The sequence below is a fragment of the Niastella populi genome, from assembly GCF_002078015.1.
Classification (GTDB): Bacteria; Bacteroidota; Bacteroidia; order Chitinophagales; family Chitinophagaceae; genus Niastella; species Niastella populi.
The window spans coordinates 1-49,656 of the sequence record NZ_LWBP01000217.1; the positions used below are offsets into that span (position 1 = coordinate 1).

A 49,656-nucleotide genomic window follows, 5' to 3' on the forward strand; every position below is an offset into this window, starting at 1 on the left:
CATCTGTTACCGTTACGGTATATACACCGGAAGCGCCAATGGTTACATTGTTAATAGTTGGATTTTGAGTATTTAAAGTGAAACCATTCGGGCCAGTCCAGCTATAGCTTGTGCCACCGGTGGCGGTGAGGTTTAATGTAGATCCTGCGCAAACCGGTGTATTGCTTCCTGCCGTTGGTGTAGGCAATGCATTGATGGTTACGTTTGTCGTAGTTGTCGCTGAGCAACCATTTCCATCAGTAACCATTACTGTATATATTCCCGAAGCGGGTGCCGTTGCATTACTGATTACAGGATTCTGCGCATTGGAGGTAAACCCATTAGGGCCGGTCCAGGTATAGCTAACTCCCCCATTGGCGTTCAGGTTCAGGGTTGAGCCAACACATTGCGGTGTGTTGCTTCCTGCTGTTGGCGTTGGTATCGGATTGATGCTTACCGTAGCCTGGCCATTCATCGATATCGTTCCATCGGCAGTATTGGCCACAACCGTATATGTTCCGGCAGCTGTTTGCAATCCAAAACTGATGGGGTTATCGGTACCTGTTACAGGTGTTCCTATGTTAACGCCATCTAATTGAAGTTGATAAACAGTATCTAATTGTGAACCTGAGAGACCAACAGCTACACCGCTACCGCCGCTGCAATAAGCGCCGCCGCCGGTTACAGTGTATGTATTAGCCAGTATTTTTAAAATGGAAGAAGTTGAAGCGGTTCTTGCTCTTTGAAAAGAATCGAGCCTTTTCCTGTTATCGAGGTGTTGTGCCTGCGCAAAGAAGGGTATAACAAAACTAAGAAGTATAAGTACAGCAAAGCCCAAACGACCGCCGGTGTGCTTGTGGTCGTTTATAAGGGTAGCAGATCCATTAAAGATATGTACAAAACTATCTTTCATGAAGGTTTAGGGCTGTTCATGGCACGATAAAAAAAGATGAATAGTGTTATTGGGACAATACGAATACTTGTCCAGGCAGAATCTGCATAGAAGATTTAGAGCACCATGTGTATCTTTTGCCGGAATGGTTAACTAACGGCCATAGATATTCTGTTTGAGGAAGTAGACATTCTTCATCAATTAGTTTTGGTGATAAATTACCATGGAATCAGATCAGTTGAACCTGAATTCATATTGGTTTTACCGAGAATAAAAGGAATAACACAGTTTCCTGTAAAAAGTGGTAACAAAGGTTTTAGAGGGAAATTGGAAATGAAACATCGTGGATTTGAATGTTTCCGGGAAATCAGGCCGTTTTAATATGGGTATAAATTCTCATACAAGATACTCAACAATTTTAACTTTTATAATCCATTGATGTTTTTTTTTATATTATTGATCAAAAGCAAGTTTTTGATACAAAGTGTTGTTTGTCAATTGAGATCAAAAGTGCTGATATAGAACATTTTCAGTTGTTTGCCCTGGTTTTTACAGCTATTGGACTTTAATTTTTAGTCAAATTGTGAAGTTATCGATCCTCCATATGTTCAGATTCCACAAAAATCATTTATAAAAAAGGGCCCTTTTACAGGCCCTTTTTATAGTAAGCCGGCGACGCACACTATGCATGTTCCAAAATACTTTCAGACACGTACACTTTTAGTACCGGGTCTTTGGCAAAATCTTTTTTTACCTTGTTTACAAGGTCGCGGTATATACCACTGCTATGATAGGCATCGGCATCGGCTTTTGTTTCCCAGGTTGTCAGGGAAATGTATTCATCATTATTATCCATTGGTTCAAGCAGCCGGCAATCGATATTGCCTTTTTGTTTTCTTACTGTAGGAACAACTTCGTCGTGGTAAATTTGTTTCGCCTGTACCAGGTTATTGGGCAGAAAACTCAGGTAAGTGAGACGTACAATCATAAAACCTCCTTTTGTTTATAAAATGAAGAAATGGCTGAGCACGAGATGTAATTGTGCGGATGTAAAAAGGAAGCGGGTTTGCAGCGATCTTATGTATGATAAGGTACGATTAAAAATGGAACCTGCGTAATAAAATATTGACCTGTTGTTCTTATCAGCTTTCAGTAATTTGAATTTGTAGCAGTTATGCGGCGCCTTATTTACAGGTGCAGTTTTTGCATTTGGGTATTGCATGACACAGGCCGCAGAAGATATAACCTTCTACCAGCAGCAGGCAAAATCCGGCGCCATCGATCCGTTTCCGTACGACCGGCTCATGATCTACTACCGTAAGCAAAAGGAATATAAAAAAGAATTACAACTTATTAACCGGGCGCTGAAAGTGTTTGGCGATCATTTCAAAAAGCAAACTGCCGCGGTGTTGCAAACCGCCAGATCGCAGGCGGCGATAAAAAGGCTTAGTGAAAAGATCAGCCGGTCTTCGGGGCTGATAGATAAAAAGGGAAAGCCGAATTATATACCCGAGCCGTTGCTCCGCTGGACGAAAAGAAAACAAGCGGTGGAAGCGAAATTGAAGAAGTGAAATACGGTTATTATGACGCCGGTCATGACCAACTTCATCAAAAGGTTTGACCAATCTCACATTTTTGCCCCCACCCCTGCTATAAATTGTGCAAAATATTTATTTATGAGCCAACATACTTCCCTGCGTAAAAATAATGGCATCATCACCAATCACTTTCCTGCTCCTGTGGTTTCTATTGGCATTGCAGGCATGAAAAAAGGCACACGAAATGAACCAGGTGTAAAACCCAAATCGAAAATGGAACACCCTTTTCCTTACAATGAACCCATATTCAAGGCTAAAAAACATGATCCTCTATAGTAATAGCTGAACCTGATTTTTTCTTCTAACCTTCCCTGTCACCATCCCCTGCCTTGCAACCTGCGTACAACTTGTTTTACTGGCATCATTTTACTGCAGCTTTTCGCTGCCGGTCTTTTTTATCGTTTTTCGTGTATTATTTTACAGCCGCAAAATGGAGATACGACTTTTAAGGCGGCGGGGAGCACTCCCCAAAGACCACTATATTTTAGCAAAAGGCCGTCTCATTTTTTTGAGGCGGCTTTTTGTGCTTTACGGGCCTAAAACCTTATTCTGTCAGCGTTTTGTAAAATGAAATATTGCTTATCAACATGCTGTTAATTTCTTTCACGCTCAGGAAATTAATAAATTATGATCTTTATCCCCACCACTGGACGGAAAAACCACCAATTAAATAATTACTGATCTTTTTCTTTCATGCGTAAATGAAGGGAGGAGGTCTTTGCACTGTATAAAAATCGTTTACTATGGGTCTATTTGACAAGCGGGTTCAGTATAAGCCATTTGAATATCCCGAAGTACTTCAGTTCACGGCTGCCATCAATAAGTCTTTTTGGGTTCATTCCGAAGTAGATTTTACTGCCGATACCCAGGATTTTCATGCCAATTTGACTGCGGCCGAACAAAACGCCATTAAAAACAGTTTGTTATCCATTGCTCAGATAGAAGTAGCGGTAAAATCATTCTGGGGCAACCTGTACCATCATTTTCCGAAACCGGAAATAAACGGACTGGGCGCCACCTTTGCCGAATGTGAGTTCAGGCACTCCGAAGCCTATTCGCGTTTGCTTGAAGTACTGGGATATAACAACCAGTTCGAAGCGCTGATAGAAGTGCCCATAGTAAAGGAACGGATACAATATTTATCCAATGCTTTGCAGCATGCCAAATCAACAGACCAGAAAGAATATACAATAACACTTATATTATTCAGCCTGCTGATCGAAAATGTGAGCCTGTTCAGCCAGTTCGCCATCATCCTGGCCTTTACGCGATTCAGGGGGCTGATGAAAAATGTAAGTAATATCATTGCCTGGACCTCGGTTGACGAGCAGATCCATGCCAATGCGGGAATATATCTGGTGAACAAGCTGAAAGAGGAATACCCCGAACTTTTCTCCGCAGCAATGAATGAAAAAGTAAGGGAAACGGTGAGGCTTTCCATTGCCACGGAAGAACGTATGCTCGACTGGATCTTTTCCGAAGGCGAGATCGACATCATTCAAAAGCGCGACCTGAGCAATTTCATGAAGAAAAGAGCCGATGACAGCCTGCAGCAAATTGGCATCGAGCCTATTTTTAATATTTCTTCAAAAGAATACGCGTCCATGTTATGGTTTGAAGAAGAAGTATTCTCAAACAGCCTCGATGATTTCTTTGCCAAGCGGCCGGTTGAGTACACCAAGTTCGACAAGAGCATTTCGGCACATGATCTTTTTTAACAGAACAAGTTTTTTTATAGCCAAAAATAAAATCCTGTTGCATGACGAATTTATTTGAAACAATAGCCCCGCCTGCCAATCAGCTATCTGATATTGCAGGTAAATATGAACAAGAGAAATTGTGGTGGAAGAACGAAGAGAGTGAGCAGATCCTTAACAGGGGTTATTTGTTGAAAGGGGAAACTGTGGAAGGTGCTATAGAACGGATTTGTTCGGCAGCCGCCCAACGGTTATACAAACCGGAATTGAAGGAATCGTTCAAAGAGATGATAGAAAGAGGATGGATGAGCCTGAGCTCGCCCATCTGGGCCAATATGGGCACCGAAAGAGGGTTACCTATTTCCTGCTTCAATGTGCATATACCCGACAATATTGAAGGTATTACGCACAAACTGGGTGAAGTGATCATGCAAACAAAACTGGGCGGCGGAACGTCGGCCTATTTTGGCGCATTGAGAGAAAGAGGAAGCGCCGTTACCGATAACGGAAAAAGCAGCGGCGCCGTGAGCTTTATGCGCCTTTTCGATACCGTAATGGATACCATTTCGCAGGGCGGTGTGCGCCGGGGTGCATTTGCCGCTTATATGGATATCGATCACGGCGATATTGAAGAATTCCTTTCTATCAAAGATATCGGCCACCCCATCCAGAACCTGTTCAATGGCGTTTGTGTGCCCGATTACTGGATGCAGGACATGATCGATGGCGATATGAAGAAAAGAGAGATCTGGGCCAGGGTGCTGGCCAGCCGTCAGCAAAAAGGCCTGCCCTATATCTTTTTTACCGATAATGTGAACAGGAACAAACCACAGGTATATAAAGATTCGAACCTTACCATCAATGCCAGCAATCTTTGTTCTGAGATCATGCTGCCTTCTACCGAAGACGAATCGTTTATCTGTTGTCTTTCTTCCATGAACCTGGAGTTATACGACGAATGGAAAGATACGAATGCCGTTAAACTGGCGATCTTCTTCCTGGATGCTGTATTACAGGAGTTCATCGTAAAAACGGAAGGCAATCATTACCTGGCATCTGCGAATCGTTTTGCAAAAAGACACCGTGCGCTTGGGCTGGGTGTATTGGGATGGCATTCTTACCTGCAAAAGAACATGATCCCGTGGGAAGGACTGCGCGCCAAACAACTGACCACAACTATTTTCAAGGACATACAGGAGAAAGCGGTAAAAGCCAGTAAAGACCTGGCCTGGATCTATGGCGAGCCGGAATTGTTAAAAGGGTACGACCGCAGGAACACTACCCTGCTGGCTATTGCGCCTACCACTTCTTCTTCTGCCATATTGGGACAAACCTCACCGGGTATTGAACCATTCAGCAGCAACTATTATAAAGCCGGTTTATCGAAAGGGAACTTCATGAGAAAGAATAAATACCTCAGGGAGTTGCTTGTTCAAAAGGGGATCGACAATGAAGATACCTGGCGCAGCATTATGCTGAACCACGGCAGCGTGCAGCACCTGAAAGAGTTAACGGTTGAAGAAAAAGAAGTATTCAAAACTTTTAAGGAGATCAGCCAGCTCGAGATCATTCAGCAGGCGGCAATCCGTCAGAAATATGTTGACCAGTCGCAAAGCCTGAACCTCAACATCCCGGCAGATCTTCCGGTAAAAGAAGTAAATAAATTATTGATCGAAGCGTGGAAACTGGGCGTTAAAACGCTTTACTATCAACGCAGCCAGAGTGTTTCAAAAGAAATGGTGACCAGCCTGGTTACCTGCAAAAGCTGTGAAGCATAATTGCTGTGGAATAATTTATAGCGGCAGACATCGGTTCAGTTAAGAAAGGACCGGTGTTTGCTATCCTTAAAAAAATTAACCCCTGAAGAATCAGGGGTTCTCTTTTCTTGCTCTTCTCTATAATCCAAATTCTTATTTTTTACATTATTTTGCCGGCACCAGTTTGAACACCTTGCCGGTATTTCCTGTAGGGCCCGCTATTGAGGTTACGGTGAGGTACACTTCCCCATCATCATCCTGGCCAAAACCTTTAATATAGTATCCCACATCATCGGGATGGCTTTTCAAAGACACTTCTTCATATTGCCATGGGCCGGCACCTTCGCCGGTGCTCATCGTTGCCAGGAATAATTCACCGTCGGGTGTTGAAGGTGATTGAGAAAAAGTACCGAAAACATATTTGCCATCCCAGCCTTTCAATTGTGTGCCGCGGTAAACATACCCGCCAATGATGGTTGTTGCTTTTCCCCCCAACGGGTTTTGATAATTATTGAGTTCCAGAACCGGGTCAAGCAGTCGCTTGCCGCGGTCATCAACTGTGGGGCAGTCTGGCAATGTAGTTTTATTATCCGCTGTATTAAAGCAATGCATGCCTTCCCGAACGTTCCAGCCAAAATTGGCGCCTTTTCTTATAACATTTATCTCTTCATATAGTACCTGGCCGGCATCCGAAGCTATTAGCCCGTGTTCTCCTCCCATATCGAATGTCATGCGGTAAGGGTTGCGGAACCCGAACGCGAAGATCTCGTCGAGGCCGGGTTTACCTACAAACGGATTGGTTGAGGGAACTATATACGGAGAGCCGTTATCAACATCGAGACATAATATTTTGCCGAGGAAATTGGCTTCAATGTTCTGTGCATTGCCGCCGCTATTGGTCGTATACCAGTCATCTACATGGCCCGGGCCTACGTCATTGGCGCCGCCGCCATCGCCAACGGCGATATACAGGTAATTGTCGAGCCCCAGAACGAGCGCGCCGCCATTGTGGTTCGATTGCGGATCGTCCCATTCAATGATCACTTTTTCCGAATTGGGGTCGGCCCGCGAACCGTCGGGCAATAGCCTGAATTCAGAAACCCGGCTGAGATTGTTCCAGGTTGCACCCGGTACCGGGCCGCCGGCCCGGGGCGGCAGCTGGTAATAAACAAAGAAGCGGCCATTGGTTTTAAAATCTTCGTGAAATGCCACACCCAGTAAACCCCGTTCATCATAGTTGGCATTGAGCGTTACCATTTTGCTGCTAAGATCCAAAAAAGGCGTTGGGCGTTTATAACCGTTGCCGTCTATTACCCAGATCTTCCCTACCTGGTCAACTACATATAACCGGTCGCTGTTGTGCGTTGCAAGCACCTGTATGGGTGAAACAAAGTCCTCCGCTATCAGTTCCAGATCCACTCCCTTCATTTCGTCGGAGTCTTTATGTTTTTGACAGGCTTGCAATAGAAGTATCAATATACCCAGTAAAGTAATTATAGTGAGTGCTCTAAGAGTAGGAATCTGCCGGTTTGCAATGTTAGAATGGTTGCGTCTCATGATACGTTATTTTTTTTGGTTAAGACTATTGCGATAAGCACAATACAAACCAGGCTGCCATATAAAATGACAGTTAAATTAAATAAATAAATTAACTGAAAAGGACTGGTTCCATGAATATTGAAGCGAATACTATGCAGAATATAAGGGTAGAAAAAGTCCCGGAGCAATATGGAAATTATAATGCAAACCTTGTTCCACATTGGCCCTGTTCGTTGCGTTCAAGATACATGTAGTGGTATGTGGAATTGTATACGCAAAGCCAGTGGTTGGTGAATTTCAAATAACACATTTGGGTTAATAAAAACAGCAAAACTTTGAAGCAAATGGGAAAAAGTGTGGGGCATATGAATTGATATATATCAAATGACCAGGGAATAAAGTGTTTCTTTTACGTTTTCTAAAGAGATCAGGAGTATTCATTACATGAATGCTACAGGCGTTCATTGCCTGTAAAAGTTTTTTGCCTGCCCAATTATATCATTTCCGGTAAACATCCTCCGTTTTCTACTTTTCTGTAAACCAGTTGTTTTGAAAAAATGGTAAGTAAATACACTTATTATGGTTTATACACATTCCCGCATCAACTGATTGAGCGCCAATTTTCACTATGGTTTCTGGCTTCATATTTGTAAATTTTATGGCGCATAAATACTCTTTTAGAAAACGTAAATTATCCCTGTGATGAACACAATGAAAGGTACACTCCTCCGGCGTGCATATTTTATTGCAACCGGAATCTGTCTGACACTCCAGACGGTACTTAAAAGAAAACTGATATTCCGTACCGGTACAATACCCTTAGCCCCCAGCTATGCGGTAGTGAATTCAGGATTCTCGTCTTCACAGTCGTTTATTTTTCACAAGAGTCATGAACGGTTGAACAGGCATTAAGATCTCCTTTTCGGGAGACCTGTAATGGAATGTTCCGGCTTGCAGTACATGCTACTGTATAATGGCTGGAGCCAGGCGGATCTGCGTATGTCTATCTGCTTGCGCTCATAGTTATTATCCAATAGAACGGTCGTAAACTTTATCCCGGCCTTATCTGTATCATTATCCTTTGAATAACCTTATCTACAGCTATTGACATTTTCCTTATTCGTGCAAAATACCCTATGAACGCAACTTACCGCTAACCGGAAATGAGCTCCGGACGCGGCTTGGGAGAGGTATGGCCCACTCTTAAAGGAAAAACAGAAAATTCAGGATGCGTCTTCATGATTAACGTGTCACAGGTAAAAAAATACACGCCTGCGACGCGAATGGGGGATCCTTGTGCTTACTAATCATGCAGACAGGTGAGACGCTGTATTTAAATTAATTAATAACCACAAATGAAAACATCAATGCGTAAAACTGGCAACTTCTTTCGTAAGAACCAGCGACTGCTGGCCGTATCCCTGTTAATGGCTTCGATCGTATCCTGTAAAAAAGGGGTGGTAGAACCTACTGTTGAAAACACTGAAGACCTGAATGCTTCTGTTTCAACAAGAGCGATTGGTAACCTGCTTTGGTCTGATGATGCCGAATCTTCAAGTCTTTTCAGTACTTATGTAAGCAAACATACGGCAACATCCTATGCTATTACAGCTGCTTCGAACCCTGTTTACCAGGGTGTGAAGTCGGCCCGTTTCGAATTAAGGGACAGCGATCCTGAAGTTAAGAACGGTACGAGAACCGAGATCAGCTTCCCCGACGATGCAACCAACCTGAACCGCTGGTACTCCTATGCGTTATATGCACCATCGGATAAGTTTAAATATGATGATGATGATGATGTGATCAGCCAATGGCACCAGGGCGGTGGTAAAACACCGGCACTATGCCTTCGGGTAAGGAAAGACCGGATCTTTATGCGTATACTGGGCACATGGGTAGATATAGGCGCCTTCGAAAAAGACGTATGGCGTGCGTATGTCATTCACGTTAAACACTCTTCCGGTTCAGACGGTTTAATTGAAATATGGCGCGATGGCGTAAAGATCATGAACCGTTCAGGCGCCAATATGTATGCAGTTACAGGCGATATCCATAATCCGAAACTGAAAATGGGTATTTACAAATCTAACTGGAATGGCAGCGGAACAACCATGACCAATGTACGGGTACTGTATTTCGATGATATCAGGCTGGGTAATGAGAATGCTACCTATGCCGATATGGTGCCTAACAAGAATGGTTCCACTACCCCAACTGTGCCAACCGAACCTACCAGTCCGGATGATGGTACGTCAAGCCAGCCGCCGGTAACCGAACCTACTGCGCCTTCAACCAGTAATAGCGTTATCGATTTCAAACTGGTGAACTCTGCTACTGAAAAAGATGTAGTGTCTATCACCAATGGCGCAACCATTAGCCTCAGCGCATTAAAAATTGAAAAGGCGAATATCCGTGCGGTTGTTTCTGATGGCGTCAGCAGCGTGAAATTTGTTCTAAGCGGCAAGCAAAGCAAATCATTCACAGATAGCGATGCCCCCTATGCGCTGCATGGCGATAACGGCGATGGTAATTTCTATTATGGCAACTGGAACCCGCCTGCACTGGGTACCTACACTTTAAAGGCTACTCCCTATTCAGCTAATAAAGCATCCGGTACAATGGGTACGGCAAAAACAATTACTTTCACTATCGTAAAGTAAGAAAGGATTATAGGTAATAAAAAGGTGTGCTTTCCGCAATGACGGAAGGCACACCTTTTTTTATTAACTTTAATGAACTGATCCCTGCCCCCAATTCCCCAAATTAAAATTGTCAAACGTGATCCCTAAGGAACCCATATTGTTGCTCCTGATCTTACTATGTCAAATGATGCTGTACAGCCACAATGAAGAAAAAATGCATATAAATGAAGAACAAACGAATATAATTTACAGCGTAGATTTTGAACAAAAGGAGGCCTTCCCTGCTTTTGTATCAACCCAAACTGCTACCCCATGGGGTTTGCAAATAGTGGAAAGCCCGGTTTATGAAGGAAAGAAAGCAGCCCGTTTCGAGCTCAGGGACAGCGACCCGGAAAACCAAAACGGCACCCGGGCCGAAATATCTTTTCCGGGTTTTGACAATAAGGCCAATTCTGAACGCTGGTATGCCTTTGCCATTTATTTTCCCCGCAAAGATTATGATGCCGACAACAGCGATGAAGTTATAAGCCAGTGGCACCAGGGCGGCAAGGCTACTCCTTCCCTTTGTATAAGAACAAGGAACAATAAGTTACGATTGAGAATAAACACCCGCCCAAAAGGTAAAGAGGTGATCGAAATGGGCGCAATAGAAAGAGAGAAATGGCAATATTACGTGATACATGTAAAACACTCCGCCACGGCCAGTGGTCTCGTTGAGATCTGGCGTAACGGAGTGTTACTGGTAAATCATAGTGGGGCCAACATGTATGATCTCAGTTCAGGCGTTTTTCATACACCGAAATGGAAACTTGGTGTATATAAATCATCCTGGAACGGAGATGCCAAAACAAAAGCCCACAAAAGAGTTTTGTATTTCGATGCCATTTCAATAGGCAATGAACATGCGTCATTGGCTGAGATGAAAAGATGATGGTGGTGAATCCCCGTGAATCGGCAATCGTGAATCGTGAATATGCTCACTATTATTCAGATTATATTACTACCTTGCGCCGCTCGAAATTCAAGCCGATTGCCGATTGCCGATTGCCGATTCACGTTTCACGTTCCCGTTTCCCGATTTCCTCCAGCTGTTTACAAAACATAGGTTCATTCGTTATAATAAAGTGCTTCTTCTCTACATTCACAGCTTCATCGATCACTGCATGTATAAATCCGGTTAACCGGCCGCTGCCGGCTGAATGACAATACAACCCATGGATCTCAAACTTTTTATCGGCATCGGGATCGTTGTCTTTTTTAGGTGACAGCACATCGGTGTAGCTTACCCAGGCACAACATACCAGTATACCATTCTCCATCCAGGTATAGCAATGTTGTCCTCTTTCAAGGCGGTAGGAAGCATCGTACATGAAATCCCATTTCGAAAGCCCCGTTTTTTTACTGGCTTTATAAGCCAGCAGGTCGATTATGTTGTCGTGTGCCAATGGGATTTTTGTGGAAGGGTTTTCGAATGCCTGTAACAGAAAGCTTTTTTGTTTTTCTTTTTTATGAAATACCCTGAACATACGCTTTATCAGCGACGCCGGGCTGTGTTGTTTTACCAGGTAGCCATACCGCTTCCATTGCAGTTCGATGGTCATCGGGCGTTTACCCGCAGCCACCAGGCGTGCATGGACCCACTTTTTTATCCGCCTTTTGATCCGGAACGACGGTCTGTTGCTGATCACCAGTTCATATACATTTTCATGCTCGTTGGCCAGTTCTTCTTTGTAGGGGTCGTATCCCGGGGTAAGATCGAAATAGCTATAACCTTCCGCTGCCAGTTGCTGTGACAATAATACAAAATGCAGAAAGCCGGGTGAGAACGACCGGGCGTGAGTGGGCGAATGGCAGTTGATGCCGGCCAGGTATACCCTGTCTTTTCCCCCAACGGCAACTACCGCCGCTATTATATTGTCATCCACTTTTAATTCTGTAACATGCAGCAGTTGCAGCCGGAACAATTCCTGCAGAAAATCTTTTTTAGCCGGGTCTTCGCTGAAAGGGCTTTTATTGAACAGGGCGCTTTGCCTGAAATCGTACAAAACAGCCATTTCATGCAGGCTGTTTTTAAATTGTTGCAGGTTGCTGATGGTCTCAAAACGAACTTCACCCAGTTTCTTTAACCGGTTCAGTTTATATTTGAAATGCTTTTTATGCTGAAAGATCTTTTCACTCCCTGTTCCCTTTAAATGAATTAGCGGACAGGTATGCGATTGTATAATGCTTCGTTTACGGCATTGCCGGTCATCGGTTATCCATTTCATTGGCGTTCCCTGCGGCAGGAACCGGAGGGAAAGATAATAGCCCGGAAATTGTTTCAGTAATTCGGTCGATGCTTTTTTAATAAAGGCATCGCCGTCTGAAGGAGCCGCCAGCCAGGTTTGATAAAGGGCTTCATAATGCCCGGCTGCGGTGATGCGGCCGCTTTGCTTTTCTGCCGGCCCCTCGGCTTCATTGGTATTCAAAAACGCCAGGGGCAGCAGGCCTTTGAGCTGTCCCTGCTCTACCGCTATTATAAGGAGCGGGCAATGTTCTTCGTGGTATACCTGGTACCAGGCGGTCACAAATGCCCGGCTTTGAAAAACCGTAGCCCAGGGGCAGCTTTCGAAAAGCAGGTCCCAGCTTTGCCGGAACCCGCTATCGTTATTGAGAAGGGCAATCACAGCATCTCCTTTTATCAACTCAAAGGAGTCGCTGTTGTTATTGAACCGGGTCCCGGTTTCAATTACCGGTTGAGGTTTTACTTCCGGAACCGGGCTTTCATATAGATCGTTTGTTGAATTGGCAGCCGTGTTCATAAAGTCACATTTACATTATTTGGTTGGGGTGGTCATTTCAGACGTTGAAAACCTGCCTGCTCAAACAGCCGGTCGTCATTACAGTCGGTAACTATAAATAATTTATTCTGCACGGTGTCGAGGGCCAGCGCATTGGCAATAGAGCGCAGGAACAAAGGAAATCCTTTCCGGCCTTTGCGATGGCAATAGATGCCCGACAGTGACATGATAAAATCTTCGGTGTCGTTTCCATAATTGTACCCGCTGATTGCCGATCGCATATTGGCGATCCAGGCGCAACCTAATAACAACCCATTGTCGGTCCAGGTATAACAATGTGCGCCTTCTTCGAAGCGGCGCATGGCATCGGCCAGAAATTCCTGCCGGCTGTACTTTATTTCGCGGGTGTCGAAATCGAGCAGTTCTTTCAGATCGTCATACTGCAGGTTGAATACACCGCCTACCCTGCTTTCTTTTTGAACGGCCCAGGTTTTTGAAGTTTTGCCTTGCCGGTTGAATTTTTCTATAATGAACCTGGCTGTTTGCACCACGCCCTGCCTGGTCACATGTATGAACTTATCCTTATAAAACGTGTAGGTTCTTTTTGCTTTTTTCAGCGCATCGGGTTTTATTCCCGCAAGAATTGCGGCTTTTTTGAAGCTCTTGTTCAGTACCGATTGAAGGCGGTTTGAAATATTATGGTACTTATTTCCGATGCTGAGCGTATAGGCTACCGAGTGATCAGTTGCCAGTATTTCTTTGTAGCCATCTGCACCGGGCGTAAGGTCAAATACTTCCACACCTTCTTCGGCCAGCAGTTTGCCCAGCATCAGAAAATGAATGATACCGGGGGAATGCCGCGCCAGCGCTGCCGCAAAGCAGTTTATACCCTGCAGGTGAAGCTGTTTGTTGGTGCCAATACTGACATTGGCGGCAATTATTTTGTCGTTGGTCTTTAGAACAGTTACATGCAGCAGGTTTTGTTCAAATAACGCGAGTAAGAAGTTCTTTCTGACCGGATCGTTTTTAAAGGCCAGTTTATTGTACATGGCCCCTTTTCTGAAATCGGATTGCAAAGCCAGTTCATCAAAAACGGTATTGAACCCGTTGTAATCGGTGATGCGTTCGAATTCCAGATCGCCCAACCTTTTTAACCGGTTTATCTTTTCGCGCCGGTTCTTCTTTTTCAGTTCGGTTACGAAATGTTCTTCATTGATAACCATTACCGGCTGTGGTGAACATTTTACAAAACAGCGGTTATTCCAGGGCGTATCCTTTTTCGTGAATTGTAATGAAACGCCGGCAGGTATGTATTTAAACAGGATCCTGTTGCGGGGAAAGAACCGGTACAATTTGGCGAGGGCCGACTTAATAAATACTTCATCATTTTCATTTTCGGTGAGCCATACCTGGTACTCTGCCTGGCTGGCGCCCGCGCCGGTGATCAACCCTTTTTTATCTTTTGCCAGTGTAAGCAAACCGGTAAGTTTTCCGGCGTTCTCTGATTTTATGAGAATGGGCAGGTACGCCGATCCATAGACGCGGTACCAGGTAGCCACAAAGCAAGGGCTTTGAAAAACCGTAGCCCAGGGGCAGTTGTGATAAAGCTGGTTCCACTCGTCAAGAAAGCCGGGGTCCTCCAGCAATTTTAGAACCGGCGGGCCCATCAGCAGTTCGACTGTTCCTTTACCTGGTGGAGTGAAGGGGGCGATTGTTTTTTGGGTTGCTGCTGTAGCTATCATTGGCTATGGGAATTGTATGATTTCCTATTATGGATTTATGTACCGCTTCCGAGATCTGTAACAGTTCACTCGTGGTTAGCTCCTGGTGTACCGGCACGGCAAACACCCGGTTTCGGAACGCCATACTAAAGGGAAACTTTTCTGCCGGAAGCGATGGGTGTGCATTGCGCCAGAAAAGCAACCCCTCAATGCCATAACGCCTTAGTTTTTTAAGCACCGCATCTGCATCATTCGATTCTATGGGAAAGGCAAACGGGCTGGCGCCCTGCGGCAATGTTTGAAAGGGCCGGGGTACCAGCAGCCGGTGCTCATCGAGCAGGAACTGGTAATTTTCCCTTCTCCGTGCTGCCGTGGTTTCATCAACCAGTTTCGGCAGTAGTTTCGTCGTCAGGGCTAAAGGCGGTGAGAACGGGTCGCCCATTTCGAACTCTTTATACGGGTTGTGGTTCTTTTTTCTTCTTAACAGTTTTGTAAATGGTTTTATGAACAGGTGAACCGAACCTATAAGCGCCGATCGTTCCGCTACCCAGTTTACATGCCGTTTAAAAACCCGCCAGCCGCCCCATTGCAATTCCGAAGTGGGCCTTCCGGGTGGAACGATCGTTACCACGGCGCCGCCATCGGGTATGCCGTAGGTCTTATACAGGCAAAACACCCCCGCATGGCCAAAAGTGCCAACAGGCTGCCCGTCTATTTCGCTCAGGAACGCCTGGGCCGCATCTTCAAAAAGCAGGAGGTCATTTTCGTTGCACCATTGCCGCCAGCGTTTGGCATCCTGGGGAAAGCCAAGATAGTGGATCAGGTATAACACGCTCACATCTGAAGTGAGCTGTTGTTCAAGGCTTTTGACATCGGGTTCCAGCAGCTCGTTCAGTTCGTAGTACCTGATCTTCACCCCGGCCTGTATCAGTGCTTCTATTTCACAGCCATGATGGTAGGCCGGTACCAGCACCACATCCCTGCTTCCCAGTCCCAGGGTGCGGCATGCATGCCAGATGGCATGGCGCGCCCTGGAAAAAATACGGCAGCCGCCGTCATTCAGCGGAAAAGGAAGCCAGCCGGAGTCATTCCTGAAATGAACGTTGAGCGGCAACGTGGGCCAGATGGATAAACGACGTGCGAATAACATGGGACATAAGTTTGGTTATGCGGAAACTGCAGCTACCTGTTGGCGTTGTTGTTTTTTTGTAACCGCTTCTTCAACAAAACGCGGTAAATATGCCCAATACCAGCCTGCCGATTTCAACAACCCGTCGCGTAATGAATAGCTGGGATTGTACCCTAACAGTTTTTTCGATTTCTGTATGTAGGCATAAGGATGAACGTTGTGTTTTTGGGTAAACGCATTCATGATCTTTACGCCGGCTATGCTCTGGTCGAATGAACTGAGGAATTCACGCAGATATTTCGCCAGCTGGTTCAATGAGGTGCGTTCTTCAAAAGTTATATTGTATACCTGGTTCACCGCTTTTGCATTGGTGGTAAGAACGGCCAGCATATTGGCCTGCACTACATTGTCGATGTAAATAAAATCATGGCTATACTCATCATCGACGTCAATGACCGGCGATTCATGTTTTATGAGCTGCATAACAAATTTTGGAATAACGGCGGCATATTCACTGAGCGGGTTGTGCCGCTGGCCAAACACGTTGGAGTAACGAAGCCCGATGGTTTCCATGCCATGCAGCCTCGAAAAAACGTCGGCATACAGTTCATTTACATATTTCGAAACCGCATAGGGCGACTCCGGGTTGCCGGGCAGTCCTGCCAGGGGCGTGGTTTGATTATCGGTAAAAATGGAGGCGCTGGAGGCATAGATAAAACGCTTTACCTGTGCCGCATGTGCGGCTACCAGCATATTCAGGAAGCCGGTAGCATTGATATTGTTCGTTGTTATCGGATCGTTTATTGAATCCGGTACCGATCCTGATGCTGCGTGGTGCAATACAAAATCAATCCCTTTGCAGGCGGTATTACAGGCGGTAATGTCGCGAATGTCGCCCTGGACGTATTCAAAGCGCGGATGGTTGACGAAGGGCGCAATATTGCGAAAATGCCCGGTTGTCATATTATCAAGCACCCGTACTTTTCTGGCGCCTGCAGCCAGCAGGCGCTCGGCAATGTGAGATCCTATAAATCCCGCTCCGCCTGTTACCAGGAACGAGGCTGCGGTTATTCTTCCGGTTTGGTCGGTGGTTGGTTGCATAGTTCACGTATTTAAAAGGGGAATTAATACTTAAGGAGTTTTAGGGTGCGCACCTGTTCATCGGTTTGAATGTTCACCTGGTACAATCCGTTCGGCAGTTGGGCGCCATCGATCCGCACGTTGTTACGGATGCCGGCCTCGGAAAAGCCCTGTTTTACCACTTTTACCATTCTGCCGGTAAAGTCGTATAATCTGATGGTATACCGGCCTGCCTGCGATAAACTGAACTCGATCGTAGTGCTGTTGGTAAACGGATTTGGCCGGGCAAGGGCGGCTGATCGTAAATTGTTCGTTTTTGCTTCGCCTTCCGCCTGCATCGTCAGCACCGGCGCTTTTTCGGCAGTGGCTACCCTTGCCATTGTTTCCGGGGTCACCGGGTCCGAGGCCAGGACGCACACGGTTTGGAGCGGACTGGCGTTTTCATCCGAGGCCATTATTACAATATCGGGGTTGTATACCTGGTGTGTGCTGGTGGTATATTCATACCGGTTCAGCCCTTTTCCACTCATTAACGTTATTGGCGGGCCGAACGCAATGGAAGATAACGACGATTCCCGGTAAAGGATATCGCTGCTGCGGGTACCATCGAAATTATTGAGGTGTTCTGAATAGAATACCCTGATTTTTCCCAGTGCCTCATTCAAAACAACAATAGGCCTGTTCCCTTCTTTTGATGAGGTTACAGGGTACAGGTTGTCCCAGGTACCGTTCGGGCGGCGTACCAGTAATGAAATGGTTGGAAGGCCGTCTTTATCATAACCCGTTTTTACGGCGCAATACAGGGAACCATCGCTGCCTGCCAGAATGTTTATATAATCATCGGCCATTCCATTACCCTGCACCAATGCCGATTGTGAGGCCGGCACTTCGGGGTCAGACCATAGGGTTGGACCGTCGCCATCGTTATGTGTTCTGAAACCAAAGCGCTTGACGTTCTGGTTCGACCAGAATACCCCGATCTTTCCGGATGGCAGGGCAGTGATGGCGCAAATATCGCTACTCGTAATTCCAGAAGCAATGACAACCGGGGAACTCCATGTTGAATAAGGCGGGTCGCTGTGGCGCACCACTATATTTCCACTGTTGTTCGAGGCCAGCCAGAGCCGGTTTGTAGTATCTATATCGAGCGTTGTGGTGAGGGTTCCCGACTCAAATACAATATTAACGTTGGATGTTCTTTGGCTCCATTTTTTGTAGGTATGTAACACAGGGTCATATTCCAGGGAAACAAGATAGGAAGTGTTATTGGCGCCCCGGAACAGGATGGCATGTACCAGGCTGCCCACCACCCTGCAATCGGACCTCGCATTCCCTGCAGTGGCGATCGATAATACGTCCGTCCATCCGGTGCCATCCAATCGGAAGACCTTTGTTCCATCGGAGGTTGAAAGGATCGACCACCATTTCCCATCATAATTCCAAATTTTTCCCTGAGGAATTTCCCTTGTTGTGGTAGATATGGTTATGGGGTTCACATCTGATAAAGAAGTAAATCCCTGGTAGGGGTTGGCATTGATGGTATAGCTTTGTCCGCCGGTAAACCCGCCCTGCAATGCATTTCCACCGGCATCGGTAATACCGGTATTATTATTTTTCACATCTAACCGAAGGCTGCCGCTTCCTGAAATTGCTCTTACCATTACATTCCATGCGGTGCTATCGGCGCCTGCCGGTGCAACTGCGTCGGTAAGGATGACAGAAGTTGCTTCCATGGCTATTTTCATCAGCGTTCCCCGCACATTGCCGCCACTGGTGTGCAGAATGAAATCGGCAGCATCTACTCCCTGCACTTTTTTTGAGAATACTACCTGAAAGGTCACTGCATTGGTATCGGTAACCTCACTGGCCGGCAGTAGCCTGCTGATACTTGTTACAACCGGAGCCCCATTTGATTCAATAGTATAGGTTTCCCCGTTCTCAAAACCGGCGGCTATACCATTGCCGGCGGTATCGGTAATTCCGGTTCCGCTGCCATTCAGGTCTAATCGCAATACACCGGTGGGTTGTACCGCATATGCCGTAACATCGTAAGCGATACTATCGGCATTGACCGCTTTCACCGAGCTGTCGCGTAGTTCGCCGGCAGCCGTTCCCGAAACCGTCATAAGGGTGAAATCGGCAGCATCTACTCCCTGCACTTTTTTTGAGAATACTACCCTGTAGGTAACTGCACTGGCACTGGTGACCTCAGTGACCGGCTGCTGCCGGTTGATGCCTGTTACCACCGGTAGCTCAATTGATTCGATAGTATAGGTTTCCCCGTTCTCAAAACCGGCGGCTATACCATTGCCTGCGGTATCGGTAATACCGGTTCCGCTGCCATTCAGGTCTAATCGCAATACACCGGTGGGTTGTACCGCATATGCCGTAACATCGTAAGCGATACTATCGGCATTGACCGCTTTCACCGAGCTGTCGCGTAGTTCGCCGGCAGCCGTTCCCGAAACCGTCATAAGGGTGAAATCGGCAGCATCGATCCCTCTTACTTTCTCAGAGAAAGCGATCCTGAATGTAAGCGTTGAATCGCTGGTTGATGGAGAAGCGGGAGACTGCCGGTTGATACTTAAAACAACCGGGGGGGTAAGATCCTGTGCTGCGCCCATCCCCTGCAATTGCATATCGAAACCCAGGTCGAAATTGGTGACCGTTTTCTGATGGATCTCAACGGCTATTACGTTGTCGCCGCTGACAAATTGGGAATTGCTGATATCAAAGAACTGGGTTACAGATGCATTGTCGGAAGCGTCCTGTCCTAACGTTTGATAAGTAACGGTTCCCGCTTTCATCCTGTTCCGGTAAACCTCCGTTCCGTTTACATACACCACAATACCGTCATCTCTCAATACGCCGCCGGTAAACGATGAGAACATAGCCGGGTTGGCTATGGAAATCGTTTTCCTGAAATAGGTGGTAATGTATTTCTGGTTGATGTTGGGGCCATAGTTTACAATTGTTGTAAGCCCGGGCAGCCCATAACCGAATTTTCCGTTCCCGGTACTCCAGGCGGCATCATTGAACCCGGGCGCCCGCCAGGCGGTACCCTGATCGGAGCCGTTATCGAGATATTTCCACGCGGAGCCATATGTAAAGAATGTGGTTTGCGCATGTGATTCATACCCGGCCAGCAACACGCATAGCCAGAACAGGAATGTTCTTTTCATGGCAGATGGCGTTTTTAAATGTCAGATCAATTATTTAGTAAGCATTTTTACGCACTTTGGAGCTAAAGATGGTAAGAAAAATGATCCTGATGTCGAGCCGGAACGACCAGTTCTCTACATACCACAGATCGTGCAGGGTACGCTGTCTTTTTTGTTCTTCCGTATCGGTAGGGCCCCGCCAGCCGTTGATCTGCGCCCAGCCCGTAATACCGGGTTTTACATAATGCCGCAGCATGTAATGGTAAACGTTTTGTTGTAACTGAAGGTTGAGGTATCTTCTGTGCGGGCGCGGGCCCACCACGCTCATGGTTCCCAGCAATACATTGATGAACTGCGGCAATTCGTCGATGCTGTACTTTCTCAGTATTTTACCAATGCGGGTGATCCGCGGGTCATTTAGCTGCGTGGACTGCGTTCCGGCTGCCGAATCATCATTTTGACGCATGCTCCGGAACTTGAACAGTTTGAATGGCTTGCCGCCTTTGCCGATCCTGATGGGACAATAAAAGACCGGTCCGCGTGATTCGAGTTTTATCAATATGGCTATGACCAGGAAGAGCGGTAATAAGAAAGCGAGGGCTGCAACGGCAAATACCTTGTCGAAACAATTCTTAATAAAGCCGGCAAACTTCCCATCGCAGGGCGTTTCGCGTATGTTCACTGCATCTACCTGCCCGAACCTGGTGATCCTGTAATGATTGCCGAACAACTCATGATAATCCAAAACATATTTAACCCTTATGCCATGGTAATCGGCTACCGACAGCACCTTTTGAATATTTATTTTTTCGTGATCGGGTAATGCGATCACAATTTCATCGATGGCATTGGCCTGCAGGTATACATCGATATTGTCAAGGTCGCCTAATACCTTTTTACTTTCGATCATACAGGCGTCCTGGTTGCAGGTTATAAACCCTTTTAACTGGTAACCGGGGTTATGGCTTGTAGCAACCTGGTCCTCTACGATCTTCGCTTTGTTTCCCGTGCCGGCAACGATAACGCATTTTGGCGTGGCCGTTTCGCCATTCAGCCTGTCGATAAGTAAAAAATTAATTAAGATGTCGAGCGCAAAAATAGCGAAGGTGATGGTAATAACCTGTTTCCAGAACATAACGGGAACAGGTAAATACAACAGTACAACGAACTCAAGAATGATAAGGCTTATGTATGTTTTTAAATGGCTCGAAAACCGCTTTTGACGTTTTACGGTTAAACTGGCATACCGGTGTTTTACCAGATACTCCACAAGGCACCACAGAATAATAGAAACTGATAATGCGATCCAATCTCGTTTTGAAAAGCTGAAATCCCGGTAACAATAAAAAACAGTGATGAAAACAAAGATCAGCGGAAGTAGATCAACTGCCAGGTAAGGGATCTCGCTTTTCTGCTTTTGAACAGGCATATGAAAGCTCGCTTTAATAGTGAAGAAATTCAGGAACGTCACAGGGAATATTGGTATTTAGCGGGAATGAAGAGCGGGCAGGTTATTTATTCATGGTAAACTTGAATCCACTTCTTGTCATATACGACATGAAGTAGTTATCCATGAGCAATTTGCCGGGATAGCCCAGCCTGTTTGGGGTGAGCCAGTGGGTGGTTGGATTTTTAAAACCGGCCGCTTTGAGCAGCGAGATCCAGGTTTTGGGCTGCTGATGTTTGTGCCACTCTATACTTGGTACGAAGATGTTCTTAATGCCAAGATCATTGAAGAAATTGTTGCGCGAAGCATCGGTAACTATCAAAGTGCCGTTTGGTTTCATGACCCTGTATACGTTTTTGAAAACGGCCAGGTACCGGTGATAGCTTGCGTCATCATCCAGTAAATGAATACAGGCTTCTTCATCGAGGTGGTTGATAGAGGCATGCATTATGACAATATCAAACGATGCGGCCTCAGTTTGTTTCAGGTATTCCTGCAACGTAAGCGGCAGCAGATTTACGGGGAGTGATTCCGGCAGTTCGCTGCGGATCTCGTTATAGCCGTTTATCATTCCGTTCCGCGAGCCGTCTACTTCTGGCTCGAGGCATATGGCCCTTTTTGCGCCTTTTATTGCCGCGTAAAATGAAAGCAAACCCCGGCCGCCGCCTACATCCAGTACATCTTTTTCTGCCAGTTGAACATTTTCGAAAAGATTGTTGAGGTAGAATTTCAAATTCGATTTGCGGGAATACATTTTTTTGCTGACCATGAGGTCATAAAAATCGGTAGCAATTTTCTGTGTCATGATTTAAGATTTAAGAAAAATTACTGCTAACGTTCAGGCTTAACGTGAAACGTGAAACGTGAAACGGCAAACCTCAACGCGGCCTGCCTTGCTAAGGCAAGCGGTTTTTTAACGGCGCAGTCAGGTGAAACATCCTGAACACTCGGGAATCCTTTCACGTTTCACGTTTGCCGTTTCACGTTTCACCAGCAGATCCCTTCATAATTCGGCAGTTCTTCCAGGTCGTGAATTCTGGCAAGGTCGATGATGGCGCTTTTTTCTTTCAACAGATGGTGATAGTTTTTGCCATCGAAATTGCGGTGGCTGATGACAACCACATCATTTGCCGAAATAGCATCTTCCAGGTTATTACTGATGTGTTCCGACAAGTGCGGTAAACGCTCATTGATGTACGCTTTATTGGCGCCTATCAGTTTCGACAGGTTAACGTATTCATCATAAATGGTAAGCCGGTAACCTTTGCCTATAAGCGTTTCGGCCAGGTCAACGTACGGACTGAACCGCAGATCGTCTGTTCCCTCTTTAAAGCTCAACCCCACCATACAAATATTCTTCTTGCCGGTTTCGGTGATCATGTCAACCGCTTTTTTGCGGTGTTGTTCATTGGAGGAATTGATCATTGACAGTACAGGCGTATCGATATAGTTATCGTGCCCAAGCGTTACCAGCCCTTTAAGGTCTTTGGGTAAACAGGAGCCGCCGAATACATAGCCCGGTTTCAGGTATGCCGGCGAAATATTCAGCCGGGTGTCTTTGCAGAACAGGTCCATTACCTTGAACGGATCTATATGCAATGCTTTACAAATGGTGCCTACTTCATTGGAGAAGGCAATTTTCAGGGCGTGGAAGCTATTGTTTACATATTTAATGATCTCCGCTACTTTAATGTCGGTTATTTCAATGGGCGCATTCAGGCAACGGTATAATGAAGCCACTTTTTCCATGGCAACCGTATTATCGCCGCCCACTACTGTAATTGCCGGATGATAATAATCATATACAGCTGATCCTTCCCGTAAAAATTCGGGATTTGAAACCACGGAGAAATGGTGGCCTCTTTTTTTGCCTGAGCATTCTTCCACAATTTCACCATAGCGTATGTTGGTGCCCGGCACCACTGTGCTACGGATCACCACTGTATGAAAACCGTCCTTTGTTTTCAGCGCCTTTCCTATTTGTTCAGCCGTTTTAAAAATGTAAGAAAGGTTCAGGTGGCCGTTCGATGAGGGGGGCGTACCTACGCAAATAATGCTAAGGTCGGTGTTGTGCACGGCTTCTTCGGCGCAGATGGTTGCTGAAATACTGCCCTTCGCATGTCCTTCGGCCAGAATGTGGTCGATGTCTTTTTCCTGTATAGTGGCCTGGCCGTTATTGATAAGCTCCACTTTGAATTCGCTTACATCAACTCCTATTACTTCATGGCCGTTTTTGGCTAGGCAGCCAACACTTACACATCCTACATAGCCTAATCCGAAAATCGAGATTTTCATGGTGTGTTACAATTTATATCTGTTAATCTGCTCTTTCATAAAGACGGTCATATCGTCCCATTGCTGAAGCAGTTGGTTTCTTGTTCCTGATTGTTTTTCGCGGTCGAAATGCATGTCAATGCATTTATTTATAAAAGGCAATGCACTGTCGCCCGGTAAATGTTGCAGCAGGCCCGCTTCCATCAGCAGTTCATTGGCTTTCATTTTACGGGTGCCGCAGTAAATGCCCGGCACACCGAGCATAGCTCCTTCCCTTGCCATGCTGTCGCCCGATGACAGCACCAGCCGCGAGTAATAAATGAGCGAGTGAATATCTTCCACCGGTTCCTGTAAAATGGTCCAGTGTTTTGGGTACCTGCCGGCATAACTTTTATCTTCCAGCGATAAAACAACCCTGGTGTTTGTATGTATGTTACCGGCAAAACTGCTGATGATGCCGTCCTGCTGGTTGTAATAGTTGAATGATTTGTTGCTTACCTCGCGCACAAAAATGTATTCATATGGTTCAAGGCCGTATGGCGTGAGCGCTTTTTCTGCCGGTTTGAACCGGCTGGGGCTTAAGTAGCTCCATTCCTTTAAACAATTGAACACCGATACTTTGCTGCTCTTTTCAACGATGGGCGGAAAGAACAACTGGCTCGACAAGCCGGCGTTTATGCGGTTGATGCGCCTGCGTTCAGGATCGTCATAAAACTGTATCACCGGTATGCCGGCAATTTTACAGGCAAGCGCCAAAGGAATACTGCTGGCCGCTACGCAGATGTTATAATTCTCTTTTTTTATCAGGTCAAGAAAAGCAAGCGTGCGTTTGATATTGCCATCCCAGAGGATCGACCATTTTGTACCATTGCTGCTACCCACCGGCACCGTATTGAAACCCGGATATTCCTTTTTAATTATGCCGGGTAATTTGCCCCGTTGCAGATAACAGATCGTTACCTCCCAGTTCTCCTCCTGCAATTCCTTCGAGATCCCTTTGAAAAGGTTAAGCTGCGCGGGATGTTTTATGTCGAAAAGGATCTTCATGTGTCAGTTTTTTAAACCGGGATGCGGTATTCTCAACATCATCGACTGCCATACGCCGGTAATACGGCAGATGTTTTCGGCGGCTGATGCGCCTTCCAGGAAACCAAATCTTGGCAACATGTAATGGTCTTTCAGCAGTTCGGGCGTGAGGTATTTCGGTTGAGAACAAAAGGCCAGTTTATAATCGAGGTTATTCAGGATCTGAATTTCGCGCTGGCTAAAATCACCATTAGGGTATGCAAAATAAGGCACCTCCTTCCCTATCCATGCTTCCAGTTTTTGCCGCGATGTTTTTAATTCGTCATAAACCTGTTTGTCCTGGCAGTTAATGAGAATAGGATGTGTTTGGGTATGTGACCCGATGGTTACGAAGGGAGAATTGGCAATTGATATTACCTCTTCAACCGTCATGGCGTCCCTGCCGGGGAACACTTTCTTTTTCAACTCCTGTATTATGCCCAGCCGTTTTTCTTCCGGCATTTTTTTCAATTCCTTTTTAGTGAATTCCAGCATTCCCTTTTGTTTGGCCTGGTGCACATACGACCACCAGTAAGCGCCTTCTTCAGCCGGTGTGGTTGATACAAAAATGGTCACCGGCACTTCGTACCTGTTGGCTACCTCTACCACGTTCTTTACGTTCGACTGCCAGCCATCATCCACTGTAATGCAAACCCCGCCCGTAGGGAATGGCAACTCCCCTTTTTTTACCTTTTCAATGTCGTATGGACTTAAAAACCTGAACCCTTTTTTCTTCAGCCACCTCACACAGAATTCAAACTCCTGTTTTTCGGGCTTGTGAAAATAGAGGGGGATGATACATGGTGTATTCAATGCTTTTTTCCTGGCCTGACGTACAAATCCTGCCAGAATAAATGTATTCGCGGCTATATAACCGAGTACATTTCGTAAACTTCTGCGCATAACCTGGGGGTTTAATTATCGAGGGCTTTCTGGTAAACGGCTTTGATGCGTTTGGCTACCGTTTCCTGGTCGAGGCCCAGTTCTATGATCCGTTGTCTACCGTTGGTTCTCTGGTTCAGGGCCTGGGAATCGATGGCCATTTTTATTTTTGTAGCAAAATCCTTTGGGTCGAATGATGCTATATAACATCCTTTTGTTTCACCGAACACCCATTTCACATCGCCTACGTCGGTACTCACTATGGGACAATTGCAGGCCATTGCTTCCTTGATCACATTCGGCGAGCCTTCCATAAAAGAGGGAAATACAAGTACATCGGCTTCATTCAGGTATTTGGGTACATCGCTGTGGCGAACGGGGTACGGACAAACCAGTTCCACATTGTTCAGTTGCTGCACAGCTGCTGCGGCCAGCGGAAAGTTCTTGCCCGATTTGGTTTTGCTGCCAAGGAACAGGGCCTTCTTTTTCCCGTTTACTGCAAACGAGTGCCCGTTTTTATGCAGTGTCAGCGGCTGGAATTTTTGCATGTTCACGCCGTTGGGAATGATGTACGACTTGTTTTTTTTGTATACCGATTCTTCAATATTGTTCGACTTCGAAATAATGGCTTGTACAAACGGTTGTATCAGCCATGTAAGGAACCACGATATCCTGCTGCTTAATGTCACTTTGTTCTTTCCTTTGAATTCGCCATTTGCATCGGTGCCCATTAACGATAGTACAACCGGTATTTTTCTGCCTGCGCCAATTAAGGCCGTCCAGCCGGAGTACGTATAGTGTGCATGAATGAGATTGTAATGTTTGTATTTAAGTGTTTTTCGTAGTCGCAGCCCTGATGTTACATAACCCATCAAACCTTTTCCTGTTACTGGAAAATAATCCACGTCAATTCCTTCCATTTTTAATGATTCGCCCTGTTCTTTAATGAAAGGAATGATTTCGAACTCTTTGCTGTTGCCGCTGCAAACGAAAAGTACTTTCATATAAGTTCAGTTAAAATTGTGCCTGCGCCTGTTTCCGGCATCTGATCAACACATCTTCATAGGTTTGTTCAAAAGCCTTTCCCATTTTTTCAATTACAAATTCTTCTTCAATGATCTTTCTGCCGGCTTTTCCAAAAGCGCTGCATTTTTCAGGGTTATCGATGAGCCCGGTAATAAGTCCGGCAATTTCATTTTCCGTTTGGTGTGTTACCAGGTACCCGTTTACATTGTGATGTACAATTTCGCGGGTACCGCCGGCGTCGTTCGCCATTACCGGCCGCGCCAGGCTCATATATTCTATAATGGAGTTTGAAATTCCTTCCCCGTGTTTGGCTATGTTCGAGAACAGCACGCCAACGGTGCAGCTGTTCACTACGGCTTCCACATCGGTTATTCTTCCTGTCAATATTATTCTTGGGTTCCGTTCTACCAGTTCGCGGAAAGGTTCGAACACATTCCTGTCGCGGCAGCTGTCACCAACGGCAATAAAGGTGATGTCGTTGCGCACGGTAGTGATCTTTTCGGCTACATTGAAAAAGGTTTTGTAATCCTTGTTGGTTGAAAAGGTGGCTACCATTACTACCGCAAAGGGAGTAGAGATACCGTATTTCGATCGTACCTGGTCGGGTGCCGGCAGGTTCTCAAACCGGTTAAGGCTTATCCCGTTGTAGATGATCTTTATTTTCTGCAACGGCGGTTTGTAAGCATCTATGCCGGCCCGTGAGTTGGAAAGGATAACGGTTGAGAATTTGAAATTGATGAGGTCGATAAGTTTGTTCACCGACCATCTGCCGGCATTCGGCGGCGCCGAAGTGATCTGCCCGTTCAATAAAGGAATATGCTGGCCAATTACGGCAGGAAGCGCATAGAACGATTGAATGCGTCCCCATGTATGGATCAAATGGGGTTTGAACTGCCTGCATAATTTATAGAACTTGAAAAAAATGGTAAGATCATTTCTCTTCCATTTTTTCGGAATGATCTTGTACAATACCCTCAGGTTGTGAAATGCGGGGAAATCAATTATCGGATCGGTTACCACAACCATAATTTCATAGTTGTCTTTACGTGACAGGTATGAAAGCAGCTCTACCAGCCGCCGTTCCTTTCCGCCGCCCTTGAAACTTCCGATAAAAAAAAGGATACGATTTCTTTGTTTGTTAAGGATCATGTCTCAGTTTCTTATGTTGTATGATCAGCCTGGCAGTATACGGCCTTTCCGGCTGGTGATAATGTTGTCAGTTTCTGACAGGTAGCGGATCAGATTTCTTGCAAGTACCCTGTAGCCATGATTGCGGTTAACATAATCCCGGGCTTTCTCCGACATGAACTGATACAGCTCGGGAGTTATTGAAGCGTATTGTTTACAGAGATCGAATACGTCATTGTAAATAATGCCGAGATCGTTATTTGAAATGATTGAGTCGGGGTTTACATTGGCACCCGATAATACAGGCGTACCTACCGACAATGATTCGAGAAATGTATTGCTGAACCCTTCATAGTGTGATGTGTTCAGCAGGAACCTGGCGTTTGCCAGAAAGGGCAATACTTCGGCCCGGTGCAGGTAACCGGAGAATTTTACGTTGGGTAAATGTTTTAATTTTTCAAGATATTCACTGGTTTCCTCATCGCAATTGGCACTTTCTTTTCCGGCAATGACGAACGTTTCATTTCTCAACAGGCTGGCTATCTCGTATAGCCGCTTTAAATTTTTCTGGGCCCGGTAAATGCCCAGCCAGGCAATGTAACTTCCGGGGCGGTGGTCATCGCCGAGCCCGGGGGCTTTCAGGTATAATGGGTTCGATATTTTTATGGCCGGTTTACCCGGGAATTTTTTTTTGATCCCATTCAGTTGAAAATTATTCTGACACAGGATGTGGTGCGCCAGTCTGAAACCTCCGGTTAACAGGAAGTGATTGACGGCTGAATTGGACTTGTGAAACCGCCTGTAGACCTGGTTGTCGTTCGAAATGCGTTGAATGAATTTTATATTCTGCAAGCGGCACATGATACCGATCAGCATCGAGATCCATGATGGAATACTTACATAGATATAGTCGGGTTTAACCGATTTGATCTGGTTGTAGGTATGCGGGAAGCGGTAATAGATCCAACGCAGCCATCGAATGCCCTTGTTCCGGTCATAAAGAGAAATGACTTTGATATTGCGGCATTCTTCTTTCAGCTTTTGATTGCCACTGGTGTCGGTCATTACAACAACCTCCTGCCCTTCTTCCAGCAAACCTCTTATCCAGCTATAGGTTTGAACCGCTGCACCGCCGCAGGGCTTTTCATCCTCTTGCATCAGGTTGATAAGCTTATCGTCGTAGAATAAGAATTTAGCCATGTTCGTTATAAATTGTTAAATAATATCCGGGTTATATGTTTTATCGCTTTGAGGGGATGCCTGATGGTGGTATTCACTGTATTGGTTTCTTCTGCCCCGGGGTTATCGCCCAGGGTTTCCAGCATTTTTTTTATCTGTGCTACATTGTCTTTAACCGGCAGCTTACCGTTTATCCTGATGATCGCAACACCCGACGCTTTCATGTTTTCCAGGATATTTTCCTGGATCTTCCGCCATTTTTCTATATTCCTGCGCAGGGCGTCATCATCTTTTCCGAAATGGGAAGCAATGACCTTACTGCGGCCGCGCAGTCTTTTCACCACTTCACTGGTATCGGGTGTATCGATGTATATAATGGCATAGGGCAACGGTACAAGCCGTAAATATTCATGAAGCAGCTCTTTTGCCGGTTCATCGTCTGCATCGTTATCTTTTATTAAAAAGGATCTTTGCAGCAATCCTTCTTCGATGATGCAGGGCTTTGCTGCGGCTTTTTCAATGATCGCCTGGTAAATGCAAAATGTGGTAAACAGGAAATAGGCCGATCTGAAGCGTTTATTGGTCTCGTTATCCTCGTAAAAGCTGTTATCTGACAGATGTTTCCAGCAGAATTTAGCCAGCAGTTGCTGATGAGCGTCGAACCGCATGCCATAATCGACCGGAACTGTTTTGGCTGGTTTTTTATGCAGCAGCAGGCGCATTTTATACCAAAGCCAGCTTTTAACTGAAAGTAACGATGGTTTGTTTGCGAGAAGCATTTCGGGATAAACCCATTGCGATCCGCTTTCCCAATTCCTGCACAGCGATTGATAAATAGTTGATTTTCCTGCACCGGGTGGGCCGATGATCTCAATTACTTTTGACTTCATGCTGTATTCACGGGTTTTAAATGTTCTCCCAGATATTCCTTTTTATATTCAACAGCACTTGTTCGAGGGGCATTGCTGCATCCACATCTATAACCGTTGCATTCCCGAATGTGAGCCGGGAAAGGTGAATACATTTTTTTTCAATCATCTTGTGATCATGGTCGGTTTTGCGGCTGGCGGCAACTTCCGGCGAAATATTCAACCGGAAAACGATATCGGCTCCTGCCCGGCAAAACCTGTTGAATTGCTTTTTTTCAATGTTCGATAACCAACCGCCGTTGCCCGATTGCAATTTGGGGCCATCAAAAAAGCCCTTTACGTTTTGTTGAGGAAAGCGGTCGCAGATCACAAGGCTGCTTTTTTTGCTTAGCCCTTTAGCCAGCCGCAGCATGCTTATTTTCTTACTGATCAGCAGCAGGTAATAACATCCGGCTGCCAGTTTTCTAAAGTAGCGGGAAACAAATGTGTTGTTGAAAAGAAACCCTGTTCTGGAAAACAGTGAATGATCGTAGCTCTTAATGTTTGGTCGTTTGCCGAAATAGAAATAATGGGTATCGATTTTAAAGGTGAGCCATTTCACCAGTTCGTTGCAGATGGTGCTTTTGCCCGAACCGTCGCTTCCTACGAAGGCGATGATCTTACCGCCGCCGGTAATTGTTTTTTTAAGTTGCAGCGGGCCGGTGAACTGGCTGATGTACCGGGCTTTTTTTAAAAAATGTTTGTAATAAAAAGTTTTTACAGTGGCCAGCCGCCATTTGCTTTTTACGCAGTCTGATACCTGATGATAAAAGAACGAGGAAAGATGCAGCATGGCCTGCACATTTCTGTCCTTAAGGATGCGGTCAATGTCACTGTCAAAGCTTTCTGGTACGTTCATTTGAAGTTCCCTACAAAGGCCGCGGAACACGTTTGTTTGCACCTGGCTTAAGAGGGTAATGAGTTCGTTCTGTTTGCCCCCGGGTATACCTGGTTTTTTATACAGGTTGTTCGCCTGTAACCGTACCAGCAGTACGATGGTTTCCAGTTCCGGCGTTGGAATGGGCCAGCCAGTTTGTTTGTCGGGTTGCAGGTGAGCGAAGAACTGATCTAACCAGGGCAACTGCAAATACCTTCCATAAGTAATGCCATTCACCAGGTCGTAATGCGTGTGCAAATGCAACAGGGCGCCTGTGTCATAATCGAACCCCAGCCAGTCTTCCAGGGCCGGGTAGGCATTCCAGGGTTGTGTATTGAGCTTTTTATAAGAACGCTTTCTTACGATCATTTCATACAGCAACCTGTCTGCCGGATGAACGAGGATGTCTATATCTGTTTTGCCGGAAAGTGATGCCTGCAGGTGCGTATTCCCTTTCCAGTGGGCAAACCGCACATTTGCCTGTAACAGATCGGCCAGCAACCGTGCTGTTTCGGCTGTTACATGTGCGCAGGTTATTTTATCCTGCGTTTCAGAAACGTGAATTGTGGGATGGTTTGCCACGATCATAACGACAATAATTTTTAAGCTGCTTCTATTTTGGCCTTGAGAAGGGCCGGCTGGTCTTCTTCAGCGTAGATCTCCGGCGATTTTTTCGATATGGGCAGCATCACTACCAGAATCGTCAGCAGCGTTGCCGCTACTTCGGTATACCGGCCAGAAATGGTATACGCCATAAACGACATGCCACAGAAAAGAAAGATCAGTTTATCCTGGTATCGCTTTGATGCCCTAAACGCCTGCATGTATGCGGTGCCCATCATACAGATGTACAGGAATACGCCAATTATTCCGCTTGAGTGCAGCAGGTTGGGAATGTCGCCATGCAGGCTTCTGTCGGCCAGCACCCCCTTGCCGTAATTACCGCCGCTGTTGAACAGTTCATACCCGAACCAGGGGCTATAGGCGTGGTAAATGAACATGTCATCGTATAAAAGGGAATATTCAAAAAAGCGTTTTTCCTCGGCCAGTTCGCGTTCGTCGAGTTTCCGTAACTTTATCCGCTCTTTGAACTCCTGAAAGAAGTTGGTATTGTTATAAACAAAGAACCCGATCACAGCAATGACGCCGCCTGCCATAAAAAGCATTTTTGCCTTTTGCCGGGTCATCAGCGTCATAAGGCAAATGATGATGCCAATGGCGCTTAATAAGATAACGGTGCGTCTTAAGGTGAGCATGATCAGGAAAAAGGTAATGACCGAAACGATCAGGTGCATGGGCTTTTTTTCGCTGATGCCATACATGAACACTATAAAAAGCGCCAGTGGCAGGGTGTTGAATGCTGCCGCCCAAAGATTACCGAACATAACGCCTTTTGTAATGCCGTACATTTCCATTGGCGAGTATTTGTAATAGGTAGCGGCCATCGCATTGACAATAAAAAGTACAAGTATCAGTAAACAGGCATTGCTTAATTCTTTATACACTACTTCCGACGGGAATTTCTGGTAAATACTTGGCACTAATGCTATGAGAAGGAACAACCAGATCACCGAAAAAACATATGGTCTTATCAGCGTGAGGTCGCTCGATTTATTGAGCAGGATGAGAAAATAAACGATCAGCAGCAGTGACCAGATATTTCTGCGGAAGAAAAACCCGCTTTTGACGGCGCAAACGATAACAGCCAAACTCATTAAACTATAGTACAGGAAGGCGGGGTTGGGCGTATCGATGATCCTGTCTACGAAAAAAAGCACTGGTAAATAAAAGATTCCCCGCTCATTCTTTCTAATGATGCAGTAAAGCGCCATGCCATGGAAGAAGATGATCTCAATAATTAGAAGAAACGTGTTCATGTATTATGTTTAGTAAGGTGTACCTCACCTGCCGGGCGTAGTTTAAAAAGCGTGGAACACCTGTAACAGAACGATACAGGCAGCTATATTCATTAAAACCGAAAACCGCTCCCGTGCCAGGTTGGTGAACTTCGAGTAAAACACATCGGCCGATAAATTTTCCCGCGCATATTGTAATGACTGGTGCTGCATTTGTGAAAGTGTTTGATAGTCGGAGATCATTTTTTCCAGCGCAGCTGTAAGGTCTTCAACGCTGTCGGACTTTACCACAAACCCGTTATGCCCGTTGTTGATATTGAATTTGGCGCCGCAGGTATCGGTACAAATAACAGGTAATCCGTAACCGAGAGCCTCATTTACCGAAACACCATATTGTTCGTTTATGGCCGGCAATACAAAAATGTGATGTGAAGCGTAGAGTTCGGCCATTTTTTTATAAGGAACATTTTGTTTGAATTCGACCTGGCTGCCCAGTTTCAGTTTAGCGGCCTGTTGTTTCAGAAAATCGAAATTGGCTTGTTGCTGTTCTGTGGCGCACTCGCCTACTATGGTTGCTGAGAACCGGTATTTGTAAACAAGGTTGCTGAGGGCCTGTATGAACAACAGGTGCTTTTTTCTTTCCTGGTGGTATTTCCCGATCATGATGATGCGGGGCCCGTTTTCCGGGATCTGGTTGAAGATCCTGTCTTCCGATGTTACGTTTACCGGCAGCGGAACATAATACATATGTTTTAACCGGCCGTTTTTTTGGGGCAGATCGTAGCTGACTATCGGGGTCATCCAGGCGGCTTTAAAAAAGCGGATGGTCATTTTTTGTTTTAACCGGGTTTTCCAGGTCCTGAACCTGATAAGGGGTTCCTGGGTGTAAAAAACGATCCTGGTATTGGCCAGCAGCGCATAAAAGGCCGCCATCAGGGAAAACAATTTATAAGGATCGCGTATAATGATAATGTCGGGTTTCAATTGCCTGAACAATTTCCAGTAACTGTGAGGCGCAGGGAAATAATATTTGTTGTTCACGCCCCCGTTCTTAAAGGTCTTTTCGATAAATACCGACAGTTTGCTTTGTTTGTGCCGTACAGGTTGCAGCTGGCTGTGATCTTCCGTTGGGCCAATACTGGCTACGTGAAAGGTGATGTCATGTTTTTTCTCAAGTAATTTTTTTATCAACTGAACCTGATTCGTATGGTAGCGCGGTGCCACGAACAGCAATTTCATCGGTATACTATTTTAGTTTTTACTGAAGGCAGCGTCCGATTTAAAGAATTTTATAGAAGATCTGATGCGTTTAAATTCCAGCCTGTCTTCCCTGCTCAGCCCGGCTGCATAAAAGATCAGCAGCGAGGCTATAAAAGCGGCCGGGGCAAATAAGATCAATTGATAAATACCTGTTGAAGCGGTTTGCGTAGCCAGCCACATGGCCGATGCCAGCATCAACAGGGCGGTAATGGTTGGTCGAAGGTTTTCTGTAAACGCCGTTTTTGATCCTGTTTTTATCAGTGTTGTCAATATTCTGCGTTGTCCTATAAACAGGAACAGCCTGCTTATCATCATACTGATACAAAGCCCGGGGATGCCGAATTGAGAGATCAGCAGCACACCGAAGCCTGCAAACAACGCGCCTGCGATGAGGGTTAAATAAACTTTCTTCTTAATATCCAATGTGGCGCTGATAATACAGGAATCGTTCCTTACGAATGTATCCTGAATGGTCATAATCATGATCAGCGCGTTGACGGTATGGCCGGCGAAATGCTCTTTCCCTACCCATGCATTCAGGAACGGCTGGTTAAATAAAATGATGGTTGTTCCGAAGGCCGTGGTAAGCAGCAGGGATACGCGGTTGATATTCTTTCTAACATGATTTACTTTTTCGAATTCCTTTAAGCCGATCAGCTTTCCTATACCGGGCATTATGCCAAGGATCAGCCTGTTGATGAGCCCCTGCAGGGCCGCGGGAATAAATTTGGTAAGGGTATAATAGGCTACGGCAACCGGACCGGTAATGATACCGAGTAACAATTTATCGCTGCTTGTATTTACGAGGTTGGCGCCGGCATCGGCCAGGTACCAGGCGCTTAATTTGCCGAACCGGAAAATATTGGCGCGCGATGGTTTGCTTATACCGAACCAGTTTACGTTTCTTTTTACAACCACATAAAACGACAATCCGATGAGCAGGCTTTCAAACAGGTGCACCAGAGCAAGCCCTATAAGGCCAAAACCCCAGATGAGCGCCAGCACTTTCAAACCGCCCCCGATGATCACCACGCCGGCGCGCATTCCCATTCGTTTAAAGGTAAGGTTCATACCCCTGAGGATCGCTTCGAACAACTCGAAGAACTTGAAAACAAGTACTGAAAAGACCAGCAGCACACAGGTGGTCCTTATCAATGTGAAATGTTCTTTTTCGGCATGCGTGATATAGGGCGAATACCAGGCGATAATGCTGCCGGCTATCAATACTACCGGCATTACGAAAAGCATTACCACAAAGGCTGCGCCTGTTTCACTTCTTAATTCATCAACGGTGGCTGCGTCCTTCTTTTGCGCTACCGTCCATTTCAGTACTTGCGACGACCGGGTGTCGGCAATATTTACATACCCGGTGAACTGGCCAAGCATTTGCCAAATGCCAAATAATGATGTTCCCAGTCCGGCGATAACAAACGGATTCACAAACAAACCGGTTAAACGGTTGGCGGTGTAATCCAACATGCTGGAGATCGTGTTCAGATAGGCACGTTGTTTCAGATTTTCCTTAGCGCCTGTCTTTTTGTTCTTTTTCCCGTTGGTATCTTCAGAGGGTTTACTTATTGTCGGTTTTTCAATCATTATCAAGTCGTTTATGATGCGTTCTTAACCGGGTTCATTACATATTTTTCAATTGAATAGTATTCCCTGAACCATTGAACGAAATTGTACAATCCGGTTTGAACGGTAGTAACAGGTTTATAATAGAAGTTGGCGACCAGTTCGTTTATATCTGCCCAGGTGGTGAGCACATCGCTTCGTTCCTGTTCTTTCATTTCAATGATGGCCTTTTTGCCGCAGTGAAATTCTATTTCCCTTACGAAATCCATCAGCTCAACCGGGTTATCATTGCCGAGGTTATAAATGCGCCAGGGCGCGGGTGAACTGGATGCACCGGGTGTAAGGCCGCTCCATGTGGCATCTGCTTCGGCAGGTTGGTCAAGCACATGAACAAAGCCTTCGACGATATCATCTATATAGGTAAAGTCGCGTTTCATTTTTCCCTCATTGTATACTATTATCGGTTCCCCCTTCATGATGGCATCGGCAAAAAGGAAATAAGCCATATCGGGCCGGCCCCAGGGGCCATACACCGTAAAAAAGCGTAAACCCGTTGTGGGAATATTAAATAAATGGCTGTACACATGGGCCATCAGTTCATTCGATTTTTTTGTAGCTGCGTATAAGGAAACCGGGTGACAGGTGTTCTGCGTTACCGAAAAGGGCATTTGTTCATTCAATCCGTAAACACTCGATGAACTGGCATATACCAGGTGCCTGATCCTGTTATGCCGGCAGGCTTCCAGGATGTTCAGGAAGCCGTTCACGTTCGATTGCACATATACGTCGGGGTTGGTGATCGAATATCTTACGCCTGCCTGCGCCGCCAGGTGGGCCACCATGTCGAACTTTTCCTTTCTGAAAAGGCTCAGGATCTCCCTTTTGTCTTCCAGGTTCAGTTTAATGAACCGGTAGTTCGGGAACTTACTGCTCTGCACCGCTGTATTCCATCGGATGTCTTTTCGGCTGATCCCATTCTCTGCCAAACGGCCGTACTTCAGGTTGATGTCATAATATTCATTGATATTATCCAGGCCAACCACTTCGTCGCCCCGCTCGAGCAGCTTTTTGGTGAGGAAATAACCAATAAAGCCGGCGCTACCCGTAACCAGAATTTTCATAACCAACTATTTTATAAGAAGAAATTATACACTTTGCAGTTTTGATCTTTTACGTTGCTTTTCGCGATATACATTTTCATAACCATATCCATAACTGTAGCCATACATGCCGCTCATGACGCCTCTCGATCTGATGCCATTGAAAACAATATGCGGGTTTTTCAATGCTTTGAACTTGTTATTGTCGTCGAGCAGTTGCACCATGGTTTTGGGCGTACGGTTGTGCCGCATAACGAACAGGGTGAGGTCGCAGAATTCGGAGAAAATGTAAGAATCGGAAACCGGGTCAATGGGTGATGCATCGAGCACCACATAATCGAACGTAGCCGTTAAATAAGTGAGCAGGTGGTTAAGCCGGCCGCTTAAGATCAGTTCCCTTGAATTGTCTTTCCCGTTGCCGGCGCTAACGACAAACATATTCTCATCCATCGTATTACTGATTATTTCTTCAGGGTCTTTGGAACCCTCGAGGAATTCGGCTACACCCGGTTTATCCGCCACGCCCATGATCGATGATGTTTTGGGAATGCGTATATCGAGGTCAACCAGCACTACTTTATTTCCGGCAAGTGCCAGGCTTCGTGCCAGGTTGGTACTTACATATGTTTTCCCTTCCGAAGAAATGCTGGAGGTTATCAGGATCCTTTTTATATCGAGGCTTTTCTGACGGCCAACCAAACCGATGGCGGCGCGCAGGTGCCTGAACTGTTCGGCAACGACCGAAGTTTTGCTTCCTGTGTTCAGCAGGGATTCATTTTCCTTGTTGGCCGAGATCTCGGCTATAACCGGTACAATGGTCAACGCTTCTATTTCCGACCTGAACAGGATCTTTTTGTTCAGCATTTCCTTTGCCGAAACCAGTCCGATGCCTAAACCCATCGATACGGCCAGTACCGCGAAATAAATAAGTGTTTTCTTGGGCGCCACGGGGTCGCCTGAAGAGCTGGCCATATCTATGATCTTGCTGTCGGAAATGGCTGAAGAACTTGCCAGCGCCGATTGCTCGCGTTTTTCGAGCAGGTAATTGTAGATGCTTTTTTTGGTGACCTGCTCGCGGCTGATATTCATAAGTTCCCTTTCTTTCCGTGGAATGGTGCGCAGCATTGAATTATAACCGCCGCTGATCGATGCCAGGTCTTTTTTCGAAGCTTCGAGGTTGATCCTTTGCGCCCTCAATTTTTCGAGAATGATAGGGCGGATCTGTTCTATTTCCTTGGCTATGGCTGTAGCAAACGGGTTATTTTCACCGGTTGATTTCATCAGTTTTTCATATTCCAGTTTGCCGTTGTACAGCTTCTGCATAAGTTCCGTTAGTACGGGATCGGAGATCCCTATGGTAGCGGGTATGATGTCGCCTTTATTTTCCTTCGAATTCACATAACGCTCCATTTCATTCAGGGAAGCCAGCTGCATGCTGAGGTCGGCCATTTTACGGTCGTTGCTTCCAACGTTCTCGAGGTATTGCCTGCCCTGGGCGCTGAGGTCAACCACGCCTTTATCGGTCCTGAAAGTTTGAATGCGTTGTTCTATAGAGTCAAGTTCCTTTTCCACTTTTGCCAGGCGGGTTTCAATGAATTCGAGGGTATTGGCAGCGGTTCCTTTCTTTTCTTCTATCGATAAGCGGTTATAGGCCACCAGCAGTTTATTTACGACATCTTCTCCCCGGTCGCGTACTTCATCTCTGAAGGTGAGGTTAATGGTCGATGACAACTTGCTGGAAGATTTTACCTCCAGGCTGGCGATATAACCGGGGGCTACATTTTTCGGTTTGGATAAACGGAAGAACAACGGCCCGCCGGGCGCTTCCGTCTGGCGTTCATTTTTCTCGAATTTCAATTCTCCATATTTGGTAGATACCCATTGATTAATGGGAAAGACTTTTTTACCAATCACAACTTCTTTCACTTTGGGTTCATCCACATTCCTAAATTCTCCGGCATTGTTGTCGTCGTAATAGTTTACTTGAAAGTGTACTACAGAATCACCTGTCGATTTCAGCTCATCTGGTTTTCTTGCAATAATGGTAACAGGCGAACTGTTGTAAGCGGAGGTAGGTTTTATTTTTCCTTTATTACCGGCTGCTTCGTATATGGGCGCATATAACTGAAGTTGTTCCACCACTTTTTCCATCAGTTTGCGGGAGTGGATCACTTCCATTTCATTCTCGACGATATTTTTGGTGGGATAAATTTGCAAAGCTTCCAGTACGCCCGATTCATCAACACCCTTTTTTTCGTCTTTTACCATTATGGTAGCATACGTTTCGTAAACGGGAATTGAATAGAATTTAAGGTAAGCCCATGCTCCTGCGAGCCCCAGGATCAGCAATACAAGGAACATTGGCCAGTAAGGAAGATACCAGTTGGTGACAACTGAAATGATATTCATTTCGTTGCCTGTCTTTTTGTTTGTTTGCATAATTACCTTGTTATACGGTCAATAATCACGGCGGCCAAACCAAGACCGCTCAGGATACCCGGCAGCCACATGCGGGTGTTGCTGTTTTGTGAAACCTTGGCTTTGTTGGGTTCTACATAAAGAATGTCGCCCGACATAAGATAGTAATATGGTGATGTGAGCAGGTTTCCTGAATTGAGATCGAGCCTTTTTACGATGCGTTTGCCCTGTTCTTCACGAATGAGCGCGATATTGTCGCGGCGGGCATAGATGGTGAGGTCGCCTGCGAAACCGAGGGCTTCGAGAATGTTTATTTTTTCATCGGGCACATTGACCACCATGGGGCGGGCAACTTCACCCAATACGGTAACTTTAAAGTTCAGGTACCTGACGCTAACCACCGGGTATAACAGGTATTTATTATCAACCAGCACTTTGGTGATGTTATCTTTCAACTGCTGTTTGGTAAGGCCGGCGGCCTTTATACGCCCCAGCATGGGCATATCTATAAAACCGTCCATGTCAACCAGGTAACCCGATGCCTGGGTAGCGGTATAACCTATAGTTTGGGTTGAAACGGTAACAACGGTGTTAAACGGCTGGCTGGCTGTAGCATTCGGACTGCTAACGGTAACGCTCAACAAGTCGTTTTTTTGAATGACCGGCTCCAGGTTGTTGATGGCATTGGTGATCTCGGTTTCATTTATATTGTTCAGGTATGCCACTTTCTTCATGTTGGTGCAGTTGGTAAGCAGGATGCAGGCTGCCAGCACGATCAATAGCCAGGGGCTATTCTTTTTCCTATGCGTAAGTTTCACGGTAATATTATTAGAGATGAAGTAAATAACGTCAACATGCATCCCTGGCGTTGTTGTTTACAACTTCAAGGTGCGATTTGGGTATTTCGGCTGTCATATAATAACCAAGCGAGGGCAGTGAAATGCGTACGGTTTTGCCCAACACTTCCATTACAGTACCTTCCTGTTCCATAAATAACCCGCATTTTACCCGAACGATATCGTTCACGTCTATGTCGAGCCTTTCGAGTTTTACGTTCGAATATTCTAACAGGAATTTTTTTATGACCTCTATTTCAGTATCACGGATAACGGCCGGCTTGCCCTGCCAGCTTACATAATTGAGAACGCCGTCTGTTTGTAATACGCTTATGCGTTCCTTGTCGGTAATTCTTGCAAACACGTAGCAGGTAAAGAGTGGTTCATAAACGATCTTTTTGCGATCGCTCCATTGACGCAGTACTTTATTGAGGGGACAATAATTTTCAATGTTCTTACGGGTAAAAATGGAGGCCACTTTTTTCTCCCATTTGGCATGTGTATATAATGCATACCATTTCTTCACCAGTTTCGGATCTGTATTGCTTTGAGAAAAGGCTTCGCCCAACATAATCCCAGTTTTAGTGGTTTATTTAAAAGGGTTTGAAACTATATGTAATGGATAATTGGATAAAAAGGAAATGCAGAGTGAAATTGGATTTACAGGTGGGGTTCGGTCAAAACATTAGCGTAAAGCAAAAAGCTTCTGATTGCACGAAAATAAATTCGTACATCGGTAACGTTCTGATTGGATTAAGAAACCCGGCTGAAGAATGCCTTTTATACATCGCCTATTGTATGGAGTTAATGCATCAATAGACCGGATACATAACAGAAAGAGCAAAAGTTACTTGTGTTGCGCAGGTTAATATTCAGGGGATGATTGGTAAATGTTATTTCAATATAAACATATTTAAATTATTAGACAATTATTTCGTAGTTAATCCTCATTTATTTGTGTTTAATCAAGTGGACAATCAATGTTTAGTTAATTCTATGACAGCCGTCATAAAATTGGATCAGTGATAAACGTAAAATCAGGATTTTTCAGGTCAAAGTACAAGGCTTCGCCGAACAAGATCACATATGAGATCATGTTACAAGAACAAATTCAGTAAAAGAAGATAACGGATTGACGACAGGTGGTTAAATAAGGCTCAAAATAAATTAATGGAAAGGAAAAGATTCGGTCAGCAATCACAGGGCTTCGCCAATCATAGACCCAAACCAAAGGAGAATAGACAATTAAGATCACTCTTAAAGTTGGATAATGGATAGAGAAAGTATTAGCAAGAATAATGGATAGAGAGAATATAGCAAGAAAGATGGATCGACACTAACAAATAGATGCACATATGATTTAGTGCCGACGGGCCTGGTTCAAAGGATTTATTTTCAGAGTTGTTTTACTGCGTTCAATCTACTGGGAGTATTCGGTATTCATCTAACGATTAATACCCTGTCAAAAAGAACTGCTCAAATTTAAAGATATTTATCTAATACAAACAAAAAAATTAAGGATAAGATAACTAACTTTTGAATTAAAATAATCATGATTTTAATGGTGGAGGATTTTCCCCTTTTTTAATGTGCCAGGTTTTTTTTGTTGAATGATGATATGGTATAATGCTTATTATATTCATGCTGCTTTCAGTAAAAAAAGAACTACTAAATGTATTTATACCCTCATGCTTTGTGGCATAATACAAATTGACCAGAACTATTAAGAATGACAAAGAATCGCATGATCTGCAACCTGTATTTATTTTTAGCGGTAAAAGTTACCGCTAGCCGTTATACATATCAGCCAAACCGATGGCCTTTAATTCAACACTTTTAATAGCAAATTTTGATAGGGCGATTATTACAGATATGCTAAAATAATACCAGCCTGTTATGCTGCCCTGATACCCATGGACAGTATTTTATGTAAAATAAATTCACCTGCTTTGTGTAATAAGTACTTTATGATCATCAGGTAGTAAAACCTGCGTATGAAAAATTGTTACCCATTAGCCATAATGTTGTTTGCCATTCAGTTAACTGCTTTTTCGCAAAACGTTTTGATCAGGGGCCAGGTAAAAAACAACGCCGATAGCGCGCTTGCCGGGGTTTCTGTTACTATAAAGGGAACGGTAAGTTCCTACATAACGAACGACAGGGGTGAGTTTATGATCCCAAAGCTGAAACTTCCTGCTGAATTGATCTTTTCATCGGTGGGTTATCAAAGCCAGACCTTTGCGTTAGAAAGAACGGATACAACTAAGTTCATTACCATCAAATTATCTCCGGCTGAAGCCAGCCTGTCGGAAGTAGTGGTTATAGGTTATGGTACTGCCAAACGAAAAGATATAGCCGGTTCGGCAGGATCTGTAATGTTAAGAGGGGTTGCATCTTTGCCAAAGAAAGCGCTGGAAGGAAAAGTGCCCGGCGTGGCCTCCCGGAAAACCACAACAGTGAAACGCGAACCGGCCGTAGCGGCGTCAACCACACCCACCAGCAGGTTAGAGGCCATGGAGACAAGCCCACGCATACATTCAAAGATTTTGACCGCCGGCGAACTAAGTGATTTCAAAAAATGGAATTTGTGGGGCGGTTATTCAGGTGCAGAATTTAAAGCATGGAGCAAACACTGGGGACTTGCTCCGGTTAAACGCTATTGCGTACAGGTGCAGAATAAAGACCATAAAGCAATTCCCGGTGAAACCGTTTATCTGATCAATACCGAAACGAACGATACGTTGTGGCGTGCCGTTACCGACAATACCGGTAAAGCGGAGTTATGGGCCAACCTCGATATGAAGGAAGAAGAACGGAACAGGTATACCATTGTATGCAGAAAGGAAACCCTTCGCTCCCCTGCTGCATTCGAAAACGGCATCAATCGCATTACGCTGCGTACATCATGTGCGCATTCCGATATTGCCAACATTGCATTTGTTGTGGATGCTACCGGTAGTATGGGCGATGAAATAAAATACCTGCAGGAGGAACTGAATGATGTGATCGCCATTACTTCCGCTAAAAATAAAGACCTCAAACTACGCATTGGTTCCGTTTTTTACCGCGATAAAAGCGATGAGTACCTTACCCGGTTTATAGATTTTCAAAATGATCCTGCGCCCCTGATGGAATTTATAAATGCACAATCGGCCCGCGGCGGCGGCGATTACCAGGAGGCTGTGGAAGACGCATTGACAACCGCACTCGATAGCATGCATTGGGATAGCGATGCCCGGGCTAAGGTCATCTTCCTTATTCTCGATGCGCCCCCGCATGATGCCGCAAAAGTGAAAATGCAGCAGTTAATGCGGCAGGCTGCCGCTATGGGTGTTCGCATAGTACCCGTCGTATGCAGCGGGGTTGATAAATCTACCGAATACCTGATGCGCGCGCTTGCACTGGCAACCAATGGCAGTTATGTTTTTCTTACCGATGACAGCGGTGTAGGCGGTAAACATTTAAAGCCCACTACCGATGATTATAAAGTAGAATTATTGAACGACCTGTTGCAGCGGGTGATTGCCGAAATGGTGTATATAGAGCCATGTAACGATGCCGGAAAACCGGAAGTGCCGGTAACGCCGGATAACAATGCGAAGATCAGCGTTTATCCCAACCCTTCAGCCGGAAGGATCCAGATAAAAGCCACTGAAGCCATAAAGGAAATGTATATAGCCGATTTTACCGGGAAGGTGCTTGAAAAAATAGCCATTTGGCAAAAGATACATAACTGGCAAACCGACCTGAGCAGGTATCCTTCAGGCACCTATTTGATCAGGTATTTCACCGGGCAAAAAGGCTGGGGCGCAGAGAAGGTGGTGCTGATAAAGTGATTGAATACTATTTCGTCGATGGTGAATACAGAGATAGCAACAAAAATCCCCCTGCGTCATTTGCAGAGGGATTTTTAGTACGATGTATTATTTAAAGCAGCATGCTGCTTAATCTTCTTTGTGTTGTTTTTTTGCATAATACAGGTCCTGGTTCTCGTAAAAATGTGCCAGGTCGGCTTTGGCGGTAGCCAGGGCCTTTACCTTATCTTCATAATACAACTGCCCTATTGAATGCTCATAGGCGTTTGCCAGTTGCCTTGATTTCCCTTTTACTTCGGGATCATGTTTATGCGGTTCCAGTTCCTTCATTCTGGCAATAAGCCCAAATACCCTGTTGCTGCAGAGGTAATCGATAATTTCAGCAGCTTTATACCTGTTTTCGATGACCTCATTACAAAGGTCTACGGCCGCCAACCGTAAAACCCGGTCGCCTATCAGCTCTATTTTTTTAAAAATGTGTTGTTCTTCTGTCATGCCGTAAAGCTAAGACATTTTGAAATATTTCATTTTTTTGAATTTCACCGCTCATTTGTCAATACCTTTTCAAAACCGGTAAATGCAGCATTCGCATTTGGCTGTATGCAGTGCATCAAATCGTTTACCCATTCCAGATCATGCAGGGAGATCAGCCGTTTGGTGGTTTCGCTGGCCGAAACACGCAAAAGGGAGAAGCCGAAAATGGATAAAAACGGAAGCCATAAACCGTTGTTCCGGGAAGCATTTCCGGTAAATACGGCTCTGTTGTGGAAAGCATGATGTTCGGTATTCTACCCCTGTCCTCGCTCCTGCCGCCTTGCCTGGCCTTCATGCAGATGCAGAATGACCTCATGGTGCCCGTCGGGAACGATCAGTTCCCGGCAGGCACTGGTTGCTGTATCCGGAATGTGTAAACGCCAAAAACATGTAACAATGCCTGAAAGCGAAGCCGGAGTATGGATTTCAAACCGGATCATGATTAATGCAAAAAAGAAAAACCGTCACGGCCCGGCCGCAACGGTTTTTTGAACAAGTCATGCTATACTTTAATCATCTTTAGGTTTATCTTTCAGTTGTGCTTCTGTAACATAATGACGGCGGCCTTTATCATCTATCCAGTAATATTTGGAATGATTATCTATGTAAATGGTTTCACCATCGGGGCCAACTTTGTCTTTATGTTTTGAGTCGGTAACGGCAGCTTTGCCTTTTGAAGCTACTTCAGCCGTTTTGTTACCTACTTTTTTAGCGCCTTTTTTAATTGCTTTCCCTGTTTTCTTTACTGTTGAAGTTGAATCCTGTGCATGTATGGCCACCGGCACACTCAACATAAACAGCACGGCCACAATTCCTGTAATCTTTTTCATACTGTATCTTTTTTGATGAATTATATCAATTATACGGCCAGCCGGTTATTAGCGCTTTTGATCTTTACATTAACTACTTATATATGCAGAAATTGCACATGCGAGGCATAGTTTCCACAAGCTATGATCTGGCTTTTTCTTCGTCAGGTACATGTTGCACTTCGAACAGGTATGCTTTGGGGGAAGGTATGATGGGGTCATTGGTAAGTAAGGAAAATTCTTTGACAAAGCTAGCCCCGAAGTAAAGAATGAACGAGGAATAGAACACAAACAGCAGCACCAGCACTATGGCGGCGCCTGCTCCGTATACCAGGCCGATATTGCCATTACCGATCAACGTTGTCAATACCGACTTGCCAATATAAAACAGCATACCGGTGAGTATGCCGCCGGCTGTGGTTGCCCGCCATGACGGGCGTCCATTGGCCAGGTATTTGAACAAAACAACAAACCAGATAGTGACCACCAGAACGCCGGCGATCTCATTGATGGCGCTGGTAAAAAAGTGGCCGCCCGTTTTCCAGTATTTGCTGATGTAGTCGCCTGCAAATACTTTGATAACGTCAATAACGGCGGAAGCGAGAACCAGTAAGCCGGCCATCAGGATGATGATCAGAGAGCGGGCGCGTGCTTTCAGATCATATACAAATTCAGATCTTTTCAGGCGGATGTTCCAGATATCGTCGAGGGAGCCCCTGATGACTTTGAACAGTGTGGTTGCCACAAATACGAGGAAAAGCAGCCCGATGGCAGCCATATACCAGGTTTGGGCGAGGTTGCGCAGGCCGCGGGCGGTACTGCGCAATTGTTCAGCGCCTTCGTTTCCCAGGGTGGCGGTCAGCAATTCGCGCAATTCCCTTCCCACAATTTTACGGGCAAAGAAAATACTGAAGAGCTGGAAAATGAGGATAAGGATGGGCGGCAGGGCGAAAGTGGTAAAAAAAGCGGTAGCCCCGGCCATGCGTAAAGGGTTGTTGCGCTGCAGGCGCCTGAACGAGTTTTTCAGGAGTTTCCAAAAAACAGGCAGCCGCCATATAGAAGTTGTATTGTTTGCCATAAAGGGGGGCTAATGCCAGCACAATAGTATAAAATACTTTGCCAGCGTGGGTAAAGTTGCGCGTGGGGTGCTGCCGGAACCGGAGCGTTTATTTTGTATACCATAACACCATATTGCACGTTTATGCATTTTAGCCAATGGCTGCATCATATCGGTATCACAATAAAAAACAACGTTTTATGATGAGTTTTCTTGTACCCTGCCTGTTTATCGTTTTAAATCAAGTTAATATAAACAATGAACCTATGAACGAGTTTGAATTACCTGCAACCTGGACAAGGGATTTTGCTATTGGTTATTCCTTTGGCGGTAGTATGGATGGAAGCAGGACCGAATTGAAAATTTCCTACGATTCATGCAGTTATATGGTGCAACCGGGAATGAAAGCCCCTCAAACAGGTGCGTTTTCGATGACAGAAGCTTACCGTGCAGCCATCTTAAAAAAGATGCATGAATTGAAAGTGAATACAATAAAATCGGAAATAAGCATATCCCCCGTCAATGATGGTCATTCGGAGACGCTGTGCTTTGGCAACCGCTGCATTTCGGGAGGCACCTCTGCCATAATGAGTGACAGGGATAAAGAAATATTTTTTAATGCACACGCATACCTTACAGATTTCGCTAAAAAGAAAAGTAAAAAACAACCAAAGTAATTCCAGCTTTTCCGTGCTTTCCCTGCCGGGTACTTATTGTATGTATTTAAATATTTCACTAACGGAGAAAAGGGCGCAGCCTCCCAATTATTTCAGGGTATTGGTGGTTAATACAACCTGCGAACCCGGATGTTGTACGCTGCCATTTTCTTCAGCAGTAATTAGAATACGCACAGGTTTCAATGAAGTAACGGTGTTAAGGGATGCTTTCATCGTTTTGGATAAAAATCCGGAAGAACTGTGCAGTCTCCCAATATTTTTCAATCCCTGATCCTGTGTTACTATCCAGGCTACGTATGTATTCTTTGGGGGCTGCAGTCTCTTTGGATCGGCTAAACGCATAATAGAAATATCGATCTTATAATTGTTGTTATTATCCTTTTTGATCTTGACAGACCCCTCGGCAGCAGGCACAATCGAAGATTTATTAAAACGGGCACTGCCTGCACAGGCGCTGATCATAAAAAGGCAGGAAGTAAGTATTAGTGCAACGCGAAATTTACGTATTATCGGAATGCAAAAATTGTTGTTCATATCATTTGCTTTAAATGAACAAAATAATTCAACAGACGGAAAATGGATGATGCCCGGTTACTGACAGGGAATTGGGATTAAAAGGGAACGCAGATGTGAAAGGGAGTTTCGAAGAATCTAAAGTTACTAAATATATGTTTAGTAACTTTAGATTTGTTTTGAGAGTTGATTAAAATCAACTAAATGACAGGGTATGATACACGGCTTAATAAGCAGGGACCCTATCTATTCAATAGATTTTATTGATCCGCTGAATTTTGAAATGATTGCGGCGATATTTCAGTTTCCTTCACTTAACATCTGTTATTAGGGAATTGCGACGGCAAAACTGTTTCATGTTGTTTTCTTAAAACACCTGATCAGATACAACGGATGATTTTCGGCCACTTTCAGTGATCCCGGATAATCCGAAATTTCCAAACTCCTTTTGAACGGAAGCTTTGTCATAAAAAAATATTTTCGTGCCTCGCATCTGTTCAGGGGAATGGAAGTTACAGGCATTTACCAGGCGATTTCACCGGTCGCCGGGTTTGTTTCTTCGCTGAAAAATTTACCTGTCGGTCCATTCTTATCTGTCAAGGCATATTTAATAATTCTGTTTGCTGCAATGCTCACTTCGCCGCCATTGAAGAATGTAAAATCGGTCTTTGTCAATCCCGGGCAAACAGCATTTACTTTAAAATTTGTATTACGCAACTCGTAAGCTAACTGGATAGTATACATGTTTAAAGCAGCTTTTGATATGGCATAAACGCCGTATTTGGCATAATTGTATGCAGGCCATTCCGGATCGCTTTGTAATGAAAGAGAGCCGACACTGGTACTCACATTAACTATTCTTGGTTCAGCGGCATTCCGTAATAGATCCATAAATGCCTGCGTAATATTGGCTACTCCAATTACATTGGTTGTAAGCGCATCCAGGTACTCGTTAGTTGTGGCTTCAAGAACGGTATACGGAGCACTGCCTCCATTGATACCCGCATTATTTATAAGAATATCCAGCACCTCAGTCTTCCTGCCAATTGCTTCACGGGCATTTTGAACAGATCTATTGTCGGTAACATCTAATTGTATTGCTTCAGCACGGGTTAATCCTTCTGTATTTAATTTCTTTACGGCTTCTAAACCGTTCTCTATATTTCGACTACCTATAAATACAGAAAAACCCTTCTGTAAAAGCTGCCTGGCGGTTTCAAAGCCAATGCCCTTGTTTGCTCCTGTAATTAGTACTGTTTTCATATTTTGTAATCTTTAAATTTCAATTACAAAATTCGGGTATTACACAGTGGAGCCGTTTACCAAATGGTAAAAAAGTAAATTACCGGAGGCTTTTAGAAACATGAATGAGAAATTAAAAAGGCCGGGTCTTCTATGAAACAGGTACTGAGTGTTACCGTGTATCTGCGGGCTATCGCCGCAAGGCGGTATCATCGGTTTTTCCTGATCTGTACAGCGCAGTATAGTCATCCAGTGCACATTCCAGTTGCCCAAAGCCCGGTAGGCTTTGGCCCGTTGCTGCAATAGCTGAGGAGTGAATTACTTTCCTGGTTGGTTCCTTTAACGTGGGAAAGGCCAGGGAATAAGATTCGTCATCGTTTTAATGGAGTTCGTCATGCGAAAAAAATGTTTACTGAATGTACATGATAGAATTAGCGGCGATCACTCTTCCCATTGGCCTAAGTTATAAAGAGCAGTTGCTGAATGCGATCAATAATATGTAGCATCGGGACAGACTTACCAATCACAGATATAAAGATCTCGTATATAAGGTGCCGTAAATATACGACACAGCTTCTGGTACCTGATAAATTAGTGAACCGGAACTGGCTGGTTAATGGGTGCAAAGCAGGGAAAAATATTAAAAAGGTAACTCCCGGGGCTAAATAGATATTATGTCACCGGTTCATTTTACTATTTTTGAAAAAAAAATCCATTGAAAAAACAGTTTAAAATGTTGTTGGGCGCCTTACTCTTTTTTACATCGGCAGGGGCCCAAAATACAGATGCCCTGTTCCTGGAAGCCGCTATTACGAAGTTGCGTCATTCGAAAGAATATACCCTGAAAATAGCCAGGCTTATGCCGGAAGAAAAATTCTCATTTCGCCCGGATGCGACGGAGATGACATTTGGGGATCAGCTTTTACATATTTCAGCCAACATGGGATGGCTTTGTTCACGTTACCTCAATGGATCTGAAAATCCCGTTTCACCAACCGACAAAAAAGCGGTGAAAAAGGATGAAATAGTACAAGTGGTAATTAAGACTTATGACTATGCGATAAGTGTATTGGAGAAATTCAATACAGCTCAACTTCATGACACCGTATCATTTTTTGCCGGACCAATGAAGAAGTTACAAATTATCAATCTTGTGAACGACCACCAGACACATCACCGGGGGCAATTGGTGGTTTATTTGAG

The 49,656-nt window shown here is 45.1% G+C and carries 39 protein-coding genes; 9 read left to right on the plus strand and 30 right to left on the minus strand.

Going from position 1 to position 49,656, the window contains the following annotated elements:
- The coding region (locus A4R26_RS28190) for an immunoglobulin domain-containing protein (protein WP_207625840.1) at positions 1–892 on the minus strand (892 nt) is incomplete at its 3' end.
- Between the two features lie 661 nt (positions 893–1,553).
- Complete coding sequence (locus A4R26_RS28195; protein WP_081169882.1) at positions 1,554–1,859, minus strand: antibiotic biosynthesis monooxygenase family protein; 306 nt, start codon at positions 1,857–1,859, stop codon at positions 1,554–1,556.
- A 232-nt stretch (positions 1,860–2,091) separates the two neighbouring features.
- Between A4R26_RS28195 and A4R26_RS28200 the strand changes: the two genes are divergently transcribed.
- The 4 genes from A4R26_RS28200 to A4R26_RS28215 all read left to right on the plus strand — a co-directional run bounded on the left by A4R26_RS28200 (position 2,092) and on the right by A4R26_RS28215 (position 5,944).
- Positions 2,092–2,442, plus strand: a complete 351-nt coding sequence (locus A4R26_RS28200) for a hypothetical protein (protein WP_081169883.1) — start codon at positions 2,092–2,094, stop codon at positions 2,440–2,442.
- 12 nt (positions 2,443–2,454) lie between these two features.
- Positions 2,455–2,745 (plus strand): hypothetical protein, encoded by a 291-nt coding sequence (locus tag A4R26_RS28205; RefSeq protein ID WP_133054808.1) that lies wholly within the window; start codon positions 2,455–2,457, stop codon positions 2,743–2,745.
- A 467-nt stretch (positions 2,746–3,212) separates the two neighbouring features.
- On the plus strand, positions 3,213–4,187 hold the full coding sequence (locus A4R26_RS28210; RefSeq protein ID WP_081169885.1) for a ribonucleotide-diphosphate reductase subunit beta: 975 nt from the start codon (positions 3,213–3,215) through the stop codon (positions 4,185–4,187).
- A gap of 41 nt (positions 4,188–4,228) precedes the next feature.
- Positions 4,229–5,944 carry a ribonucleoside-diphosphate reductase subunit alpha gene (locus A4R26_RS28215; RefSeq protein ID WP_081169886.1) on the plus strand — a complete coding sequence of 572 codons (1,716 nt, stop codon included), beginning with the start codon at positions 4,229–4,231 and terminating at the stop codon, positions 5,942–5,944.
- A 144-nt stretch (positions 5,945–6,088) separates the two neighbouring features.
- Here A4R26_RS28215 and A4R26_RS28220 read toward each other — a convergent pair whose 3' ends face one another.
- Positions 6,089–7,351, minus strand: a complete 1,263-nt coding sequence (locus A4R26_RS28220; RefSeq protein ID WP_165760444.1) for a PQQ-dependent sugar dehydrogenase — start codon at positions 7,349–7,351, stop codon at positions 6,089–6,091.
- A gap of 1,466 nt (positions 7,352–8,817) precedes the next feature.
- Here A4R26_RS28220 and A4R26_RS28225 point away from each other — a divergent pair.
- Both A4R26_RS28225 and A4R26_RS28230 read left to right on the plus strand, forming a co-directional pair.
- Positions 8,818–10,122: a polysaccharide lyase family 20 protein gene (locus A4R26_RS28225; RefSeq protein ID WP_081169888.1), complete on the plus strand. Its 1,305-nt coding sequence runs from the start codon at positions 8,818–8,820 to the stop codon at positions 10,120–10,122.
- 118 nt (positions 10,123–10,240) lie between these two features.
- Positions 10,241–11,035: a polysaccharide lyase family 20 protein gene (locus tag A4R26_RS28230; RefSeq protein WP_133054809.1), complete on the plus strand. Its 795-nt coding sequence runs from the start codon at positions 10,241–10,243 to the stop codon at positions 11,033–11,035.
- 121 nt (positions 11,036–11,156) lie between these two features.
- Here the strand turns inward: A4R26_RS28230 and A4R26_RS28235 are convergent, their stop codons facing one another.
- The 22 genes from A4R26_RS28235 to A4R26_RS28340 all read right to left on the minus strand — a co-directional run bounded on the left by A4R26_RS28235 (position 11,157) and on the right by A4R26_RS28340 (position 40,377).
- Positions 11,157–12,905, minus strand: a complete 1,749-nt coding sequence (locus A4R26_RS28235) for a GNAT family N-acetyltransferase (RefSeq protein ID WP_081169890.1) — start codon at positions 12,903–12,905, stop codon at positions 11,157–11,159.
- A gap of 32 nt (positions 12,906–12,937) precedes the next feature.
- On the minus strand, positions 12,938–14,626 hold the full coding sequence (locus tag A4R26_RS28240) for a GNAT family N-acetyltransferase (protein ID WP_081169891.1): 1,689 nt from the start codon (positions 14,624–14,626) through the stop codon (positions 12,938–12,940).
- A complete protein-coding gene (locus A4R26_RS28245) occupies positions 14,571–15,755 on the minus strand; it encodes an aminotransferase class V-fold PLP-dependent enzyme (RefSeq protein ID WP_081169892.1) in 1,185 nt (394 codons plus the stop codon). The genes A4R26_RS28240 and A4R26_RS28245 overlap by 56 nt, the downstream gene beginning before the upstream one ends.
- Positions 15,756–15,770: 15 nt before the next feature.
- Positions 15,771–16,835 carry an NAD-dependent epimerase/dehydratase family protein gene (locus tag A4R26_RS28250; RefSeq protein ID WP_081169893.1) on the minus strand — a complete coding sequence of 355 codons (1,065 nt, stop codon included), beginning with the start codon at positions 16,833–16,835 and terminating at the stop codon, positions 15,771–15,773.
- 23 nt (positions 16,836–16,858) lie between these two features.
- Positions 16,859–19,996, minus strand: coding sequence for a T9SS type A sorting domain-containing protein (locus A4R26_RS28255; RefSeq protein WP_081169894.1), 3,138 nt, complete (start codon positions 19,994–19,996; stop codon positions 16,859–16,861).
- A 34-nt stretch (positions 19,997–20,030) separates the two neighbouring features.
- Complete coding sequence (locus A4R26_RS28260; protein WP_081169895.1) at positions 20,031–21,404, minus strand: exopolysaccharide biosynthesis polyprenyl glycosylphosphotransferase; 1,374 nt, start codon at positions 21,402–21,404, stop codon at positions 20,031–20,033.
- An 82-nt stretch (positions 21,405–21,486) separates the two neighbouring features.
- Complete coding sequence (locus A4R26_RS28265; protein WP_081169896.1) at positions 21,487–22,227, minus strand: class I SAM-dependent methyltransferase; 741 nt, start codon at positions 22,225–22,227, stop codon at positions 21,487–21,489.
- Positions 22,228–22,409: 182 nt separating this feature from the next.
- On the minus strand, positions 22,410–23,717 hold the full coding sequence (locus A4R26_RS28270) for a nucleotide sugar dehydrogenase (protein WP_081169897.1): 1,308 nt from the start codon (positions 23,715–23,717) through the stop codon (positions 22,410–22,412).
- A 6-nt stretch (positions 23,718–23,723) separates the two neighbouring features.
- Positions 23,724–24,743: a DUF354 domain-containing protein gene (locus A4R26_RS28275; protein WP_081169898.1), complete on the minus strand. Its 1,020-nt coding sequence runs from the start codon at positions 24,741–24,743 to the stop codon at positions 23,724–23,726.
- A gap of 3 nt (positions 24,744–24,746) precedes the next feature.
- Entirely contained in the window at positions 24,747–25,664 is a 918-nt protein-coding gene (locus A4R26_RS28280) for a polysaccharide deacetylase family protein (RefSeq protein WP_081169899.1), read from the minus strand.
- A gap of 11 nt (positions 25,665–25,675) precedes the next feature.
- Positions 25,676–26,647, minus strand: coding sequence for a glycosyltransferase family 4 protein (locus tag A4R26_RS28285; protein WP_081169900.1), 972 nt, complete (start codon positions 26,645–26,647; stop codon positions 25,676–25,678).
- A gap of 10 nt (positions 26,648–26,657) precedes the next feature.
- Positions 26,658–27,818 carry a glycosyltransferase gene (locus A4R26_RS28290; RefSeq protein WP_081169901.1) on the minus strand — a complete coding sequence of 387 codons (1,161 nt, stop codon included), beginning with the start codon at positions 27,816–27,818 and terminating at the stop codon, positions 26,658–26,660.
- A gap of 24 nt (positions 27,819–27,842) precedes the next feature.
- On the minus strand, positions 27,843–28,997 hold the full coding sequence (locus tag A4R26_RS28295; protein WP_081169902.1) for a glycosyltransferase family 4 protein: 1,155 nt from the start codon (positions 28,995–28,997) through the stop codon (positions 27,843–27,845).
- Between the two features lie 5 nt (positions 28,998–29,002).
- Positions 29,003–29,866, minus strand: a complete 864-nt coding sequence (locus A4R26_RS28300; RefSeq protein WP_081169903.1) for a P-loop NTPase family protein — start codon at positions 29,864–29,866, stop codon at positions 29,003–29,005.
- A 16-nt stretch (positions 29,867–29,882) separates the two neighbouring features.
- Positions 29,883–31,349, minus strand: a complete 1,467-nt coding sequence (locus A4R26_RS28305; RefSeq protein ID WP_081169904.1) for a nucleoside/nucleotide kinase family protein — start codon at positions 31,347–31,349, stop codon at positions 29,883–29,885.
- 14 nt (positions 31,350–31,363) lie between these two features.
- Entirely contained in the window at positions 31,364–32,638 is a 1,275-nt protein-coding gene (locus tag A4R26_RS28310; protein ID WP_081169905.1) for a hypothetical protein, read from the minus strand.
- 42 nt (positions 32,639–32,680) lie between these two features.
- The gene (locus A4R26_RS28315; RefSeq protein WP_081169906.1) at positions 32,681–33,856 is read right to left on the minus strand and encodes a glycosyltransferase family 4 protein; all 1,176 of its coding nucleotides are present in this window, start codon (positions 33,854–33,856) and stop codon (positions 32,681–32,683) included.
- A gap of 12 nt (positions 33,857–33,868) precedes the next feature.
- Positions 33,869–35,473, minus strand: a complete 1,605-nt coding sequence (locus tag A4R26_RS28320; RefSeq protein WP_081169907.1) for a lipopolysaccharide biosynthesis protein — start codon at positions 35,471–35,473, stop codon at positions 33,869–33,871.
- Between the two features lie 11 nt (positions 35,474–35,484).
- On the minus strand, positions 35,485–36,573 hold the full coding sequence (locus tag A4R26_RS28325; RefSeq protein ID WP_081169908.1) for an NAD-dependent epimerase: 1,089 nt from the start codon (positions 36,571–36,573) through the stop codon (positions 35,485–35,487).
- Positions 36,574–36,597: 24 nt separating this feature from the next.
- Positions 36,598–38,991 carry a GumC family protein gene (locus tag A4R26_RS28330; RefSeq protein ID WP_081169909.1) on the minus strand — a complete coding sequence of 798 codons (2,394 nt, stop codon included), beginning with the start codon at positions 38,989–38,991 and terminating at the stop codon, positions 36,598–36,600.
- 2 nt (positions 38,992–38,993) lie between these two features.
- Positions 38,994–39,788: a polysaccharide biosynthesis/export family protein gene (locus tag A4R26_RS28335; protein ID WP_242675042.1), complete on the minus strand. Its 795-nt coding sequence runs from the start codon at positions 39,786–39,788 to the stop codon at positions 38,994–38,996.
- A gap of 31 nt (positions 39,789–39,819) precedes the next feature.
- Entirely contained in the window at positions 39,820–40,377 is a 558-nt protein-coding gene (locus A4R26_RS28340) for a UpxY family transcription antiterminator (protein WP_081169911.1), read from the minus strand.
- Positions 40,378–41,800: 1,423 nt separating this feature from the next.
- Between A4R26_RS28340 and A4R26_RS28350 the strand changes: the two genes are divergently transcribed.
- A complete protein-coding gene (locus A4R26_RS28350) occupies positions 41,801–43,642 on the plus strand; it encodes a carboxypeptidase-like regulatory domain-containing protein (protein WP_081169913.1) in 1,842 nt (613 codons plus the stop codon).
- 108 nt (positions 43,643–43,750) lie between these two features.
- On the opposite strand, the gene A4R26_RS28355 is transcribed toward A4R26_RS28350, so the two are convergent.
- From A4R26_RS28355 to A4R26_RS28365, 3 genes are all read right to left on the minus strand, one after another.
- A complete protein-coding gene (locus A4R26_RS28355) occupies positions 43,751–44,116 on the minus strand; it encodes a hypothetical protein (protein ID WP_081169914.1) in 366 nt (121 codons plus the stop codon).
- Positions 44,117–44,664: 548 nt separating this feature from the next.
- The gene (locus tag A4R26_RS28360) at positions 44,665–44,985 is read right to left on the minus strand and encodes a hypothetical protein (RefSeq protein WP_081169915.1); all 321 of its coding nucleotides are present in this window, start codon (positions 44,983–44,985) and stop codon (positions 44,665–44,667) included.
- Positions 44,986–45,106: 121 nt separating this feature from the next.
- Positions 45,107–46,042 carry a YihY/virulence factor BrkB family protein gene (locus A4R26_RS28365; RefSeq protein ID WP_081169916.1) on the minus strand — a complete coding sequence of 312 codons (936 nt, stop codon included), beginning with the start codon at positions 46,040–46,042 and terminating at the stop codon, positions 45,107–45,109.
- A gap of 245 nt (positions 46,043–46,287) precedes the next feature.
- Between A4R26_RS28365 and A4R26_RS28370 the strand changes: the two genes are divergently transcribed.
- Positions 46,288–46,698 (plus strand): hypothetical protein, encoded by a 411-nt coding sequence (locus A4R26_RS28370; RefSeq protein WP_133054810.1) that lies wholly within the window; start codon positions 46,288–46,290, stop codon positions 46,696–46,698.
- Positions 46,699–46,785: 87 nt separating this feature from the next.
- On the opposite strand, the gene A4R26_RS28375 is transcribed toward A4R26_RS28370, so the two are convergent.
- Both A4R26_RS28375 and A4R26_RS28380 read right to left on the minus strand, forming a co-directional pair.
- The gene (locus tag A4R26_RS28375; protein WP_207625841.1) at positions 46,786–47,232 is read right to left on the minus strand and encodes a hypothetical protein; all 447 of its coding nucleotides are present in this window, start codon (positions 47,230–47,232) and stop codon (positions 46,786–46,788) included.
- A 501-nt stretch (positions 47,233–47,733) separates the two neighbouring features.
- Positions 47,734–48,474 carry an SDR family NAD(P)-dependent oxidoreductase gene (locus A4R26_RS28380; protein WP_081169918.1) on the minus strand — a complete coding sequence of 247 codons (741 nt, stop codon included), beginning with the start codon at positions 48,472–48,474 and terminating at the stop codon, positions 47,734–47,736.
- A gap of 694 nt (positions 48,475–49,168) precedes the next feature.
- Between A4R26_RS28380 and A4R26_RS28385 the strand changes: the two genes are divergently transcribed.
- Positions 49,169–49,656 (plus strand): DinB family protein (locus A4R26_RS28385; RefSeq protein WP_081169919.1); only part of this gene is annotated, 488 nt, incomplete at its 3' end.

Excerpts from the sequence above, each read along its gene's own strand:
- A4R26_RS28365 (WP_081169916.1), bottom strand. The coding sequence starts at position 46,042 with ATGGCAAACAATACAACTTCTATATGGCGGCTGCCTGTTTTTTGGAAA.
- A4R26_RS28215 (WP_081169886.1), top strand. The coding sequence starts at position 4,229 with ATGACGAATTTATTTGAAACAATAGCCCCGCCTGCCAATCAGCTATCT.
- A4R26_RS28265 (WP_081169896.1), bottom strand. The coding sequence starts at position 22,227 with ATGACACAGAAAATTGCTACCGATTTTTATGACCTCATGGTCAGCAAA.
- A4R26_RS28340 (WP_081169911.1), bottom strand. The coding sequence starts at position 40,377 with ATGTTGGGCGAAGCCTTTTCTCAAAGCAATACAGATCCGAAACTGGTG.
- A4R26_RS28275 (WP_081169898.1), bottom strand. The coding sequence starts at position 24,743 with ATGAAGATCCTTTTCGACATAAAACATCCCGCGCAGCTTAACCTTTTC.
- A4R26_RS28225 (WP_081169888.1), top strand. The coding sequence starts at position 8,818 with ATGAAAACATCAATGCGTAAAACTGGCAACTTCTTTCGTAAGAACCAG.
- A4R26_RS28270 (WP_081169897.1), bottom strand. The coding sequence starts at position 23,717 with ATGAAAATCTCGATTTTCGGATTAGGCTATGTAGGATGTGTAAGTGTT.
- A4R26_RS28380 (WP_081169918.1), bottom strand. The coding sequence starts at position 48,474 with ATGAAAACAGTACTAATTACAGGAGCAAACAAGGGCATTGGCTTTGAA.
- A4R26_RS28350 (WP_081169913.1), top strand. The coding sequence starts at position 41,801 with ATGAAAAATTGTTACCCATTAGCCATAATGTTGTTTGCCATTCAGTTA.
- A4R26_RS28220 (WP_165760444.1), bottom strand. The coding sequence starts at position 7,351 with ATGAAGGGAGTGGATCTGGAACTGATAGCGGAGGACTTTGTTTCACCC.
- A4R26_RS28285 (WP_081169900.1), bottom strand. The coding sequence starts at position 26,647 with ATGAAAGTACTTTTCGTTTGCAGCGGCAACAGCAAAGAGTTCGAAATC.
- A4R26_RS28355 (WP_081169914.1), bottom strand. The coding sequence starts at position 44,116 with ATGACAGAAGAACAACACATTTTTAAAAAAATAGAGCTGATAGGCGAC.
- A4R26_RS28375 (WP_207625841.1), bottom strand. The coding sequence starts at position 47,232 with ATGAACAACAATTTTTGCATTCCGATAATACGTAAATTTCGCGTTGCA.
- A4R26_RS28290 (WP_081169901.1), bottom strand. The coding sequence starts at position 27,818 with ATGATCCTTAACAAACAAAGAAATCGTATCCTTTTTTTTATCGGAAGT.
- A4R26_RS28255 (WP_081169894.1), bottom strand. The coding sequence starts at position 19,996 with ATGAAAAGAACATTCCTGTTCTGGCTATGCGTGTTGCTGGCCGGGTAT.
- A4R26_RS28240 (WP_081169891.1), bottom strand. The coding sequence starts at position 14,626 with ATGATAGCTACAGCAGCAACCCAAAAAACAATCGCCCCCTTCACTCCA.
- A4R26_RS28330 (WP_081169909.1), bottom strand. The coding sequence starts at position 38,991 with ATGCAAACAAACAAAAAGACAGGCAACGAAATGAATATCATTTCAGTT.
- A4R26_RS28210 (WP_081169885.1), top strand. The coding sequence starts at position 3,213 with ATGGGTCTATTTGACAAGCGGGTTCAGTATAAGCCATTTGAATATCCC.
- A4R26_RS28315 (WP_081169906.1), bottom strand. The coding sequence starts at position 33,856 with ATGAAATTGCTGTTCGTGGCACCGCGCTACCATACGAATCAGGTTCAG.
- A4R26_RS28250 (WP_081169893.1), bottom strand. The coding sequence starts at position 16,835 with ATGCAACCAACCACCGACCAAACCGGAAGAATAACCGCAGCCTCGTTC.
- A4R26_RS28305 (WP_081169904.1), bottom strand. The coding sequence starts at position 31,349 with ATGATCGTGGCAAACCATCCCACAATTCACGTTTCTGAAACGCAGGAT.
- A4R26_RS28205 (WP_133054808.1), top strand. The coding sequence starts at position 2,455 with ATGACGCCGGTCATGACCAACTTCATCAAAAGGTTTGACCAATCTCAC.
- A4R26_RS28195 (WP_081169882.1), bottom strand. The coding sequence starts at position 1,859 with ATGATTGTACGTCTCACTTACCTGAGTTTTCTGCCCAATAACCTGGTA.
- A4R26_RS28310 (WP_081169905.1), bottom strand. The coding sequence starts at position 32,638 with ATGAACACGTTTCTTCTAATTATTGAGATCATCTTCTTCCATGGCATG.
- A4R26_RS28370 (WP_133054810.1), top strand. The coding sequence starts at position 46,288 with ATGAACGAGTTTGAATTACCTGCAACCTGGACAAGGGATTTTGCTATT.
- A4R26_RS28260 (WP_081169895.1), bottom strand. The coding sequence starts at position 21,404 with ATGCCTGTTCAAAAGCAGAAAAGCGAGATCCCTTACCTGGCAGTTGAT.
- A4R26_RS28320 (WP_081169907.1), bottom strand. The coding sequence starts at position 35,473 with ATGATTGAAAAACCGACAATAAGTAAACCCTCTGAAGATACCAACGGG.
- A4R26_RS28360 (WP_081169915.1), bottom strand. The coding sequence starts at position 44,985 with ATGAAAAAGATTACAGGAATTGTGGCCGTGCTGTTTATGTTGAGTGTG.
- A4R26_RS28295 (WP_081169902.1), bottom strand. The coding sequence starts at position 28,997 with ATGGCTAAATTCTTATTCTACGACGATAAGCTTATCAACCTGATGCAA.
- A4R26_RS28325 (WP_081169908.1), bottom strand. The coding sequence starts at position 36,573 with ATGAAAATTCTGGTTACGGGTAGCGCCGGCTTTATTGGTTATTTCCTC.
- A4R26_RS28300 (WP_081169903.1), bottom strand. The coding sequence starts at position 29,866 with ATGAAGTCAAAAGTAATTGAGATCATCGGCCCACCCGGTGCAGGAAAA.
- A4R26_RS28235 (WP_081169890.1), bottom strand. The coding sequence starts at position 12,905 with ATGAACACGGCTGCCAATTCAACAAACGATCTATATGAAAGCCCGGTT.
- A4R26_RS28200 (WP_081169883.1), top strand. The coding sequence starts at position 2,092 with ATGACACAGGCCGCAGAAGATATAACCTTCTACCAGCAGCAGGCAAAA.
- A4R26_RS28245 (WP_081169892.1), bottom strand. The coding sequence starts at position 15,755 with ATGTTATTCGCACGTCGTTTATCCATCTGGCCCACGTTGCCGCTCAAC.
- A4R26_RS28280 (WP_081169899.1), bottom strand. The coding sequence starts at position 25,664 with ATGCGCAGAAGTTTACGAAATGTACTCGGTTATATAGCCGCGAATACA.